The sequence below is a fragment of the Streptococcus castoreus DSM 17536 genome, from assembly GCF_000425025.1.
GTDB lineage: Bacteria > Bacillota > Bacilli > Lactobacillales > Streptococcaceae > Streptococcus > Streptococcus castoreus.
In genome coordinates, this window is sequence record NZ_AUKZ01000004.1 from 57,672 (window position 1) to 115,342 (window position 57,671).

A 57,671-nucleotide genomic window follows, 5' to 3' on the forward strand; every position below is an offset into this window, starting at 1 on the left:
AAGCTGGAAAAACATCTGATGCTGAAACCATGATGGAAAATTCCCTATTTGGTTTGAATAGTGGTTCTTTCATGGTTAACTACGGAGGTGAAAATACGCAGTTTGCGACACCTAATATTCTAGCCCAAAATGGAGGATACACTAGCGCTGTCTTTCATGGAAATGTAGGAACTTTCTGGAATCGCAACAATGCCTACAAACAATGGGGGTACAATTACTTCTTTGATTCAAGTTACTTTTCAAAACAAACCGATAAAAATTCTTTCCAATATGGATTGAATGATAAATACATGTTCAAGGATTCTATTAAGTATCTTGAACAAATGCAACAGCCATTTTACACTAAATTCATTACCGTAAGTAACCACTATCCTTATACCAGTCTTAAAGGTGAGAGTAGTGAAGAAGGATTCCCGTTGGCCAAAACAAATGACGAAACCATTAATGGTTACTTTGCCACAGCTAATTATTTAGACTCTGCCTTAAAATCATTTTTTGATTATCTAAAAGCAACGGGTCTTTACGATAACTCAATCTTTATCCTATATGGCGATCATTATGGTATTTCTAATTCACGAAATGCTAGGCTCGCCAGTTTATTAAATAAGGACCCTGAAACGTGGTCAGAATATGATAATGCCATGCTTCAGCGTGTTCCTTATATGATTCATATTCCAGGCTATACGAATGGGGGTATTAAAGAAACATTTGGTGGCGAAATTGATGCCCTTCCTACTTTGTTACATATTCTTGGAATTGATACCAGTAATCTTGTTCAACTAGGTCAAGACCTTCTCTCACCACAAAATAGTCAAATTGTGGCACAAAGAACATCTGGTACTTATATGACCCCAGAATACACTAATTATAGCGGTCGTCTTTACAACACCCAAACAGGATTAGAAATCACCAACCCTGACGAGATAACCATAGCAAAGACAAAGGCAATCCGCACAGCGGTATCACAACAGTTAGCGGCAAGTGATGCGGTTCAAACAGGTGATCTCTTACGTTTTGACACTGATAATGGGCTAAAAGTTATTGATTCAAGTCAATTTATCTATACCAAACAATTAAAACAGATGAAAGCTATTGCTGCAAAACGAGGCTCACATTCGACGAGTCTCTATAGTAAAAACGGTAATAAATCAACCCAGAAACTCTTTAAAGCACCATCTTATCTTGAGTTAAACCCTAGGGAAATTGAGACATCTTCTTCTGACTCTAAAGAAGATAATCAAAAAAACAAAGAGTAAATCGTAAATATAAGCAAAAAGACCAGAACTGTATTGATCCTCATAGGTTAGATTTTTATCCAACCTATGAAATCCAGTACATCAATTCTAGTCTTTTTCTTATTTATCAAAATGGCTTTAAACAGTCAAATTTAAACGATTGCCTGTAACCTAAAAGGGATATGCCCCACAACAAGCAACAGGATTCATGTAAAAAATGAATCCTAACTTTATTTTTTTATTACACTTACTTTACCTACGATTAAACATTAGTTTAGACATAATTTAGAGGGCTTAAAAAAGGCTTAGAAGATGTCCCAAGCCCATTATTATCAGTTATTATTTGCCAAGTTTGGCTTTAGCTGCATCTGCAAGAGTCGCAAAAGCTGCTGCATCATTAACTGCTAAGTCAGCAAGCATTTTACGGTTTACTTCAATTTCAGCAAGTTTCAAGCCATGCATCAATTGTGAATATGACAAACCATTTATACGAGCTGCTGCGTTAATACGAGTAATCCACAATTTACGGAAATCACGTTTTTTCTGACGGCGATCACGGTATGCATAATAGTAAGAGTTCATTACTTGCTCTTTTGCAGTACGGAACAAGATATGTTTAGCTCCGTAGTAACCTTTAGCTAATTTTAAAATACGTTTACGACGTTTGCGTGATACAACGCCACCTTTAACACGTGCCATTAATAATTCTCCTTCAAATAATAGTTCTTATAATTCTAGTAAATGCCTACAAAACCTTCTCTTAAAGGCCAGTAACCATTGCTTTAATACGTTTGAAATCTCCTGAGCTTACCAAACCAGCTTTACGAAGATGACGACGTTGTTTTTTAGTTTTTCCGTGGAAACGGTGTGATGTGAAGGCACGGAAGCGTTTCAAACCACCTGAACCTGTACGTTTAAAACGTTTAGCTGATGCGCGGTGTGTTTTTTGTTTTGGCATTTTAGTATTCTCCTATTAAGATATAATAATTAAACGGTGACAATTACTTCTTGTCTGGAATTGGTGCAAGTTGCATAAACATTTGGCGTCCATCCATTTTTGCTCTTTGCTCAATAATAGCAATATCTTGAGTTGCTTCAGCAAAATCAGCTAGTACCTTAGCACCAATCTCCTTATGCGTAATCATACGTCCTTTAAAACGAATTGAAACTTTAACTTTATTCCCTTTTTCAAGGAACTTACGACCATTACGAAGTTTTGTTTCAAAGTCACCTTTGTCAATAACTGGACTGAGACGAACTTCTTTAACAGTCACAACGCTCTGTTTTTTGCGTTGTTCTTTTTGTTTCTTTTGATACTCAAATTTGAACTTTCCATAGTCCATAAGTTTGGCAACAGGAGGAACAGCTTGTGGCTGGATTAAAACCAAGTCTACGTTTGAAGCATCGGCTAGAGCTTGTGCTTCAAATAATGGCTTAATACCTAATTGTTCACCTTCAAGACCAACAAGACGAACTTCACGAACGCGAATTTCATCATTAATGAATAGATCCTTTTTAGCTATGATCTTCACCTCTTTATTTTTTTAGAGAAAAACAAAAGCAGACTTGATAAACCAAGCCCGCACATATACATCCCAAAGGATCTTAACATGTTGGGCCAGACAACCTAAGTCGTAAGGCGAGAAGTTCTCACTTCTGCTTTTCTCATTACTATCATTCTAGCATATGAGCTAATCCATGTCAATCACTTTCTCTGCTTTTTCCTGAATAAATTGCACAACACCCGAAATGTCAACTCCTGTCGTATCAAAAACCAAAGCATCCTCTGCTGCTTTTAAAGGAGAGACCTTACGATGACTATCCTTGTAGTCACGTGTTGCAATTTCTTCTTTTAAAGTATCAAAGTCTGTTTCGATTCCTTTTTCTAGGTTTTCTTTATAACGACGCTCTGCTCTCTCTTGAACTGAAGCCATTAAAAAGATTTTTAACTCTGCCTCTGGAAGAACAACTGTTCCAATATCACGACCATCCATGATGATGGCACCTGCTTTAGCGATCCGTCTTTGTTGCTTAACCAATTCTTCCCTAATCTCTGGTAAAGCAGACACCCAAGAAACATTATTAGTTATATCATGTTGTCTAATAGCTAAAGTAATATCTTGGTCTCCAAGGAAAACTTGCTGTGAACCGTCCGACAATTTCTTAAATGAAATAGGATGTTTTGCTAATTCATTTAAAATAAGATCAACTTGATCTTCTTGATAACCGTGTGTTAATGCAATGTAGGTTACTGAACGATACATGGCACCAGTGTCTAAATAGGTATAGCCAAGATTTTTAGCTACAATCTTGGCTACCGTACTTTTACCACTTGAAGCTGGTCCATCAATCGCAATTCTAATGGCTTTCATTCATCCCTCTTTTATTATTTAATGATGACTTGGTCTCCAGGATTGGCATACCAATACCCTTGAGTCATATGATCTGGATTGAGTGCTTGTAACTGTTCCACAGTAATACCAGCACGCGCTGCAATAGAAGCTGCTCCCTCTCCTGCTAGTACAGTGATAGTCTCCCCTTTCACCTCAGTTGACGTCTTTGTTTCGTCACTAGAAGGCGTGGTTTTTCCACTTGTTGAACTACTGGCTTTTATTTTTGAACTAGAAGCTTTTTTTACCTTTTTTGGGGTAGAAGCACCATAAAAACCTGTTGTTTCCGCTTGTTTGTCGCTGCCACTGTTTGATGTGTAGAAGAAAACAAAGAGAATAGCAACAATAATCACAAAAAAGATGCTTAATAAAGCTGTCAACCAAGGAGTACTAATTAGTGCCCCTCTAGACCTACGTGTTCTTGTTTCCCTATTATCATCGACAATTTGTTCTTCCCATGGTTCTTTAGCCATGACCTTCCCCCTTGTTAATTTAACAAAATCATATTAGAATATTACTATGAAAGTAACAATTATCCCTGAAAAATGCATCGCTTGCGGTCTATGCCAGACCTATTCCAACCTTTTTGATTACCATGATGATGGTATCGTCAAATTCTCAAATTCACTTGAAACTACCCAGACCATCACTCCTTTAGATAGGAATACTATCTCAGCAGTTAAATCCTGCCCGACTAAATCCCTTACCCTCGAGTAAGGGATTTTTTGTCAAATTGGTATTCTTCAAAATAGTCAAGCTTAACAAAATTATCTAGTAAAATCACTTCGCCTTTAAAATAAGGATTTACTGCTAAAGCATCCAGAAAGTATTTCTTGGGCCATTTTCGCATGTAAAATAGATAATTCTTTTCACCAACGAATATAGTAAGGGTTGATTTAGTCACTTCTACTTTTGTAATAGATGAAATAATTAGCTTATGAGGACCAAAGAGTTTAAAGGAAATAATCCTCAAGACACCATTCTTTTCAATAATGAAATAACGATGTAAGCCAATCCCAACCAAAACAGCAAATATAGCAAATAAAACAAAGACACGACTTGGGATTTCAGTTCTTTCATACAATAAAGATAAGCCTATAAAAATAGGGGCAAAAGCAATGGACCAATAAATAATAGACCATGACAATTCCGGCTGCCAATGATACCTTATCTTGCCAAAAATTTTAATCATTTTTGTTCGTCACCTCCAATAAATGCTGATAGTTAAGGTTTACGAACGATGCCAAGAATCACATCAACAGCTCTTTCCATCGTTTGAAGACTAACAAATTCAAAACGACCATGCATATTTTCACCACCTGCAAAGATATTAGGAGTTGGAATCCCCATAAATGAAATTTTTGACCCATCCGTACCACCACGAATAGGTTCAATGATTGGTTTAATAGAAAGTTCTTCCATAACCTCTTTTGCCAAAGTAACCGGAGTCATGTCTTTTTCAATAACTTTTTTCATGTTGTAATATTGATCAGTAAGTGAGATAAGAACACGGTCTGCTCTCAATTGAGTGTTCATAGATTGAACTAAGTTAGTAATAACTTCTTTTCTAGCTTCAAATGACTCCTCCTCAAAATCACGAATAATATACGATGCGTGAGCTTCTTCAACCGTCCCAGATAATGCCATCAGGTGATAAAAACCTTGATAACCATCTGTTTTTTCAGGACGATCAGTCTCTGGCAACTGATGATGAAAGTCAATGGCTAACTGAAGAGCATTAATCATTTGATCCTTAGCTGTCCCTGGATGAACATTTCTCCCCAAAAAAGTCACTTCCAAACCTGCAGCACTGAAAGTCTCATATTGTAATTCACCTAAAGGACCACCATCAACTGTATAGGCAAAATCAACCTCAAAATCTTTCACATCAAATTTATCAGCACCGACTCCAATTTCTTCATCAGGACCAAAAGCGACCTTAATTTCGCAGTGTTCCATTTGTGGATGAGAAACTAAATATTCAATAGCTGTCATGATTTCAGCAATACCCGATTTGTCATCAGCTCCTAGCAGGGTTGTTCCATCAGTTGTAATCAGTGTTTGTCCAACATAATTATTAAGATTTGGAAACTCCTCTGGCAATAAGGAATAAGCGGATTGCCCAAGCTTAATGTCTCCACCTTGATAGTTTTCAATAATCTGAGGGTTAACAGCTTCTGCATTAAAATCTGCCGTATCCATGTGGGCAATAAAACCAATTTTACGCGTTAAGGTACTACTATTAGCAGGTAAAGTTCCAACAAGATACCCATTGACTGGATTATAATGAACATCTTGCAGGCCAATAGCTTCCATTTCTGGTTTCAAAACAGTTAACGCAAACTCTCTTTGACTTTCTGTACTTGGTGTGCTGTTACTTTCAGCATCACTTCTTGTATTAACTTTTACATATTTTATGAATCGTTCTAATAAGTTCTCGTATATCATCATTCACCTCAACAACTTCTCATCTCAATTATAGCACAAAAGGCTTTAAAATACTTACAGAAGCCAAGTTTTTTAAAGGCTAGATTAATTATAATACCTAAAAATAGTACTCATTAGCATCATAATCACAAATAATAAGGACACATGGAGAGCCATCTTATCAGAAATAAAATCTTCTACTTGTTTTATTTTGGAATTTTGACTAGTAAATAACAACAGTAACAACGGGATAATTCCTATTAAATAACGGCTTTGTACTCCCAAAACAGTTAAGGCACCAGCTGGGGTCCATGTGAGGTACATGGCTAAAACAGTTGCCCCAATGATACCAGAGATAACTAAGAAAATCCCAAATTTTTCTTTGACATTAAGAACCATCTTACTAGCGTTACTCAAATAAATGAAAAAGAGAAAAACAAGATAAAGTGAGAAAATATTGGTGATACCATAACTTAAAGCACCAAATTGGAAAATATTATCCATATTTATTAAATTAGTAACCATATGTCTAGCAATGACACCACCATATAAAATCGGTCTTTCAATAATATTTTTAATTTGCTGATTAACATTGACTTCTTTTAGAAAATCAGCAACATAAGGTGTTTTTACTTGACCATAAAGTTTAAACCATATGGCTGCAAAAAGTGTCATTAATAAGATTCCTAAAATCTTATTGAGTATAATCCGCTTACTTCTCTCTCCAAATCGTTTATTAGGAATAAAGAAAGGCAATAAAACTAGTAAGAAATAGGTAAACTTTGAAAGAACTAACAGCCCACAAAGTCCAAAGTAAATCAAAAGTTTCACATTATTTTTAGAACTATTTTCTGAATACAGCAGATTAATAAAGAGTCCAATGGTTGTTAGGACTAAACCAATAGCAAAACCGTCCTGATTATAAGAAGCAGCCAAGTAGATGTTCATTGGTAATAAAGCAACCACAGCTATAACTTGTTTAAAAGGACCAGATAATTTTAGCGCTAAAAAAACAAGAAGTGCATAAAAAATGAGATTAACTAATCTTCCTAGATAATAGGTGATTACTATTGGAAACCCGATAGCATTTCCTAGCACTATACCCAAAGCTTGAGGAAAGTAAGAAAAGCTGTAGTAAGCATTTGTTCCCTTAATATTGGGATTAATATATTCAGCCTTTGTATGCTTAATAGATAATTGTTTTGAATTCGTTACAGTCGTTCCTGACCGATCAATTATTTTTTTTACATCTTTAGAAACCTTTAAATTTTTATTATCATTGGACAGATTAATATCCCCTTCTGAAATATAGACTGATCGGGCATAATGAACATATTCATCAGGAACATCGTTTAGTGGTGTTATCATGACAGAAAGAGAACCAAATACCAAAATCAATAGGACTGTTGCCACTTCTAACTTCTTTGGCAAAAAAACAATGAGCAGAGAGGCTAAAATAAAAATAAATCCCATAAACCTCAACGGGTAGTTAAAAGTATTAGTATATAAAACAATAGACAAGAGGAGTGTTATAAAGATCGAACAAATATACTTATAATTCTCTCTTAGAAGATGATTAATCACAATCATGAGTTTTTGCACCTGCATTTCCTTTCTTAAATCTATTCATAATAAACACATAAACAGCAATGGATAAACCACACCAAAAAAGCATGGTAAAAAGAAAACTTAGAGAAGCTCCTAAAATGTGATAGCTTTTAACAAGTGGATTTGTAATTAGTAAGGAAAACAGAAAACCACCACTATAGGGTATTAATAAGAATTTTTGTTTTCTCATAGCTGTTAGTATATTATCAATAGCTGTCGCAAAGCTTCCAATAGAACCACCAAGCATGATCAGCATAAATGCTATCCAGTATTCCTTGAGATCAGTACCATATAAGATTGCTAAAAAAGGCAGTCCAAGTAAACCACTCCCCATTAATACGAGTAAGGCAAATAGACTTAGGTAACTAAATAATCGCACTTGGATCTTATTAAATTCTCGAATTTGTCCCTTTATAAGAGCAATAGCCATTTGTGTGATATGGGGTCTAAAAAAAAGCATCATCAAGTTCATCACAAAAGCTGGCATAAATAGAATGTTAAAAATTGTCTGAGATCCCAGAGGAATCTTTCCCAAATTGGTCAGATTTTCAATAGAATATTTTGGTTGTGTGTAAATATAAATGATCAAAAAGCCATTTAAAAATAGTGGAAAACTCTCTTTTAATAAATGGAAGCTCTTTCTAATCGTTACTTTTTGCAATAACTCACAAAGATTAACGCTTTGAAACCCCCTTGATTTTCTAAGGTCGTAAAAAAGAATAAAAGCACCCGAGATCAAACAAACCGCCTCTAAAGCTAAAATCAAATCTTTGGCATACCATATAATAGCTGTGTAGACAATAAAAATAAGACTATTTCGATATGTCAAAGATTTCCCAGCAATGTCAAGTCGTTCATGTTGCTGAAACATACCTTGATATAAGTCTGAAAAAGCATCTGTCAATCTATAGACACACACCAAGAAAATGACCTCACTTTTATAGCTATCTGCCTTTGTCACAACAAGATAGACGACTGAAATAGCTAGCATCAAGGCACAGGTGAATAATCGAGCAATCAGGTACTGGCTGAAAGAATATTTTTCATTGATATCTGTTGCCTGGTAATTCCTCACTTGAAAAAGTGCTACGACAACCATCATATTGGCAAAAGAATAAGCAAAAGCATAATTATCAGAATCTATAGGAGTCAAAAATCTGGTTACAACCATCAGTAAAACAACTGATATTGCAGCAGTTGATAAACTCCCTAACATGTTCCATAAGAAAATCTTTTTAGATTGAATTGAAAAATTACTCATTATTATTCTCTTTTTTCATAAGGGCAATTTCTTGTGCCAAATGTTTTAATTTATGATTTTGTATTGAAATACTATTCGTTAAAGAAAAGATTATAGCCAGGCTGAGGCAGAATCCTAAAAAGAATAACATATTTGTCGGAGAATAGATTCCAAAAAGATGAGACATCAGATTTAATAACCTTGGAAACCATGTAAAGAGTAAAATTAGAAAGGCTAAAATAAACCAAGCAAGAGAATATCTAATTGCTAGTTTATCCTTTTTGATGAGATTAACTAAAAATAATAAGAAAGCCAGAATAATGATACTTATAAATAAACTTGCTGTAATGGTCATCTTATCGTCTCCCTCTTAATTTAACAAACAAAATCGCTAAAGTAACTTTAATCATATAATAAATAGATTTTGTCAAAGAAATCGATGAAACACCACCTTGACGTTCGTTCATAATAACCGGAATCTCTTTAACATTAAAACCACTAATTAAGACATCAACAACTGTTTCAGGCTCTGGATAATCATCAGGATAATGGTCCGCAAAACGTTCAATTAAAGAGCGATCAACCATTCTTAAACCAGAAGTGGCATCTGTTATTTTCTTTCCCGTTAAAACAGCTATTAACCATGTGAAATATTTGATGCCGATGCGGCGGGCAAAAGATGACTGAAAGCCTTCATTTGTGATAAACCGTGAACCAATAACCATATTCATTGATGATTTTTCTAAAACATCAACCATTTGATTAAGAAAAGATGGATTGTGTTGACCGTCACCATCCACTTGGACAGCTATATCATAGCCATTTCTCTTGGCATAACAATACCCCGTTTGCACAGCACCTCCAATTCCAAGATTAATAGGCAACGAAATCACATTAAAACCATTAGCCTGACAAATTGCTAAGGTATCGTCTTTTGAGCAGTCATTGATAATAACATAGTCAAAATCAGGGGCATCTATCTGAATTGCACGGATAGTTCCCACGATATTACTACTTTCATTATAGGCGGGGATAATAACTAACTTCTTCACAAAAATTTTCTCCTATCCATTTGAGTTTTGGCTTCTCTTATAAAAGAACATCAAACCTTTGGCAATAACTGTTGGCCATAATAATTGAAACATCATCAAATCCTCCTTGGATCTTGTATTATCCAAAATAGTTGCGGTTGTCTCAGAATCTTCATGAATACGATGATAAACCAACTTCTCTTTGACATAAGTAAAACGCCCTTTATAATTTTTACTAATCGTATACCAAGCAAGCCAATCTAATGATGTTCGCAAGGTCTCGCTAAAGCGATAATCCTTCAAAATAGAAAGATGATACGAAACTGTTGGGCATGAAATCGGATTCCCAAAGGCTAGAACACGCTGCTGCCAAAAGGAAGCATTTGGAAAAAAATTCAAAAGGGATAGCATTGCAGTTTTTAGTTTCAAATTTAAATTGGCTGGTAACAATATCTCCTCACGGCATTCTGAATAATCGGTATAGACAAGCGTTGACTTAGGATATTTTTCAAAACTTGCCATAATTTTTTCAGCATACGTAGCCAAGTAAATATCATCTTGATGGGCAATAGTTGCAAATGGTGTATCAACAAACGAAAGAGCATTATTCCAATCTTTGCCTATACCTCCTCCTTCCTTGATCAAAAGAGGGATCTCGTACTGCTTACAGAGTGAATCAATATGCGCATTTGGCGTTGAGGTGTAGCAAATAATTGTTGACTTGAGAGTTTGGTTTTTTAAGGAAATAATACAATCTTCCAAAAAAGGACTAACCCCATAAGCACAGATAACAAATGTGTGTTGCTTATTCATGATACTTTCCCATTTTTCTTTCTTCATTTACTCGGTATTTCAAAAAATGTTTTATTCTTTAAAAGGTAACCCTTCCCTATGGTTAAGTCATACTGAATATTTTTCAAATCATTTTGAACATCTTTGAATTCCGGACTATCTGGTGATTTATCTACACTAGCCTTGTTAAGAACCTCTGTTAGCAATGCATAGTAAGGCGAAACCTTTGAATTCGTATGTTCAAATAAAGCAGCTGTAAAATCACTTGAATTAACAAGTGGATGTTCTTTCTTATCACTCGTAAAGTTACTCCAAATAAAATAATCCGTTAAATACTTATTTTCAATATGATTATCAAAAGCACTATCCGGATACAAACCTGGCAAGTGATCACCATAGAAAACAACGCTAATAGGTTTATCAATTTTAGCTAATTTCTCTAGGAAAATCCTCGTTTCAGTGTCTGTAAAAGTCAAGAGCCTAGCGTAACTTGTCAAGTTTCGATTCTCCTCATCTGTAAAACCTTTTCCTTCTCCTATAATGTCTTGTGGAGAATCCGAAGACCACGGAACATGATTTTGCATGGTAATAACCGAAAAGAACTGACTTTCTTTGGGGTTAATTAAAGATAAAATATTATTATAAACCATTTTATCACTTGGTAATAAACCAACAAATTCAAGATCTTTAAAACGGTCTTTTGAGCCTGTAGTGGCAAGGAATTTATCAAATCCTAAAGCATTATAAACCGCCTTTCGATTGAAATTAGTTGCATTGGCAGGGTGCATCGCAATACGATTTTTTGGTTTGAAGAATTCACTAATCGTGTGTGGACTTGTCATTTTTGGGAAAACTTCTGAATATAAAACCGATACAGACGATGAAAAGTTATAAAAAGGCAAGCCTGTTAAGGTTTGAAATTCCATATTTGCAGTTCCACCACCATAAGAATCTGACTGCATAAGACCACTCGTTGTATCAGCTTTGATCGCTTTAATATTGGGTAAAACATCTTGGCTAACTGTGACGTTTGAAATCCTTTCTGGATTAGATAAACTTTCGCTTAGAAGGTAAATAACGGTCTGATCAGCGATGTTATTTTTCCGAACTTTATTGATCTCACTTGCCAACATTTGGTATTTTTGAGCAATTTCTGCTAGTGCTTTTTCACTATAATTAGCTGGTTTTTCCATTACTTTTTTGGTGAGTTGCCTTGTCCAAACATAAGCCAATGATTTGTACCTAGCATTTGTCGAAAAGCCCAGCCAGCTAATATTATTGTCATTGTGTAAGGTAGAAATAATCGGCAGTCCAGATACTATTTCTCCTTCTTTTTCGGTATAAAATGGTAACAGTAAACCAAAAGAAACGGCTAACAGGATAAGAGCTACACTAAATCGTTTTATAGGATTGCCAATGATTTTTCCTGCTAAAATAATCTTATTTAGATACCACGCTAAACCAACACTCAAGCCAATACCAATGACCATTTTAATCATCAAGGACGGTTTAACAAAGCTAGACAGCAGACCTATTTCCTGCAACCAAACAAAATCTGTTAGCAATAACGGTTCACTTCTCATTGATTCCTTTAAAGCATTTGCGATGGAAATCATTGTCCCAATGGTTACTAATAAAATGGATGTTGTCCAATACCTATTAATAATAACATATGCCCAAAGAGCAATCAGAGTAATGACAATAAGCTGAAAAAGGGTCGCTCCTGGAAAAATATAATACCCTAGTAAGGCTTCATCTCCTTTAACACCATATTGTAAAGCGTAATTGAAAAGGAGAGCGAAAAACAGGCTAGTGATAGCTGCCATTGAAAAAGAAGGTTTATTTTGTTTCAAATGGCTTAAACTATTCAAAAATAGGTAAATGATCGCTGCAAAGGCAAGGGTTAAAACAATAAGTAAACTACCAATCTCACTTAAATAACCTTGATAATTACTGACAGTCAATAGATCAGTAAAATGTGACTTCATTAACTTCAGAAGGTGACTGTCATTAATGGGAATGATAGCTAAAAACAGAGATAAGGAAAAATGATGGCTTTTATAACCTAATAAACCAAACCTATCGTTATTAATGGAAAAATGATCCTTTAGCCATTTGATTAGGGCAGCAACAATTAAAATACCCATTACTGTTGGAAATAACTGAAACTGATAAAATTGATTTTCAACAGTAAAATTTTTATTGTTAAGTTGGCGTGTGATTAGTAAAAAATAACTCGTTCCTAAATAAGCTATAAAAACAAGAAAGCTTTTTAAAAACAAGAGCAAATTGGCTTGCCTACTCATATAGTAAGCTAATCCTATGATGGAAATCCCATAACCAATAAAAGAAACACCAAGCAAACGTGAATAAATATCAACTGATTTTGCTGCTTCAACCAATAATTCTTTATTCACTGTATAAAAACTAAAATAGAAACTCAAAATAAGCACTATAAAATGGTGAATAACATTCAACCAATTTATTTCTAATAGCTTCTTCTTGATCATTTTAATTTCTCCATTAAACGTAGGAAGATGTATTTCAAGGCTCTTGCCGGTCCAACAACAATATACTTCAAAGCGCCTTTCATTCCCCCCATTTGATCGAAATTAACATAAGTGTGACTTCCACTGCCCTCACGTAAATTCAAAAGTTTATTATCAATAAAAGGAGTTAAATCAATCGGATTTTTAACGATTCTAAAATCGTAAGAGTTATCCCATGCGATATAGACAAGTAACCGTTCAATAGCATGTAGTATCGAATTTTGTGGTAGCGGCTCACTAGGAATATCTTTTTGCGTTAACTTTAAATCAAATAGAGGCTTGAGAGCGTCATATTTAAACCAAACAAATGTTCCATAACTCATCACAAAAGTATCCATACTTTGAAAATCTATCGTCTTTTTTAGCCCCATCAACTTCCAAAGTCTAGTCATCTCTGGAGCAATTAGATGCTCATTCCAAGCATCAACAATTTTATTAAAACGGAAAAAACTAGGAATATCTGCAATAACAATACCCACTTGTTCCTCTTCAAAAGCATCTATAATATGCTCAGCTGGTTTAACAAGCATATCAATGAGTTCGTTTCTCCAAGACTCCCCCGCCCAAAAGTCAGCCTCTTTGGATTTTTTGGTATGAAAATGCCCAACATAGTCATATGTTGCCAATTTATCTTTTAATAAGAGCATCGGAAAAACATCTCTTCCTATGTTACCTGTAACAAGCACTTCTGCTTTTTTAGTATATTCTTGTAAAATGATGTTAATTTCAGATAATTTATCGTCACTATCTGTGGTTACAAATAAGTCATAATGAAATGACCAGTTGGCAAAAACGGTTAAAAAATCACTTAATAAATCAACATAAAAAACATGTAGATGGACTGCAATTTTTTTATCTGCCTTTGCTTTGATCGGTTCAAACGATAAATATTTTCTTGACAAAAGATACTTGGTATCTGGTAAATTCATTTGTGACATGTGAGAAACAATCAAATTTACCGGGTAGGATGTTTCTTCGGCGACAACTTTCATTAAGTAGGGTGCAATATGTTGGTTAGCATCAATCGCTTTTACCTTTAAAAAAGGAACACGGTGTTGAAGTATTGCAGTTGGATTGTAGTATGAAAAATCAGGATGTAACATAAAGGACACATCCGCTTCTCTGGTGTCAAAAATAGTTTCATAATGGAAACCAACATCTAAGAGAGTTGTCGTGACTTGTGTTTCATAGTTTTGAATAACTTTTTGGACATCATCATATTCTACAATGGTTTTCCAAAACTGTTGAAAAGTATCACTTTGGGTGACTTGCCGTTTAAATGTAATAAAATAACTTTGAATATGTTCTTTGAAAGCCTTGGTTGCCCTATTATTCGTTAAGCCCCAGAAATCAACAGTTGACTCCCTCTCATATTTTTCAAAATAAGGTTGCATTTCCCAAAGAGGCCCAAAACAAGTGTCGTTCATAATTGTCAATGAATCAAACTGAGTTAACTGATCAAAACCGATGTCTCGCATACCATCACGCCAAGCGGCAAAATCAAAGCCTTTATTTTTTCGTTGAATAAAATGGTCTATTATATGTTGGCTTTTTAAGCGTTCCAGATCTTTTTGATCTACCAAACTATTAGAAATAAAAACAACCTTAGAAAATAATGATCTCATTTGTTCCAGTTGATAATAAATGTGGTGACTTACCTTATTATACTTATTAAAGTGGACATATAATAAAATACGATTCATTTTTTTCTCCTAACAAGATTAATGAGCGTTGACATATACTTCCAGCGACGCGAATTGATGACACAATTATACTGATGTGCTAATTCAAAAATGCGTTGGTTCTGTTCATCTATTACTTTCTGCCTTTCAATCTCTCTTTTTGCCTCTTGTTCAGTTTTATCTAAAAGCGATTGTTGCAAGTCATGAACAGAACAACTTAATTCATGGATTCGTATTTCATTTTTGGAATCTTGCTCCATTAACAAACTAGCTATCTCTTTCATATTTGCTTGGGGGTATTTTGTTAAATAATCTAATTGTGTCTGAAGCAATTTTTTAATCCGATAAAGCATTTTAGGGGTATCAGTTGGTCTTGAGTCAGAATTTGATGTCAGCCGATAGACTGTCGTTGAATCACTAATGTAAGTTAAAGGCGTTAATTGAAGTAATTCTAATTGCATATCAAAGGTATCATCTGATGTTTCCAAATTAATTTTTTGATTTACCTCTCTCATTAATTCTGCATCAACAAGCCAGGTTGATGCCATCGTCATCCCTTTTAAAGCCAATACTTTCTCATAAGTGTCTGTAAGAGGAATGTAACCGGACTCAAATGCATTAGCATGCAGCAATTTTCCATCACTTCCCACAAAATCAAAATCGGTATTAGACCATTTTGAGCCATTTGATTTTTCTAATGCCTCAACTTGTTTTTGAAGTTTTAAATGATCTGTCCAAAAATCATCGCCATCACACCTTGCAATATACTGACCTTTTGCATAAAGACAAGCCTTTACCCAAGTTTTAGCTATTCCTAAATTGTGTTCATTAACTATTAACGTTATTTTCTCAGGAAATTTTTCTTGATACTCTTTTAGAATTGTTCTTGAATGATCAGTGGAAGCATCATCAATAACAATAATGTCAAAACCAAAAGTTGTTTCCTGTCTTAAAAAACTATCAAGGGCTTCTGATAACCAAGGTGCCTTGTTATAATTGGTGCAAATAATTGAAACTTTATGCATAACTTTCTTTCTAAATTAGTTACCATTAACGAAATACCCATTTCCCATTTCGTTGATATAAACCACTTGCAGAATCAAGAGCTGAGAAGTCATCTGCTGCAATATCTGTTCTTTGAATAACTATTTGAGGTGATTGCTCAGCCGTTGAAAAGAGTAACATCTGCCCATTTTTATCTCTTACTGTTACTTCAAGTTTTAGTTTAATATCGTTGAGATGTGCTAACTGACACTGGTAGGTTATTTTTTTCTTTCCAAAACCTTGAGTCAGCTGATCAAATGAATTATCATTGTAAACCCAGATATTTCGATCAATGTCCGTTAAGGAAAACGCAATATAAGTTGGCTCGTCTTTTAAAACCTCATATGACACATCAAATGAAATGACATCATTTGGTGTGAGACATCGGTGTGAGGTTAAATTTACCTGTAAATTTTGAGCAAGGTCTGAAACAGTCAATTTTTCAGTGTTATGGAGATTGTCTTTTGTTTCTGTATTATCCACACTGTATTGATTAGCGACATCAAATGGTTCACCATAAGCTTTGACAAAGCCATCTTCTATGAGTACCGCACGGTTGCAATACTTCTTAACAGCGCCCATATCGTGAGTGACTAAAATGGTTGTTTTCCCACTATCTTTTCGCTCCATGAAGTAATCGTTACATTTCCGTTGAAAAGCTTCATCTCCAACGGCAAGCACCTCATCGAGAATAAGAACATCGCCTTGAGCCTTAATTGCAACAGAAAATGCCAAACGAACTTGCATTCCTGAGGAATAGTTTTTTAATTTTTGATTCATAAAGTCATGAAGTTCCGCAAAATCAACAATCTCATCGTACATGCCATCAACTTCTTCTTTGGTAAAACCTAGCATAGCACCATTCATATAAACGTTTTCACGACCGGTTAACTCAGGATTAAAGCCGACTCCAAGTTCAATAAAAGAAACCATTTTCCCTTCCACAGACACCTGTCCCTTTTCTGGCATATAGATCTGTGAGATAATTTTAAGAAGCGTTGACTTGCCAGAACCATTTCGACCAACAATGCCAAAAAAGTCCCCTTTATAAACTTCAAAATTAATATCTTTTAAAACCTGCTGTTCCGTATAGCCTTTAATTCCTCTAAAGCGGTTGACGAGGGTTGTTCGAAAGCTTTTGGTAGCTTCTGTTGGAAGTTTGAATGATTTACTAACACACTCTACTTTTACTGCAATTTTTTTATTAGTCATTAAATAATCTCCGCAAACTTATTCGCATTTTTCTTGAAAACAGCTATACCAAACAATAATACAATAAATGGTGTGAGATACGGAATAGTAATGTAAAACCAATTAGATGACATTTGCCAAATCGTTACGTTAGCTCTGTCGATAAGCAAATAACGCAAATCTTGAATAATCTGTGCAATCGGATTTAACATTAATAGCTTTGCGGCAAGAGGATGTCTATCAAAAACAAAGGTAATCGGATAAATAATTGGAGTTGCATACATGCCAGCTTGCAATAGCACTTCCCATACTTGTGCTAAATCACGGTAATAAACAAACAAGGTCGATAACAACAAAGCAATACCTATTGCTAGAACAGCTAACTCTATAAAAAGAAAGAAAGAGAGATAGGCATATGCTGAAATTGTAACCCCATTGATAAGAGCAAAAATGAAAACCACTAATAAGTTTATCAGAAAATTAATGAAAGCCCCTATAACAGCAGAAAACACGATAATATGTTTTGAAAAATTTAACTTTCGCAACAAATCACCTCTTGATACGATCGACACCATCCCCATGCTAGTTGCCTCTGAAAAGAATGACCAAATAACATTCGCTAACAAAAGAGCCACTGGAAAGTGGGGAACATTTCCTCCTAAACGAAGGAAACGAATAAATACTAGATACATAATCGTAAACATCATGAGTGGCTTTAAAATAGACCACAGATAACCGATTGCACTCCCTTGATAGCGTAGTTTAAAATCTGTTTTTACCATTTCTCTCAGTAAAATACGATTTTTCTTTGTCAAAAAATTCATTCTTGTTTTCTCCTGTAACCAAATAGGGTCATGACAAGGCTTTGAAAAATAAAGGTATGGAAACTCCGATTTTTACGAAAACCATAGGTCTTTAAAAGAACTAAGCGCTTGGTAAATGGCTGATCTAGTAGTGATACATAAGCCATTACCATATCACGATCATTGGGTTGTAATTGTAAGTCTAATAATAATTTAGCCTGTTTTTGACTAGAGGTAATGAGCCACCAATACTTGCTAATTAGGGTGTGTGGTCGGAACCAATTCCTCATGCGTTTGGACCAGGTCCTTGCTCCCAAGACATTTGCATCATGTTGGCGATACAATTCTGTTGGAATATCTAGGTAAACTAATTTCCCTTTAGCCGCAGCTAATAAAGCCAGATACCAATCATGCATCAATAAGCCATCACAAGTGAACCATTCTTTAGCTAAGGCATGATTAATCATCATCGTTCCCCCCGTAACCGTATTTTCAGTTAACTCCTGAAGTAAAGTCGTATTGGCATGATCTGATTGTGTTTTAATCATACTGTCATGGATAACGGCTAACTGTTGATTAACAACCTTTAAGTCTGTATAAACCAGCAAAGGAACCGTTATATCATGTTTTTGAGCTTCCAACAAGGTAACTTCCAATTTGTTTTCTAACCAAATATCATCCTGATCACTAAAGAAATAGACATCAGCCTTTTGATATTTTAAAAGGGTATAAAAATTTCGAATAACCCCTAAATTGTCATTGTTATCACCATTGATAAACCGAATGCGTTTGTCCTGTTTTACAAACTCATTAATAATTGTAATCGTTCCATCACTAGAGCCATCGTCTCTAATCAATAGCGTCCAATCCTTAATTGTTTGCCTTTGAATACTTTGAATCTGTTCTGCTAAAAAACGTTCCCCATTGTAGGTGGACAATAAAATATTAATGTTCATTTAAAAATAACGCCTCGTACTCCCCTACAATTTTTTCCCAAGTATACTCTTGTTGAATAATGACCTTAGCTTTTTTACCCAAAGCCTCACTATCAACACCTTGTTCAACTTGATTAATGAGCCGCCTTAAATGCCCCTCTTCTTTTGACCAATAAAGCGCAGCTGTCTTAGCTACGGAACGATTAAAGTCAACGTCCAATACCAAATTAAGTTTCGTATGTGCTAACGCTTCCAAAAGTCCGGGGTTGGTTCCACCAACTTCATGCCCATGAATATAGGCAAAAGCATGCTCACGAATATAGGTAAGAAGGTCTTTATCGTACAAAGTCCCAACAAATTTAATTCGTGGATCCTTATCGCAACCTGTTTGAGCACGTAGGTGATTAAAGTAAGGATTTCCTTCATGATTGCAAATAATAACTAAATCACGTTTGGTCGAAGATGACATAAATGCTCGAATAGCCGCCTCATAATTATTCTCTGGCACAAACCGTCCTAGAATCAAATAATACTCATTTTCCTCAATACCAAAGCTTTGAAAATAACCCCTAACGTTACTATCTGCTCTTGTCAATAAGGATGATTGCATATTAGTCCCATAAGCGATAAAACAGGTGTTTGACCAAGGATATTTCTCTTTGATGTAATTTTCAATGCCAACATTATCCGAGATCACCAAGTCAGCATGCTTGGTCATTTGCTTTTCGGCGAATTTTAAATAAGTTTGTACAGGTTTTGACCATTTAGACCGTTTCCATTCCAAGCCATCTGGATTGATAAAAAAGCGACCACCTCGGTCATGAATTTGTTTCACAAATGGTGCTATAAAAGCACCAACGGTATTGCCTAAAACATAAAAGATCGGCTTTTGAATATGATGTTTATCAATATAGGATAAAGCATAGGTAATAGCCATCATATCGTAGGCAATTACCCTAGCAGAACCAAACTTAGGCGGATTAAGATAAAAGCAATCTGCTCCTTTATAATCAAAATGGGTTTTGTGCTTAGTATCACTTAAACAAGCAACATGGTAACGAATGTTTTGGCTCGACTGATGACTAACAAGTTCTTCCACAAAGGTTTCAAAGCCACCATATTTGGCTGGTAACCCTCGGCTACCAATGATAAAAACATCTTGCATTGCACACTACCCCATTTAAAATATAATCAGTAACATTATACCATAATTAGAAGGCTAATGCGACCTTAAAAAACCATACCGTCACGCCGTACGCATGAAAAAATGCATGTAACTATTTTCTAGCTACATACATTTTCAAACTATTTTCACTATTTTTACATTCAGTCATATGTGCTTTCTGATTTTCATCGCCATTATAACAAAATTTCATCATAAAAAACAGAATTTTATAAAAATGCGTTATCTGAAAACGATATTTTCTTCATGCATTTGGTGTGCCATACCGTTCCTTGACCTTAGTTCTTCTGTAACCCTTAAATAATAAAAAAGATCTAAGCGTTCAAAAACAGAACATTAGATCCCTAAATGATGTCTCATATATCAACAAAACTAGGTAAAAAAAGTGTTTCACAAAGTCTTATTTTTTAACATCTTGCTTATAGAATTCCTTCAAAGCCTCTTGCCACGTTGGAATAACAAATCCAGTTGCTTTCGCTTTATCAAGGTTCATTGTTGAGTTTAATGGGCGTTTTGCTTTTGCTGGAAAAGCTGATGAATCAATCGGCACAACTTCAACATCAGTATTTTTTAATATTTCTTTAGCAAAATCATACCAAGTGGTGTCTTTCTCTGCATCATTTGATAAATGATAATAACCAAATGCTTGTTGATTTTCTACCAAATAACACATGAATTCTGCTAAAGTTCGTGTCCAAGTCGGTCGACCGTGTTGATCATTAACAACGGTTAATCGTGGATGGCTTTCTGCCAATTTTTGCATAGTAAAAACAAAGTTTTTACCATGATTTCCAAATACCCAAGCCGTACGAATAATGTAAGATTTGTCTGCATATCGCTCAACTGCCAATTCCCCTAAACGCTTCGTGCGACCATACTCTGTCTGAGGATTAGGAATGTCTGTTTCTGACCATTCTTGACTAATTGGTTTATCACCATCAAAAACGTAATCTGTAGAAATGTAAACAAGAGTGGCACCGTACTTACCGCAAGCTTTAGCAATATTTTCTGAACCGGTCACATTGATCGCTTCATTCAGCACTTTCCCTTCATCTTCTGCTGCATCAACTGCTGTATAGGCAGCGCAGTGGTAAACCAAAGCAGGTTTGACTTGTGCAAAAACTTCTTCTACCTTATCTGAATTCGTAATATCCATTTCAGCAACGTCGACAGCGACATAATCGATTTCTCGTTCATCTAGCAAGTGACGAAGTTCTGTTCCTAACTGGCCATTACTTCCGGTAATTAAAATCATATTTTCTCCTTTTAAATTCTATCAAAGTACCATTTTGAATGTTTTACACTTTTCATCTGGCATCAAAAAGGGAATAATTCATCCCTTTTGTAGACATCATCAGCGAATACCAAGTGCGATTCTAGCATATCGGCTCATTTTATCAACTGTCCAAGCAGGATACCAGACCAGTTTTACATCTGTTTTGGTCACTTCTGGGACATCACGCATGACATCATGAATTTGATCGGTTAATAAATCTGCCAAAGGACAGCCCATGGTTGTTAGGGTCATATCGATTTCTGTGTGACCATTATCTTCAAAACGAATTTCATAAATTAACCCTAAATTAACAATATCAATCCCTAATTCTGGATCAATAACCATTTCCAAGGCCTCAAGAATTTTATCCTTGATCGCTGCAATCTGTTCTTCTGTATATTTTGGTATTTCAGCCATTTTTCCCTTCCATTACTCCAGAGTCACATGTCAAAGTTATTTCTCTTTTTTAAATTTACCACTTAAAATGTCCACCGGTGAGTTCCTATTTTCAAAGGATGACCTAAAAGGTTTAAGGCTTGTTCACCATTTTAAGTTCACTATCAAAATCCACTAGGCTCCAGACTCAATTCTAGTTTTGTATTTGCTGCTAAGTTCACTGAATATTTCGTTCCTTTTTGGTTTTCAAGGAACGATCTAAAACACCAAAATTGGTTTGCTTTCCCATAAAATAGGTCCTATCAATCTTCAATAAAGTCTCTTAATTGCTTACTGCGGCTTGGATGGCGGAGTTTACGGAGAGCTTTGGCTTCAATTTGGCGAATACGTTCACGAGTCACATTGAAAACTTTTCCAACATCTTCAAGTGTACGCATTTTACCATCATCAAGCCCAAAACGTAAGCGTAGGACGTTTTCTTCTCTATCTGTAAGAGTATCAAGAACTTCATCTAACTGTTCGCGAAGCACTACACGCGTGGTATAATCAACTGGATTTTCAATCACTTCATCCTCAATGAAATCACCTAGATGACTATCATCTTCTTCACCAATTGGGGTTTCAAGAGATACCGGCTCTTGGGCAATTTTGAGAATTTCACGAACCTTATCAGGAGTCATCTCCATGCGCTCAGCAATTTGTTCTGGTGTTGGATCTTGTCCCAACTCTTGCAAAAGATTACGTTGTTCGCGAACAAGCTTATTAATGGTTTCAACCATATGAACCGGAATACGTATCGTTCTAGCCTGGTCGGCAATAGCGCGAGTAATGGCTTGACGAATCCACCACGTCGCATAGGTCGAAAATTTAAACCCTTTTGAATAGTCAAATTTATCCACCGCTTTCATCAAGCCCATATTTCCTTCTTGGATGAGATCCAAAAATTGCATGCCACGACCTACGTAACGTTTGGCAATCGATACCACTAAGCGTAGATTAGCTTCTGCAAGACGTTGCTTAGCTTCCAAATCACCTTCGGCAACAGCAACTGCCAAAACCCTTTCTTCCTCACTTGTTAGCAGTGGAACAACACCAATCTCTTTGAGATACATACGAACAGGATCATTTACTTTAGCAGAATTGCTACCAATCAACTCCTCGTCTGTTAATTCTTCAGGTTTTGGTTCTTCAACAATATATTTAGATGATGGATTTCCATCTTTGTCAGTAATTGAAATACCGCCATCTGTTAAACGCTCAAGAAGATCATCAATTTGATCTGCGTCCAAGGTAAATGGAATCACAAGTTTTTCAGTTACTTCGTCATCAATAGCTGTTCCTTCTTTTTTATGATGACGAATAAATTCCGCAACTTGAACATTAAAAGTTGTTATTTCTTTTTCTTTTGTCATATCTTCCTCTATTCCATTTTTCGTTTTTGAGCAATTAAATTTTCTAATACTTCTAGAGCTAATTGGTGATCTCCTTTATTGCTAGATTCTCTAACTTGTTTCCCTTGCCTGTGAAGATCTCGCTCGGCAAGCAATTTTAAGCGTTTGGCTAAAATATCCTCTATCTCACCAGCAGCAATCTCTTCTGGTAGATTTTCTTCTAAAACATTGTAATAAGCCTGACCAACTTCCTCAGGGAATTGCGACAAATCATAAGAAGTCATTTGTCCATTTGTTTTTAAGTATTGATAAAGATATTGCAAGGCTGGTGTATCGAAATAAAAATCATCCCGATGACGGAACTCATTTAACAAATACTCATGATGCAAGAGCCTGTGTAAAAGATGCCTTTCCGTTTTAATTAAAGCCGTGACACTTTTTGTAACAGGTAATGTCAAAACGCTACTTACAGAGGGAACAGCCCCTTCTTGCCGCCTTTGTCTATCTTGTACTCGCAAAGCATTAACTGATTGTTCAACCTGAAAATAGTCAAAATCCGGTAATAAATCTGCTACTTTACTAATATAAGAATTCTGCGCAGTAATTGACGGGGATTGTGCAATTAGCTGCGATATCTTCTCCACATAAGTAATTTGCGACTGCAAATTATCCATATTGTCAGGCTTCAAATAGTCAATAAAAAACTCAACACTACTGATACGTGATTGACTCAAAAGATCGGCAAAAACCTCGGTAGAATTCTGCTGAACAAATTCGTCAGGATCCATTTTATTTGGAATCCTCACAATCTCAACCACAAAATCTTTCAGCAGATCCAATGATTTTGCAATAGCATTTTGACCAGCATCATCACCATCATAGATTAAAATGACCTTTTTCGTTACTTGCTTAAGGTGGCTAACATGTTCTGAAGTCAATGCTGTTCCCATTGAAGCAACTACATTTTCGTAACCAGAACGATAAGCAGCAATGACATCCATGAAACCTTCCATTAAGAAAACTTCGTGTGTCTTGGCAATAACTGGTTTGGCCTTATCCAAGTGGTACAGTTCATAAGATTTGTTAAAGAGGACAGTCCCTCTTGAATTTTTATACTTGGCTTGTTTCTTCTCTAAATCAGCTGCTGTCCAAATACGACCTGAAAAAGCAATGATATTTCCTTGGTCATTTGTTAAAGGAAACATAATGCGATTACGAAAGGCATCATAAACCGTATTGGATTGCTCAGAAAGATTAAAAAGTCCTGAAGCAGTCAACTGACTTTCGTCATATTTTTTGGAAAGCGTCTGATAGAGATAATCCGATTCATTTGGTGCTAAACCAATATTGAAATGTTCTATTAACTGGTCATCAAGACCTCGCTCATAAAGATAATGTCTTGCTTCTTGTCCAATCTTTGTTGTCATCAAAACAGCATGATAAAACTTGGCAGCATCTTCATGAAGCGTCATCAAGACTTGATGAGGGCGTTGTTTCTGATGAGTGACCGCCGACTGACTCGGAAATATTTCCAGTGATATTCCAGCCTTATCAGCAATAATCTGAACGCTCTCTAAGAAAGGAACTTGACGATAGTCCTCAATAAATTTAAAAACATCCCCTGATTTTCCACAACCAAAACAGTGAAAAAATTGTTTGTCTTCAATGACATTAAAAGAGGGCGTTTTTTCTTTATGAAAGGGACATAGACCAAGATAATGTCGCCCTGTCCGTGAAAGGCTAACAACTTCTCCAATGACATCAACAATATTAACACTATTTTTTATCTGGGAAATCATTTCTTTGTCAATCGCCAAGTCATCACCTCTCCACAAAAATCCCATTGTAGTTTTGCATTTCATTATACCATTGAAACCCTGTTTTGTAAATTTAAAAACATGAGTGATTCCATTGGATTTTAGGCGTTAATTGTGTTATGATTAGGTCAGATTATAAGAAAAGGGGAATTTTCATGCTTAAAGAATTGAAAGCATTTTTATTTAGAGGGAATATTATTGATCTAGCTGTAGCCGTCATTATCGGGGGTGCCTTTGGTGCCATCGTGACATCATTTGTTAACGACATCATCACACCACTTATTTTAAATCCAGCCTTGAAAGCAGCCAATGTGGAAAGCATTGCTCAATTGTCATGGAACGGTGTTAAATACGGCAGTTTTCTAGGTGCTGTTATTAATTTCCTAATCATTGGTACCAGTCTTTTCTTTGTTGTTAAGGCAGCTGAAAAGGCTATGCCTAAAAAAGAAGAGGAAGAAGTTGTGGAAGTGGCAGCTCCTACTCAAGAAGAATTGCTTGCTGAAATCCGTGATTTATTAGCTAGTAAATAAGCTTTTAGTATTTTTAAACAGTTGGGATGATCTCAACTGTTTTTTTATCTGACTTTCACTCCATCTCGCTACAAAGATGCACGGTACAAAAATCATAGTTTCCTTGATTTTTCCAATCACCAGAATGAAAATTATTGTCAATTTGAACCACTGATCAAAGATAAAAGTAAAAGCAACCCTAAGTCATTAGGATTGCTTTTATAAACTATTATTAGAATTTTTTACGCTTGCGAGCTGCTTCTGATTTACGTTTACGTTTTACAGAAGGTTTTTCGTAGAATTCACGTTTACGTGATTCTTGAAGAGTACCAGCTTTAGTAACAGAACGTTTGAAGCGACGAAGAGCATCGTCAAGTGATTCATTTTTACGCACTACTGTTTTTGACATGTGTTTCACCTCCTCAAGATATTGTAACATTTTCACGTTCTAGGCTAGGATACATTATTTTTCTAAAAAAGTCAATCATCCAACACTGTTTTTCTTTTTAAAATGCAATTATATCCTATACTTTCTGGTTAAAAAGAGATCCATTAAACCTTAATCAACTGCATTTCCTGTTAAGGAGGCAGCCTCTTTAATAAACTCCTTGTACTTCCCTTCTTTAACCAATCTGGAAATCACTTTATTGACGGTTTTTGTTAAAGCGCCACTTCCTTTTGGGAGAGCGACAGCTTTAGCATCACCTTCACCTGTTTTTAGATGAAAAGGTGCTAAGGCTAAGTCCTTGTTTTGCGCTAGAAAACCAGCTGCTACAGGAGCTTCTAGGTCAACAGCATAAACTTGTCCTGACTTTAACTCATTAATGGCTTCTCCCATAGCAGTTAGGGAGATAAGATTAGCTTTTGGCAATTGTGCCTTGACTAACCCCTCCTCAATACTACCTTTTTGGGTCGCTACTTTTTTGCCATTTAAGCTAGTGATGTCTTTGGCTGATTTAGCGTCAGCTGCTTTCATTAAAATAGCGTTTTCCGTTTCGTAATATGGGGTTGAAAAATCATATACCTTAGCTCTTTCCTTTGTATAAGATAGACCAGAGATAGCCATATCTGCTTTGCCGGTCTGAAGGCTAGACAAGACATTATCAAAGCTCATTGGGGAAAGCTCTAACTTAACACCCAATTCATCTGCAATCGCTTGGGCTAGCTGAACATCTGCTCCGACAATTGTGTCTTTGCCATTGATCAATGCCTTAAACTCAAAGGGGGCATAATCAGGACTTACTGCAACAACTAATTTTCCTGCTTTTTTGATGCTATCTTGTTGATTAATGGTCTTCGCATGGGTACAGGATGCTAAAACTAAAAGAAGAGTGACTGTTAAAAGGCTAAGAAGTAATTTTTTAGTGTTCATGGTATATTTATTCCTTTTATTAATAATGTAGTCCATTATAATGCATTATTATTCAAAGGTCAATGCTTTACTGAATATTTTTTAGACACTCTGATAAGGCTAATAATCCTGCTTGAAGGGTACTCGTTTGGCAGCAATATCCAATCCGAACGTGCTTGTCATGGTCAAAACGATTGCCCGGAACAACCAAAGTACCATAGTCTTTCAACAAATGTAGCGCAAAGGGTTCGATAGCTTCATCAATCTTTAATTTCACAAAAGCTGTTGATACTTGCTTTGGCTTAATGTAGGATGCCTTATCTTCTTGTTGAATCCAATCGTCTAGAATAGCTAAATTTCTAGTTAGAATTCTTTGATTCCGTTGCAATAGTTTAGAGGCATGCTTTAAGGCTAGTGTAGCTACCATGTCGTCAAAGACACCTGCACAAATCATGGTGTAATCCCGATACAATCTGAGAAGTTCCACGATTTCCTCAGAAGCTGCAACCCAACCAACACGGATTCCTGGGAGAGAAAATGTCTTTGACATGCTGTTTACGGAGATGCCCTTGGCATAGAGATCTGCAATGGCTAACAAGCGGTCAGAAGCAAAAGAATGATAAACTTCGTCGCTTAAAATATAGAGGTTATGTTCTTTAGCTATGGCAACCAATCTGTTTAAATAATCCCAATCCATATAAGCTCCAGTCGGGTTATTGGCATTATTGATAGTAATTATTTTGGTATTAGGACGAATGAGTTGTTCTAGTTCATCTAAGTCTGGAAGCCAGTTCAAGGCTTCTTTCGTATACCAATAATCAACTGTTGCTCCTAACGATTGTGGAATGTCGTAAAGTTGCTGGTAACTGGGATAATGGGCAATCACATGGTCGCCCGGCTCGATCAAAGCATATAGGACAGAAAAGTTCGCACCGGTGGCGCCATTGGTCTGTAAAATATTTTCTGACCCTTGATAGTGATAAAGACTAGCCACTGCTTTTTTAAATGCTGGTGAACCTTCTATCCAACCATAATCGAAAGGTTTTTGATTTAACACTTGATAAAAGGTTTGCGGGCTTTCTCCTGTTAATGTGAATAATTCTTCTAGAGTCAATGAGGCAATTGATGAGCCTGCAATGTCATATTTAGCTTCTTTTTCATGTTGATTAAGCCACTCTTCAACACCAAAAGCAGGTAATTTCATAAACCTTCCTCCCTTACATAAACCGTTATTACACTGATGCCTAAAAACACAAACATCACCCTTTTGCTTGCTTTTAAAGAGACATCAAACAAGGGGATACCGTTTGAGACACGATTAACAAATTGTTAAAAACTTCTCGGAAACGGTTTCTTATCATTATATTAAAACTAAGCACAAACAATATGTAAGTCTTTACCCCCCATTAGTACCAAGTATTTTTCAGTAACCGGAATACCATAGGCTTGGCTAAGTGCCTCTGCGTATAAAGTCAATTGATTTTGATAGCGTTCCTTTAAATCAAGCAGATTTTGATACTTATCTGTCTTATAATCCACCAAAACAATGTGATCCTCAAACAAAAGATAAGCGTCAATAATCCCACGAACGACGTACTGTTCTTGGCTAAGCGTATCTGTTCTTAGAATGGCAAAAGGGGCCTCACGATGTAGATTTTTAGAGTAAGTCTGAAAGGCTTGACCTAAGGCTGTTGTTTCAAAGAAAGATTGAACCTTTTGCAAATCAATAGCTGCTTTGACGGCTTCATCAGCACCAATCTTTTGGAGGGTCTGTTCAATCGTTATTGGAGTAACTTTTTCAGATAAAGGAATTTTTTGCATTAATTCATGAAGCGCTGAACCTACTTGACTGGCTTTGACTCTTTTTGGTTTGGAAAAATTAGGTAAATCGAAATGAGCTGTTTTTTGATAAGTTTTTTCAATGACATCAATCCCATCTGTATCTAAAAACGGGTCATATAAAGCTTTCAGCTGACTAGGTGTTCGAACTGTTGGTAGATTGATCGCTGCCTGATAGCTAGCATTCAACTCTGCGACTTTCTCCAACATATCCAAGGCACATGTAATCGTTTCTGACTGACGATTATCCTTGAGATCATCGGGTCTCAGAAAACCAGGAGTCTTAAGTTGACCAATAGCCTCAGGACTTAGGTCACTGTCTTCAACAAAATGCAGGTCAAAATGAAGATCTTCTTTTGAAAAAGCAAATGCTATGGCTATAAGCCAATCTTGAAAGCTCATCAACTGTTCCCTAAGGGATAAAGGTAGCTGGTTACCCGAACAGTTATCGTCAAAATTCTCTTGACTTTTTTCTTTACTGGCTTTGCCAACCAAATAAATCTTCTTTTGCGCACGCGTCATTGCAACATATAAAAGACGCATTTGTTCAGATAGGGTTGCTAGGCGTAATTCCTGCTTATTCATTTGATAGGGCAAGGTTTCTATGCTAACTTTAACAGAAGTTAATTTCTCTTCGTCAAGTAGCTCTTTAAAATCTGCAATATATTTAATCCCAATTCCGTGATGGCGATTAAGAATAAAGGGCGAATGGGTATCAATCATTGAAAAACGTTTATCACAATTCAAGATAAACACATACTTAAATTCGAGTCCTTTTGATTTATGAATCGTCATCAAATTAACGGCTTGCTTAGGACTTACCATCTCAACATCTGCTAAGTCATTTTGCGTTTCTAAAACCTTATCAATCATGCCAATAAAGCGCGATAACCCTTTATAACCCGATTGCTCAAACTGATTGGCACGAATCGCCAAAGCGTATAGATTGGCTTGAGCTTGCTCGGCCTTGGCTTGACTAGCTACAAAATCAAAGTAAAAACGATCATTAAAGATTTTCCAAATCAAATCGTACAAAGATTTCATTTTAGCATAGCGACGCCAACCTGCTAACTCTTCCATAAAGCCACTTAGTTTTGCCATCAGGTCTTCATGAATCAATTCTGGGTGAGCCCCCTTCCCAACCAAAGCCCACTGGAGCTTATCATATAAACAGTCTGAGTACTTACTTCTTTTTTGTAGGGCTAGCCTTGCTAGCTCATCTTCATCAAAGGCAAACATCGGAGAGCGCAACAGAGCAACCAGAGCATAATCATTTCTTGGATTGTTAATGGTCCGTAGGGTATCAAGCATCACCATAACTTCTACAGATTTAAGGTAATTTTGCTGTCCACCATCAGCCACAAGTGGAATACCATACTGATTAAAGGTTTGAAAAATAGCGTCATTGCGTGTCCGAGAAGAGACTAAAAGAGTAATATCCTCAAAAGCCACCCCTTTATCATTGTGAAGTTTGATAATCTCCTTAGCAACAATTTTTACTTCACTTGGAGAAATACCATCATTATCTGTTGCATCGGTTTCATCATTTCGATCAGTGTTGTAAAGGAATAGCTGCGCCCGATGTTCTGGATAAGCAATCCGCTGTGAGACAGTCCCTGCTACTAGTCGATGCTGATCATCGTATAAAATGTCACCCAAAGATTCGTCCATCAAATGACTAAAGACAGCATTGCTGACTTGCAAAACTTCTGATTGACTACGGAAATTCTCTTTTAACAAAATGAGTTTTCCATGTTCAGGATGCAGCTGATAATCCTTGAACTTTTGATTGAAAATCTGAGGATCAGCCTGTCGGAAACGATAAATCGACTGTTTGATGTCTCCTACCATAAAACGATTATGACCATTTGACAATAGCGTCAACAAGCGTTCTTGCATATGATTATTATCTTGGTATTCATCAACCATTACTTCATGATATTGTTGTTGATAGGCTCTCCTAATATCCGGATTTTCCTCCAAGATACGAATAGCAAAGTGAGCAATGTCTGAAAACTCAAAAGTTCTTTCTTGTCGTTTAGCAATTAAATAGGCTTCTGAAAAAGCAATCACAAAACGTTGTAAAACTTCCAATATGGGAAGGCTCTCTGCTTGGTAGTGCAAAATGGTTTCCAGATGCCTGAAACCTGTTAATTTTTGATGTAAGCTTTTAAAAACCGGGTATTTTTTACCAGCAACGATGATATGATTTCCAGAAGGAAGCATCGCTGTTATATCTTGAGCTAATTGACTCAGCTTCGCTTTCCCATAAAGCCGATGAAACTCACGTGACCACTCATAGAGGTTCTCAATCATCTTTAAGTGTTTAACGTATTTTGCTGCTGGTTTTCCTGCCTTCGTTAGCTGACCATATTCTTCCATATCGGTTAAGTCTCTTAATTGATCAGCTGTGTTTTGCATACAAGAAAGTAAAAGCGCAATTTCTTGATCTGGAATATCGTCAAAACTCTTATAACTTTTAGCCGCCCTTAGAAAGGTTTCTTGTAGCCAAAACTCAGGATCTTCTGTGGATTGACTAAAGGAATAGCACGTGTAAACAAGTTCTCTAAAAGCATTAGCGTCCTTGCGATTAGCTGAGAAATTTTTGACAAGGGCTTTAAACAGTTGGTTTTCCTCTTGAGTCATAAACTCAGTAAAGAGTTGACTGAAAATCTCATGCTTTAAAATGTCTTGCTCAGCCTTATCTTGCATGATACGAAATTGAGGAGAAATCCCAAGACGATAACCATATTGATTAAGAACTTTTTGGGCAAAGGCATCCATAGTGCCAATATCTGCCTGAGAAAGGGATTGCAACTGATCTGTTAGATAAGCTTTTAATTTATGATCTGTAGTTTGAGCAAGTTGTGTATAAAGCTTTTTTTCAAGCCGTTCACGCAACTCAGTTGCCGCTTTAACCGTAAAGGTTGAAATAAAGAGTCTATCAACAGAAATTCCTCTTAGAATTTTATCTAAGATACGTTCGACCATCACAAATGTTTTTCCTGACCCAGCAGAAGCTGATACAAGAATATTTTGCCCGCTACTATAAATGGCATCAATTTGTTGCGGGGTTCTTTTTTGAGAATGACTAGCTAAACGCTCTGCTTCTTTTAGCTGTTCAATTGCTTCAGGAGTTAAAAAGGGTTCAAATGCCATCAGAATGGTTTCTCCTTTCTCATTAGGGCTAAAAAGGTTTCTCTCTTTTTGGGAGCAGGTAAACTCAGTAAACGCCTTGCCTGACCTAAATCAAGGTCTGCTTCAAAACGCGTAATAGCTTTTAATTGATCTCCCTGAACAGATTTCCCATCACTGGTATAAGGGTTAATAAGAAAATGCCCCTTTTTAATATGCTCTGCCGCTTCCAAATAGAGTTGCTCATTATATGCCAATAGGGTTTTTATATCCTCTGTAGAATAAAGGGCATTTTTCGTTTGGTAAGCACCATTTGACAGGTGTTCCTTTTCACTTTCTAAAAAGATTCCTTTATAGGTTAACTCTTTATAAATCCTTTCAACTAATTTACTATCAACTGCTTTAAACGTTGACAACTCCAATTTAGGGTCTTGCAAATGCAGGTACATCGCACCAAACAAATGACTCAAATCTTCTTGAGCAAATTTACTCTGTAAAGCTGCCAGATAAGTAACTAGCTGAGGGCTTAAACCATTGTAAAACTTACCAATATCAAACTGATTGGCACTCGATTTATAATCAACAATACCCAAACTGCCGTTGTTTAACTGATCAACACGGTCAATAATCCCATTTACTGTCACTTGATCAGTTAAATGCAATTCAAATGTTTCTTCTTGGCTCACGACAGTTAGTCCTTGGTTCAGTCGAAGAATACTAGCTGTTGACTTAGCAATGTCCTCTAATAATTCCAAACTGTATTTCCCTTCAGCATTGTCTTGATAAACTTGCTGGAAATACTTTTCATGATTGGTTTTTTCAATTGCTTCGGCTAGCTTGTGGTCAAAAGAGTCTTCGGTCTGATTTTTCATCACCCGCTCAAAAACCCGATGTAAATATTGCCCATGAATACGAGCGTCTGGGTGAATTGATTCGGCTTCTCGTAAACCTAAAACATACTGTAAAAAAAACTTGTACTGATTATTGTAAAAAACGGTTAAAGCAGATGATGATAATCTTATGGGACAATCACTTGGGAAATAAACGTCAATGACTTGTGGTGCCAAAGGCTTGGTTTGCAAATGATTACCCATATTTGGAAACGTCAGCTGCTTATCTTTTAATCGCCGCCTTAGATAACGTAGAGCAACTGTCCAAAATGTTCGATCCTGATCAGTCATTTCGGCATTAATCTCTTGACGATTAATGTCAATCAAGCGGGATAAAAGTGATTTGTAATGACCAACGTCACTGGCAGAATAAGAGAGGTGATTTTTCCCTTTATCAACCATTGGAATACCAAATGCCATTAATTCCTTAATATAAGGAGACAAGTCATCTGATACCTCATTTAAGAGACTTGGTTGACTCAGAACTAATTCTTTAGTCGCTGCATTAAAAAGAGAGAGGGCTGTTTGATGGCTTTTCTTACTATTTTCAGCACTTACCATCTCAAAATACTGATAATTTGCGGTGCTTTCATTGATTTTAGCCCGTTCTTGGTCTGAAATCAGGCTGGTATTTTTCACCTGTTTAGGAAAATGAGACCGAGTCAAACCAATAGCATAAACAAAAGGTTTAGAATGGGGCTGCACTAGATCATAAGATTTAACAGATACCACATCTAAAGTAGCTGGAACAATCCGATAATGAGCCGTTTGCATTCCCATTTTAAGCAGAGCCAAACAATCTGCTAAGTTTAGTTTTTCCTGTCCAAAAATCTGGTAGAAAGAGTCTAAAATACCCGTAAAGGTTTTCCAAACTTCCTCATTTTTTTCAATTTCTAATGGGCTTTGTCCAAGTGCCCGCATATTGTCAGACAGTTGGATCGCCTTAAAAAACATGATTAATTTGTCTAAAAGGGATGCACCTAACTGTTTTTGGCTCTTAAACAGTTTCTGTAAAGGTTTATATACCGCTTGTCTCATATCATTTAGCCAATGAAGGGAATAATGGCGTGAGGAATTAATCGTAAAAATTCTTGAAAATTTTGTAAGTCCTTTAATGTCTGCAAACTGAAGGTATTCTTCAAATTGGTCCACATCACTATCATCAAAAGAGCCAAAAAGACCTGATTTTAAAAGATTTAAGATGTCCTCACGACGCCAGTTGTAACGGTAGCTTCGCTCAAGAGAGTCAATAAATTGAACTAGCGGATGGGCTATCATAGGCTCTGCTTTTCCAAGGTAATAAGGAATATCAAATTTATCAAAAATCGGTCCAATTTGTAAATGATAGGCCTCCACGTCGCCTAAAAGCACTAATATATCCTTATAACGATAACCTTCATATAATTTTTCGCGAATAGCCTTGGCAACATGCTCAATTTCTTCTTTTTGCTGATGACTTTGCCAAATGTTTAGCCGACTATAATCCTCATCTTGCAGCCGCCAATCCAACTGTGAAAAGTCATGATTGGCTTCAAAGAGTTGTGTCACTCTTGAAAAAGTTGGTTCAAAAGTCTGTTCAGACATGACAAAAATCGGTTTCGTCTGATACATTTGTGCTAAATTTTGCAAAAACTGAATACTTGCTTCATAAATATTGCCTTTAATAAACGACTTTTTGTAAGCCTTCTGACTAATGTAACTGCCAATGATAATCTCTTGGCATTTATCATGTAACAAGGATAACAAAAAATCTTCTTCAGCTGAAAACCGAGAAAAACCATCAATAATAAGCACTGTTTTTGCGAGTTGATCATCTAAAGTGGCTGTCTCAACAGCCTTAGCAAATGACATTAACGGACTGTCCTGGTGATAATCCTGTTGAGCCATAATAGTCTCAGCAAGTCCCATAATCTTGATAAGATCCTCTTGTTTTTCCGGCTTATCTAATCCTTCTAAGTCATAAACGCTTAAATGAGCCGTTTGTAATTCTTTATATAAATCAACTAGCTGTTTGATAAAGGCATGATCATTTTGCAGACGACCGTAAACCTTTAAATCATCAGAATTGATCTGCATTAAGGCACGGTAAAAAATCATGGCTAAAGCGGTATCATCCAAGGTACGCTTATTATTAGGGATTGCAAGTGTAAAATACCTTGCCATTTGGGCAAAGCGCGTGACGGTTATTGAAAAAGACCCCTGCTCTGGCAATAATGTCAAAACCTCTCTTTCCTTTTCAAAGGATAATGAGTTGGGGGCAATATAAAAAACACGATAGCCCTTATCAGCAGCCTGCTTTGCTTCTTTGACCAAAATTTCAGTCATTGAATAGATGACATCTGTATAAATCAGTTTCATAGGACTCCTTTGCTTAGAGCTGATTCTTCTTTTTTATATTATAGCAAATCCCTATCTCTTTTCCTATTTCTAATCATAAGGAACAAGAAATAGCCATTTTAAGCGATAAAAAGGATTTTAACTCGACACAAGAGATTGAATGACAGTTCATTTGACAACTCCTCAAGTTGAACAAAAAGAAAGAGAAAACCGATGTGGTTTTCTCCAAAGCCGAACATTTTGCTATCCACTACCATTCATAGCAAATGTTTCTTTTTCTTATCTCACTTCTGCGTCAACTTGTTCTTTCAAAGCTTTTGTTATTTTTTCCATGTATTTTGTCACTTCTTCGTCCGTTAAATTGTCATTAGGATTTTGGAACGTTAGGCTATAAGCCATGGATTTTTGATCTGGTTGAATCGTTGCACCCGTATAAATGTCAAAAAGTTTAATGTTTGTCAACGATTTCACACCAACTGATTCAACAGCGGAAACAATAGCTTGATGGCTTATTTCAAGATCAACTAACAAGGCAATATCACGTGTCATGGCAGGGAATTTAGTGATTTCCATAAAAGTTTGACTGACAGGTAAGGCAGCTTCTAACATAGTCATATCCAACTCAGCCACATAGGTCTCTGGGATATGATAATCTTTAGCCGTCCTTGGATGTACTTGCCCGACAAAACCAATAACCTTTTCATCCAAGATAAGAAGTGCTGTACGACCCGGATGCATACTTGCTAATTCTTTCGTTGGCACATACTGAACATTCACACCAAGGTTGTCAAAAAGAACATCTAAGATTCCTTTAGCATGGTAAAAATCAACTGTCTGTGCTTGGGTTTGAAAATCTTTTTGGCTCACTAAACCAGAAATAGCCAAGGCAAAGTGATCCTTTTCAGTTGGAAGAATGACTTTGGGATTGCTTTCTTGTTCAAAGACTTTTCCAATTTCGTAAAGTGCTAAATTGGTTTGCTTACGAGCGATATTATAAGCAATTGTGTCAAGCATACCTGAAATCATATTTTGACGAAGCACTGAGCGCTCAACTGTCATTGGCCACATGAGTTCTGTAAGATTGCTTGGGTTAACAGCAAACTCAAGAGCCTTTTCTGGTGTCGTTAACGCATAGGAAATTATCTCCGTTAAGCCCAATCCTTCAGCAAGACCACGTACTCTACGACGAAGGGCTTGAGTTGGGGTCAATTCTGCAGCCGTACCACCCGCTTTTGGTAGAGTCGTTGGTAACTTATCGTAACCATAAATACGAGCAATTTCTTCAACCAGGTCAGCTTGAATCGTAATGTCCCAACGCCGACGAGGAATGGCTACTGTAAAGGAAGCTGCATTTCCTGTTACTTCAAAGCCAAGTTTATCAAAAATAGTGATAATATCTGCAAAAGTTAAGTCTGTTCCTAAACGCACATTAACATAATCAAGACTAGTCGCCACCTCAACAGGCTCTGTTGGAAGTTGACCAGCTTGTACACGACCAGACAAGACTTGCCCACCTGCCAACTCTTGTAGCATCGCTGCTGCAAAATCTAAAGCTTCTAAAACAGTTGCATAGTTAACCCCTTTTTCAAAACGTGAAGACGATTCTGAACGAAGGTTAAGACGTCCACTAGTCTTACGAATAGACTTGCCATCAAAGACAGCTGCCTCAAGAACAACATTTTTTGAAGATGCATCAATTTCAGTCGACTGTCCTCCCATCACACCAGCTAAAGCAACAGGCTTATCTGCCACCGTTATCACAAGGTCCTCAACAGTCAACTCACGTTCTTCCCCATCAAGTGTGATAAGCTTTTCTCCTTGACGAGCAGCACGTGCAAGGATATGATGGTTTTCAAATTTGTCATAATCAAATGCATGCATCGGTTGACCAAAATATAATAGCACATAATTAGTCACATCAACCACATTATTAATAGGGCGAATACCAGCATTCATCAAAAGGTTCTGCAACCATTGAGGACTTGGTTTAACCGTCACATTTTCAACCACACGACTAGCATAAGCCAAGACTTTATCTGATACAATTGCCACATCAATAACTTCTGAAGTCGCCTTATCAGATTCTAGCAACATTTTTTCAGGGAATGTCACTGACTTGCCATAAATAGCCGCTACTTCATGAGCCACACCACGCATGGAAAGTGCATCGGCACGATTTGGTGTAATAGACAATTCAATAATGTCATCATCTAGGTCAAGGTATTTAAAAATCGCATCACCTGGCACAGCCTCCTCTGGCAAGATTTGAATCCCATCTGAAAATTCTTTTGGAATAATAGCATCTGGCAACCCCAATTCTTGCAAGGAACAAATCATCCCAAGCGATTCCATACCACGAATCTTTCCTTTTTTGATTTTATAATTATCGGCAATGCGGGCACCCGGTACTGCCACGATAACTTTAATACCAGCTGTCACATTTGGGGCACCACAAACAATCTGACGAAGTTGCTCATCACCCGTATCCACTTGACACAGATGCAAATGTGTTTCTGGCACATCTTCACAAGAAACCACGTGACCTACAACTAATTTTGACAACCCAGTAGCAGGTGTCACCACACTTTCTACTTCGATACCTGTTGTCGACATTTTCTCAGCTAATTCAGCCGGTGTCACATTGATATCTACTAATTCTTTTAACCATTTATAAGATACTAACATAATCTTAGAGACCAAACCTCAAACTTCGTAGAAAAACTATGACATTTAGACTAGTCTTGGTTTGGTTCAATTCCTTTCCTATTTTTTTAATCGTAAACAAAAAATAACAGCCTATCTCCTCCATTAAGAGAGACTTTCTTTCCATACGATAATTGCTCTTTAAAAAACCAACATTTTCGTCATCAGCCAACCCATCATCTTCGGCAAGATGCTTGCTCAGAAAGCTTCTCAAAGCCAACTCTGTGACCTTTCGATTGTATGTCCATACCTGATTAAGCTGATGGAAAAATTTTTTAAGCTACCGATAACTGAGTTGCGCCTTATTTAAATTGTTCAGAGAAACGGCAATCTCCTTGATAGAAACCACGAATATCATTGATACCATAACGTAACATGGCAATACGTTCTTGACCTAGACCAAAAGCGAAGCCTGAATAAATGTCAGAATCAACACCCGACATTTCTAAAACCCGTGGATGCACCATACCAGCACCAAGAATTTCAATCCAGCCTGTTTTCTTGCAAACATTACAGCCCTTGCCACCACATTTGAAGCAAGAAACATCCACTTCAACGGACGGCTCTGTAAATGGGAAATAAGATGGACGTAAACGAATGCTACGATCTTCACCAAACATTTTCTTAATAATCATTTCAAGAGTTCCTTTAAGGTCACCCATAGAAATGTTTTCCCCCACAACCAGACCTTCGATTTGATGAAATTGATGAGAGTGAGTTGCGTCATCTGTATCCCGACGGAAAACACGCCCCGGAGAAATCATTTTGAGAGGTCCCTTTGAAAAATCATGTTGATCCAGTGTGCGGGCTTGCACAGGACTTGTATGCGTCCGAAGTAAAATATCATCTGTGATGTAAAAAGTATCTTGCATATCTCTAGCTGGATGGTCTTTTGGCAGATTCATCCGTTCAAAATTATAATAATCTTTTTCAACTTCAAACCCGTCAACAATCTGAAAGCCCATGCCCAAGAAAATATCTTCAATTTCCTCACTCGTTTGAGTCAAAACATGACGGTGACCAAGTGCTATCTGACGACCTGGTAAAGTGACATCAATACTTTCAGCTTCAAGTTGTGCTTGAATTTTAGCAGCTTCCACGATCTTAGCTTGCTCTTCAAAGGCTTTTGTTAAAAGATCGCGCACCTCATTAACCTGTTTACCAACAACTGGACGCAACTCATTTGACAGGTCTTTTAACCCTTTCAACAACTCTGTTAAGGAACCTTTTTTCCCAAGAATAGCAACACGCAAGTCTTGTAATTCTTTGCCATGGTTGCCGTTTAATGTCTTTAAGGTCTCCTGAGTTTTTGTTTTTAATTCTTCTAACTGTGCTTGTAAATCCATTAGTTTCCTTTCTTTATTAGCAATAAAAAAAGCGCACCACCACTCCACCTTATGAGCGGAGCGTTGACACGCGGTACCATCCGTTTTTATCTGATTGTATCAGACCTTAATTAGCAGCCTTTCCCTGAGTGAATTCCTAATACTTTCATTCAGAAGGCTTCCAGTCAAGGCCTCCAGTCCCTATTAACTTCCATATTAGTACTGGTCTCACAGACTCTTATTCAATTAGCTTTATTCTATCAAAAAAAACTCTTAGTGACAATGCTAAATCATTGACTTTTTAGAATGAATAGGCATTAAATTGATAATCAGCCACTAGCCTTATTTGAAGATTGAAACAACACGAGTCAATTTTAAATGACCACAGCGAGCCTCAATACCACCATCTGGCAAATCGCTTGTAGAAACGATTCCTTACAATCAAATCACTAAAATCCAAAATCAATACTAATAACTTAAAAGTCTTTACCTATTTTAGTATTAACAGACTCCCCCACTTATCCAATAACTTGATCTAAGCCCTAAAACAGACCAAATCTACTGTCCAGTGAATTTATTAATGAGCTCTGTCCATTTATCGATGGACAAGATAGACAAAGCATTATCACCATCTCCCATAAAACGATAGCCAATCATTAAACCTATGGCTAAGAACAAACAAGCTAAGAAGGCGACAGCAAAAATAAGCGATAGCTGTCTCAAAACATATCTCAAACCACTTGTCATCAGCTAATCCTCACTAACACGACGAATCGTAGCACCTAGCTTAGCAAGCTTGTCGTGGAATTGATAATAGCCACGGTCTAAATGAGACAATTTATTAACTATTGTTGTCCCTTTAGCAACCATTCCTGTTAGAATAAGAGCAGCACTAGCACGAAGATCTGTTGACATGACAGGAGCACCTTGCAATTCCTTGCCTCCATGAATCATGGCAGTATCACGAAGAATTTCAGATTGTAAACCCATCCGTCGCATCTCCTCTAAATGCTGGAAACGATTCTCAAAGACAGTTTCCACCATCGTTGATTCTCCTTTAACCGTTGCCATGAGAGCAGTGAATTGTGCTTGCATGTCTGTTGGGAATCCCGGATGAGGTAAGGTCTTAACAGTTACTGGTTTTAAGTTTGCCGTATCAGCCTGCACACGAATACCGGTCCCTTCTTCAGTAACAGAAACGCCCATTTCGATTAATTTTGAGATTAGGGGACGATTATGTTCCCAAACAGCATCTTTGATTAACACATTTCCAGATGTCATCGCAGCTGCAACCATAAATGTTCCTGCCTCGATACGATCTTGCACCACATCATGCTCAACACCATGTAGACTCGTCACACCGGTAACTGTTAGGGTTTCAGTACCAGCTCCACGAACTTTCGCCCCCATTTTATTTAATAACTGGGCTAAATCAACAATTTCAGGTTCACGAGCAGCATTTTCAATAACAGTGACCCCGTCAGCTAACGTTGCAGCCATCAATAGATTTTGCGTAGCTCCAACTGACGGAAAATCCATGTAAATCGTAGCACCCTTTAAACGATCTGCCTGTGCTGTAATATCTCCACCTTGTTGTGTGATTTTAGCTCCCATGGCTTCTAAACCTTTTAAATGCAAATCAATCGGTCTACTACCAATAGTACAACCACCTGGCATTGAAACTTTGGCATGTCCATTACGTGCTAAAATGGGTCCTAAAACAACGATAGAAGCACGCATCTGACTAACGTATTCATAAGGAGCTTCATCTAAAATATCACCAGAAGCGTCAACCGTAATAGCATTGGCTGATTCATCAAAGTCAACAGCGATATTCAAGCCACGTACAACATTATTCATAGTGAAAACATCGGAAAGAATAGGAACATTTCTCAAAATTGTTTTTCCTTTTGAAGGTAAAATCGTCGCTGCTAGTAGAGGAAGAACAGCATTTTTTGCTCCCTCGATAACAACTTCTCCTTCTAACCGTGTTTGACCACCTTCAATGATTATTTTATCCACAATGTTCTCCATTTCATTTCTCATAATCGTAGTCAAATTATACCATACTTGCGTTATTCAAGTCTTAACGAAACTCAAAAAAGAGGGACTGACTAATCTGAATCACTTCCAACATGAAATGACTAACCAAATAACCAAGGACAATAGCCAATAAAAAGATAAAAAGGCGCAGCTTGCCGACATTTTCTGGACGACTACGAATTAGTTTTGTCCAATCAAATAAGCTAAATAATAATTGATAACTCAAGCCAATAAAAAATAAATGGCATAAAAAACTCATAAATTTTGTAATTGATTCCATAGGCTTATTATAACATACCTCAGCAAGCAGTCCAAATAGATAACAAAAGCAACCAACAATTACTTCCTTTTACGAGCTCCCTTATAAAACATGCCTTTTATCGATCATTCAAAACAACTACAGCAAAAAGAGGGCTCCTACAAATCTAAATAGACGCAACGTCATCTCATTAGGTTTGTTTTGTTAGTTACCCTCTTATTATTTTAGCTATAAAAAAGAGGGGGAACGATCCAAAAAACTGTTTGACCAGATCTTGGTTCCCCTTCTCCTACTTTTTTAGTGGTCTTATTTTTTACCAACGTTGATCCGGTTCAAGGCACGACGTAAGGCAACCTTAGCGCGACGAACTTCATCAATATCATGAGTGGTTTCAGCCTGTGCAATTTCACGTTCTGCTCTTAGTTTGGCTCGTTCTGCCCGGCTGACATCAATGTCACGGTCACGCTCTGCCGAATCGGCAACAATGGTAACCACATTATCTTTGATTTCAATAATACCACCATTGATAGCAATCCAGTCCACTTTCTCATCCTCACCGACACGGCGAATTTTCATTTCATGAACTTGTAGAGGCGCAATCAGATTAATGTGATTTGGTAGAATCCCCATTTCTCCATCTGGGGTTGTTACTGAAATAAACTTGGCATGGTGATCATATTTGATTCCATCTGGGGTTACCACTTGAACAGTCATTTGTGTCATGGCATCACCTCACTAAAAGCCCATTTTTTCGGCTTTTTTAATCACATCCTCAATTGGACCAACGGAACGGAAGGCATCTTCTGGAAGATGATCATACTTGCCTTCAAGAATTTCTTTAAAGCCACGAACGGTTTCAGCAACAGGCACATAAGATCCAGGAAGACCTGTAAATTGTTCAGCAACGTTGAAGTTTTGCGATAGGAAGAACTGGATGCGACGTGCACGTCCAACCAATGTTTTTTCTTCATCTGATAATTCATCCATGCCTAAAATAGCAATAATGTCCTGTAATTCACGGTAACGTTGAAGGACACGTTGAACCTCTGTTGCCACCGCATAATGCTCTTCACCAACAATTTCAGGTGACAGGGCACGCGAACTTGATGCCAATGGATCAACTGCTGGGTAAATCCCCATTTGTGTTAATTTACGTTCAAGGTTGGTTGTCGAATCCAAATGAGCAAATGCCGTTGCTGGCGCTGGATCAGTATAATCATCGGCTGGCACGTAGATGGCTTGGATAGAAGTAACCGAACCTTTTTGAGTAGAGGTAATGCGTTCCTGCAATTGTCCCATTTCAGTAGCAAGTGTTGGTTGATAACCAACGGCAGAAGGCATACGCCCCAAGAGAGCTGACACTTCTGAACCGGCTTGAGTGAAACGGAAGATATTATCAATAAAGAGTAACACATCTTGACCTTCCACATCACGGAAATACTCGGCAATCGTCAAACCAGTAAGGGCAACACGCATACGTGCTCCAGGAGGCTCATTCATTTGACCAAAAACCATGGCTGTTTTTTCGATAACACCTGATTCTTTCATTTCCCAGTAAAGGTCATTTCCTTCACGCGTACGCTCACCGACACCGGTAAAGACTGAAATTCCTCCGTGTTCTTGAGCGATATTGTGAATCAATTCTTGGATAAGAACGGTCTTACCAACTCCAGCACCACCAAAAAGTCCAACTTTACCACCTTTGAGGTAAGGGGCAAGTAAGTCAATTACCTTGATACCAGTTTCAAGAATTTCTGATGATGTTGATAATTCATCAAATGCTGGGGCTTTTTTATGGATTGGTTGACGGTCCACATCTTCTGCAAATGGCTCCTCCAAATCAATGGTTTCACCAAGCACATTAAAGACACGCCCCAAGGTTTCTTTTCCTACTGGCACACTAATCGCACGCCCAGTATCAAGAACTTCTAATCCACGTGTAAGCCCATCAGTTGATTCCATAGCGATGGTTCGCACCATACCGTCACCAAGTTCAAGAGCAACTTCAAGGACGATCTTTTGCTTTTTATCACTATCTTTATAAACAATCAATGCATTATTAATCTCTGGAAGTTTGTCACCACTAGCAAACACAACATCTACTACGGGACCAACAACCTGAGCAATTTTGCCTGAGCTCATTTATTTCTCCTTATATTCGATAGGCGGGGTTTATTAAATTAACTAATCAGTTAGCTAACTTTGAGACATTTGACTGCCATCACACGATAAATCCCACAGGTCATTTTATCCTGATTGATAAAATTGAGAATTGACAATATTTCAAAATAAAATCTTATTCGAGTGCATTTGCTCCTGCAACAATCTCTGTAATTTCTTGAGTAATCGCTGCTTGGCGAGCACGGTTGTATTGAATGGTTAAATCATTAATCACATGTTTAGCATTGTCTGTCGCTGTCTGCATGGCAGTCATTCCTGCTGCATGTTCAGCAGTCTTAGCATCAATAATGGCACCGTAAATTAAACTTTCAGTGAATTGAGGCAACAATTGGTCTAAAATATCATGACGATTTGGTTCCAATTCAAAACCAGTAACACCTTCTTCTGCTGCTTCATCAGCAACCAAGTCAGAAATTGGCAACATTTGCTGAACACGCACCTGACTGGTCAAGCTGTTTACATGATGATTATAACAAACATACAATTCATCAAAAATCTCATTGACAAACATACCCACTGATTGTGAAATGATTTTTCGCACTTGCTCAAAACTCGGTTGATCTGCAAGACCACGAAGTTCAAAAGCCACATTCATCCCTCTTGCTTTGAAGAAGTCTGAACCCACACTGCCAATCGAAATGATTTCATAATCACCGTTAGCGTGGTATTCCACAATCATTTCCATAATTGCTTTTAAAATTTTTGAATTATAACCACCAACAAGACCTTTATCAGATGTGATCACAATATAACCTGTTTTTTTGACAGGACGAGAAGCTAACATCGGGTTATCAGAACCTGTAGTCAAATCTGATTTTAAAAGGTCGGTTGTAATTTGACGAATTTTTGAGGCATAACTTTGAAAATCACGAGCCGCTTGCTCTGATTTCACCAGTTTTGCAGAAGAAACCATACGCATGGCACTAGTGATTTTACTTGTTTTCTCAGTTGAAATAATTTTGGCTTTAATTTCACTTAGAGATCCTGCCATACTAGCATCCTCCCTCTATCTATTTAAAATTTGATTGATCTTTGAAAGCTTTAATAGCCGCATCAAGGTCAGCTTCTTCAGGGAGGTCTTTGGTTGCACGGATTATTTCAAATAAGTGATTATAATGAACATCAAAGTAGTCATAAAGCGCTTCTTCAAATGCCAAAATATCATCTACTGGAACATCATCCAAGAAACCATGGGTCAGAGCATACAGAATAACCACTTGTTTTTCAACAGGTAATGGCTTATGCAATGGTTGTTTTAAAATTTCAACCGTACGGCGCCCACGATTCAATTTAGCTTGCGTTGCAGCATCAAGATCTGAACCAAATTGAGTGAAAGCCTCCAACTCACGATAAGAAGCTAAATCCAAACGAAGGGTACCCGCAACTTTTTTCATGGCTTTAATTTGGGCAGAGCCACCAACACGCGACACAGATGAACCTGCATCAATCGCTGGACGAATCCCTGAGTTAAAGAGGTTTTCTTGCAAGAAGATTTGCCCATCTGTAATAGAAATCACATTAGTTGCAATATAAGCAGAAATATCTCCTGCTTGCGTTTCAATAAATGGCAGAGCTGTGATTGAGCCGCCGCCTAAATCATCTGAAACTTTGGCTGAACGCTCTAAAAGACGGCTATGCAAATAGAAAACATCCCCTGGGTAAGCTTCACGACCTGGTGGACGACGAAGCAATAGTGACAATTCACGGTAAGCTACCGCCTGTTTTGATAAATCATCATAAACAATCAAAACGTGCTTGCCATGGTACATAAACTCTTCTGCCATAGCAACACCTGCGTAAGGAGCAATATAAAGTAACGGCGATGGCTGCGAGGCTGATGCTGTCACAACTATTGTATAATCTAAAGCACCATAACGGCGAAGGGTTTCGACCTGTGTACGGACGGTTGATTCTTTTTGCCCAATAGCCACATAAATACAAATCATGTCTTGACCTTTTTGGTTCAAGATAGCATCAATAGCAACAGAGGTTTTACCCGTTTGACGGTCACCAATAATCAACTCCCGTTGTCCACGACCGATTGGAACAAGAGCATCAATAGCTTTTAATCCAGTTTGCAATGGTTCAGACACGGATTTACGTTGCATCACTCCAGGAGCTGGCGTTTCAACAGGTCTAAAACCAGTTGTCTCAATATCTCCCAAGCCATCAACTGGTTGTCCGAGTGGATTTACCACACGTCCAATGAGAGCTTCACCAACTGGTACTTCCATAATTTTACCGGTACGCTTAACCACATCTCCTTCACGGATCGTTGAAAAATCCCCAAGAATAATGATACCTACATCGTTTGACTCAAGGTTTTGAGCCATACCGAAGGCACCATTTTCAAATTCAAGAAGTTCACCACTCATGGCATTATCTAATCCACGGGCACGGGCAATACCGTCACCAATATAGGTAACAATTCCAGTTTCTGTGACATCGAAATTTGGCTGGAAGTTCTCAATTTGCTTTTTAATTAAAGCGCTAATTTCTTGTGCATTAATTGCCAAAAGTCACACCACTTTCTATTTTAAATTCATTTTAAATGCTTGTAATTGATGACGAATACTGGTATCAATCACATTATTATTGACACTGATAATAAATCCTCCAATTAGCGAAGGATCTATTTTTTCAATTAAACGACCCATTTCCATCGCAAATTTCTTTGTAACAACTGCCCGAACACGATTTTTTTGTTCTTCAGTCAAAGGTAACGATGAAGTGACTACCACGTCATGCCGATTGGAAACTATCGCTATTTCCTTTAAAACAGCCTGAAGCATTTGATATAAATAGACTTCACGTTCGTTTTGTAAAACAACATCTAAGAAATGATTCATGTAAACACAATTATCTCCCTGAAGTAATTTCACCAGTTGGACTTTTTCAGCATGTGGAACAGCTAGACTTGATAAACTTTGGTCAAGATAAGTTAGCTCAAAAGTCTCTAAAATGGCAAGCACATCAGCTTGTAAGGGATTGAGGACATCATGTTCGCTTGCCACCTCAACAAGGCTTTTTGCATATTGCTCAATAAGAGCCTGTTCTTTTTTGGTCATTAAGCTTCTCCTAAGTCATCAAGATAACGATCAATAAGCTGGCTTTGTGCCGCCTTATCAAGATTAGCTCCCATAATTTTTTCCGCTAAAAGAACAGTTAAATCAGACATTTCCATTTTAACTGCTGAGATAGCTTCTGATTTACTGTGTTCAATATCTGTCAATGCTTTTTCTTTTAAACGATTCGCTTCGTCAGTAGCTTCTGCCACTAATTTATCACCCTGTAATTGACCAATTTCTTTGGCATCACTAATAATTTTACTTGCTTCTGAACGGCTAACCTCTAAGTTAGCTTGGCTTTGTGCCTCTAATTTTTGTGCGCTTAATCGTGACTGTTCAGCTTGATCAATATCATGCGATATTTGTTGTGAACGTGTCTGTAAAATTGATTCAATTGCACCCCAAGCGAATTTTTTAAGCAAGAGTAACAAGACGATTACCGAACCTGTTACTAGAATAAAATTCCCAACGAGTTCACCAAATGTGACTGACATTCGTTTGTTCTCCTTCCTTATTCTTCTGATTCATTAACTTTTTTTCCGAGATAGGTTGCCGTTAGTTTTGTGAAAACAAAAGCTTGTATGCAGGAAATAAAGACTGAAAAGGCTGTCCATGTCATGTTTACAAGGAAAGCAATCGGCCACCAATAGATACGATAATTTGCCAGTTGAACAATCAAACCTGTAACAACTTCCCCCGCAAAAATATTACCAAATAACCGAATGGCAAGTGATAAGAAATTTGTAAATTCTTCGAGTAAATTCATCGGAGTCATCGGCCACGGAGTAGCCAAACGTTTTAAATGGGCACCCAAGCCACGACGTCTGATCCCTTCAATATGCACCATGAGGGTAATAAAAAGGGATAAGGCAAGGTCAAAAGCCAAGTTGGCTGTTGGCGAAGTCCATAGGGTATAGCCATTAACTGTCTCCAATTTGGTAAATAACCCTAAATTATTAGCAACAGCGACAAAGAGAAAAATGGTGAAGAGTAACAGCGAGTAAGATTTTTGTAGGCTACTATCTAAATGCTCTTCCCCTATACCATTTACAAAACTGATCAAATATTCTAAAGCAGTTTGCTTTCCTTCGGGTTTCAATTTCATTTGGCGACTTGACCAAAAAACAAAGGCAAATACAATCGCAATCGTGACAATACAAACAGCAAGTAGGGTCAAATTAAAGGTTATTGGACCAAGCTTTAGCATAGGTATTTTAGCTTCTTCCATCTAACACCCTCCTTTTCTATTATAAAATAGGCTGTTATTTAAGAATGAAGGCCATAACAAGAGTAACGAAGAAAGTCCCTTCAATAAAGGCAACCCCTAAAATCATTAGAGAGCGCAATTGCCCGATAATTTCTGGCTGGCGAGACGCTGATTTGAAAAGATTTGCCATCAAGAAACCTTCAGCAAGAGAAACACCGAAACAGGCCAATGCCAATGCGAAAATAGGATTCATAGTAGAATACTCCTTAAAATTTTTTTTACTTTGCTATTCTATTCCTTAAAATTAAGAATGTCAACAGATTTCTTTAGTCTGGGTACGCTTTCTTAGACTAATACTAACCTTTTTATAACATTAACAAAAAACGTTGGGATTTTCGTTAAAAAATAGATTAATCCCTTGTTATAATCAGATATTTCAAAAAGTCTGATAAGCAGAAAAAACGGCTTATGCCGTTTCACTGGTCTTATAATATTCCAATAGCACTATTAAATTTTCAAGTGTCATGCGTTTTTAAGTGACTGAAAAAGCTTAAATTTATTTCAAAGACTTATACAGGTCTAAATAAACCAAACTAGCAGTGTTCCATGAAAAATCTCTTATCATAGCATTTTTCTGAATGATTTTCCAATCTTCTTGGTGATGACGATAAACATCAAGTGCAAATAAAAGCGCATTGGTCATCCAGAAGCCTGAAAAGTGATCAAAGCCAAACCCTGTTCCTGTCTTATCAAATGGGTTATAAGGAATAACAGTGTCTTTCAAGCCTCCAATTTCATGAACAATTGGTATAGTGCCATAACGCATGGCCATCATTTGCGAGAGACCACAAGGCTCAAAGGCACTTGGCATTAGAAAAAGGTCACAAGCTGCATAAATTTGCTGGGCTAATTCTAAATCAAATGTAATATTAGCTGATAACTTTTCTGGATAAACTTGACTAAACCATAAAAAGGCATCTTCATAACTTTTATAACCCGTTCCAAGAACAACTAACTGGACATCTTGTTGGAGAATATAGTCTAACTCTTGGACCACTAAATCAAACCCTTTTTGATCGGTTAGCCGTGAGACAATACCAATCATCGGAATCTCCTCGCAAATAGGAAGTCCTAACCTTTCTTGTAAAGCTTTTTTATTAGTAGCTTTCCCCAGTAAATGATCGGCTGAAAACTTAGCCACTAGATTAGGATCTGTTTCCGGGTTTATTAGGTCTGTATCAATACCATTAATAATACCTGATAGTTTGCCAGACTCCATGCGCATTAGGTGATCTAAACCTTTCCCAAAATCTGGAGTCTGGATTTCATTTGCATAAGATGGGGAAACGGTCGTCACACGATCGGCATATAAAACTGCCGCTTTCATCCAGTTAAGACAACCATTCCAGCGCAAGGTACCATCATCATAGCGTTCGGAACCAATACCAAATAAATCCCCCAACATGCCTGAATCAAATTGACCTTGGAACTCAATATTATGAATGGTAAAAACAGTCTTAATGCCTCTGTAAGCTTCAATCCAATGGTATTTTTCTTTTAATAGGAAAGGAATCATCGCTGTATGATAATCGTGTACATGTAAAATATCAGGAATGGTGTGGATTTTTTCGAGTATTTCAATAGCAGCCAACTGGAAATAAGCGAAACGTTCACCATCGTCCCAGTCGCCATAAACCTTTCCTCTAAAGAAATAATACCGATTATCTACAAAATAGAAAGTCACTTGGTCTTTAACCAATTTTTTGAGACCAACATATTGACGGCGCCATCCTACTTGTGTGTAGAAATAAAGCACATCTTCAATTTGATCACCAAATTTTTGGTCAATGGCATCATAATAAGGCAAGATGACAGAGACTTCATGACCATTTTTAACAAGGGATTTAGGCAAAGCACCAATCACATCACCTAAACCACCTGTTTTAGCAAAGGGAGCCCCTTCTGCTGCCACAAACATTATTTTCATCTTATCATATCCTCAACAACTTCAGTCCCCTTAGCAACAACCATTGGTTCTTCTTGACTACCTTTTATAGTAACTCCTGGGGCAACTTTAACAGACTTATCAATAATAGCATTTTCAACCACAGCACCTTCGCCAATTGTCACTTTTGGTGATAAAATACTATTTTTGATCCTTGCCTTAGTTTCAATACGGCAGTTGCGTGAAACGATTGAATGATCAACAGAGCCTTTAATGATACTTCCTGAGGCAAACTGTGAATTTCTCACTTCCGAAGCTTGGTCAAAATAAGTTGATTCTTCGTTTTTGACCCGTGTATAAACCTTTTGATTAGCGTATAGAAGGGAGTAGAATTTTTGGGGATCAAGCATATCCATGTTGGCATCAAAATAAGATTTAATAGAATGGATATTAGCCAGATAACCGGTATACTCAAAACCAAGTGCTCCTTCTGAAACGGTTAAATCTCGAAGTAAGAAACGGAGTTTTTGAGGAGTTTCTTTTTGAGCTTCCTTTTCCATTTGTTCAATAAGCCACGGGGTATCAATAATATAGATTCCAGCTGACATTTTTTCAAGGAGGTGCTCTCCTGAAACATTACGTCTTTGAATAACAGTATCTGTTTCATCAATGTCTAAAACATCATTAGCTTTTGAGATGGATTGAACCGGCATCTTTTTGTAGACAACGGTAATATGACGTTTATTGGCAGTGTGCAGATGAATAACTTGCTCCAATTCGATATTACACAAAATATCACAACTCATATAAATGGTTTGATCCGATCCTGAGCGTTTCAAATAGGTTAAAATTTGCTCATAATAATCTTTGTCAGCTTCTTTAGAGTCTTCTTTGGTATTGTAAAAGCCGAGGAAATAATGACTTAATAAGGAATTAAGTCCCCACTCACGACCAGAACGAATATGGTCGAAAACAGAACGGATATTTTGTCCACGAAAAATACCGTAGATACTTCTAACCCCTGCATTAGCAAGATTTGATAATTGAAAATCAATGAGACGGTATTTCCCATCAAAAGGAAGATTGGCTAATGGTCTTGAATCTGTTAAGCCTTTCATTTCTGCAAAACCAATCGAACTTCCTAAAATGGCTGTGTATTTATCAATCTTCATTTGAAACCCCCACTACTTCACTATACCCAACAACTTGTACATCATCGGTTCCATCAATGACTACCCCATCACCAATAACAGCTCCCTCACCAATAATGGCTCGTGTAATCTTAGCACCTTCACCAATAATAACCCCACTCATGATAAAGGAATCCTTGATCTGAGCTTCTTTTTTCACCTGAACATTTGTTGATAAAATGGAGTGCTCAACTGTTCCAGAAACAAAGCTGCCATCTACGATAAGAGAGTCTGAGACATCGGCTTCTTCTGTGATAAAGTTTGGTGGAGCAATGTGATTTTTAGAGTAGATCTTCCATGAACGGTCACGACTATCTAAGGCATTTCCTTCTCCAATGTATTCCATATTGGCTTCCCAAAGCGATTCGATGGTTCCAACATCTTTCCAGTAACCTTTAAAGTTGTAACTGTATACACTTTCACCTGTTTCCAAATAAGAAGGGATAACATTTTGTCCAAAATCAGACATATCAATATTGTTTTTTTCTGCATTAACTAGCATGGTCCTAAGACGTTTCCATGTGAAAATATAAATCCCCATGGATGCTTTGGTTGATTTAGGATGAGCTGGTTTTTCTTCAAATTCGACAATACGCCCACTGGTATCTGTATTCATAATTCCAAAGCGACTTGCTTCTTTTAATGGCACATCAATGACAGCAACTGTTAAACTAGCCATATTATCCTTATGTTTTTGAAGCATATCATCATAGTCCATCTTATAAATATGATCTCCAGATAAGATAAGGACATATTCTGGGTTGATACTATCAATGTAATCAATATTTTGATAAATGGCATGACTAGTCCCTTGGAACCAACGATTCCCTTCAGTTGCCGAATACGGTTGTAAAATCGTAACACCAGAATTAATACCATCTAACCCCCAAGACGAACCATTCCCAATATGGTTATTTAAGGCTAATGGTTGATATTGGGTTATGACACCGACATGATTGATCCCTGAATTAGCACAGTTTGAAAGTGCAAAATCAATAATTCGATAACGACCACCGAACTGCACGGCTGGTTTTGCAATACTCTGTGTCAATTTTCCTAGGCGAGTCCCTTGCCCTCCCGCCAAAATAAGAGCTAACATTTCATTCTTCATTTAAATCTCCTTTCATCACCGTTCTGACATCAATTCAAAAAAGTCATGTCAAAACCTTTCTATTCTCGACAACTCCAGCTTACCTTATTCCATCACAAAAGGAACACTGAGTTGATTTAATCAGGCATTAATCTTTTTGACGGCGTTTTATTTTCCAAATACTGGCCCCCAATGCTGGCAAAGTAAAGGATAAAGTTCGTTTATAATCCTTCCAGTTTCCCTTTACTGTTCTAGTGTTAGGATTGTGCTCTTTCCAGACACCTCCATAACTTTCCATTTCGGTATTAATAACTTCTTCGTAAATACCAGCAACCGGGACACCAATTGTGAAGTTTGGTCTTTCAACAGGTGTCATGTTAAAGACACACAATAATAACTCTCCTTTATTGTTGATACGACAAAAAGATAAAACAGATTCTTCTTTATTGTCAGCATCAATAATATCAATCCCACCATAGGTTTCATCGTTTTGCCAAAGCATATTATGTTCTTTATAAAAACGATTCAAATCAGCTGTAAACAGCTGCATTTTTGCATTGAAAGGGTCCTCTAAATTGTGCCACTCTAGTTGGTCATTAAACTTCCATTCTAAAAACTGCCCGAATTCTGAACCCATAAAAAGCAATTTTTTACCTGGATGACAGATTTGATAGGTGTAAAGGTTACGCAAGCCAGCAAATTGATTGTAACGATCGCCCCACATTTTGTGCATCATGCTCTTTTTTCCATGAACCACTTCATCGTGCGAAAATGGCAAAATATAACGTTCGTTGAAACAGTAAATAAAACTAAACGTTAGGAGATTAAAGTCAAACTGACGGTAATAGGGATCCTCTGCGTAAAAACGGAGAATATCATTCATCCATCCCATATTCCATTTGTAATCAAATCCTAGTCCCCCCTCTTCAATCGGACTAGTAATTGGGGTTGCCGAAGAGGATTCTTCGGCTATCATCATAATATCTGGGTGTCGTTCTTTAATAACTTGAGTTAATCTCTGAAGAAAAGCAATCCCCTCGAGATTTTGGTTTCCTCCATGTTTATTTGGTGTCCACGGTCCCTGATCATAATCTAGATAAAGCATATTGCTAACAGCATCAACACGAATCCCATCAATATGGTAGGTTTCTAGCCAAAATAGTGCACTCGAAATCAAAAAAGACTGAACTTGATTTTTACCTAAGTCAAAATTTAAGGCTCCCCAACCATAATTATGTGCTCGGTGGTGATCTTGATATTCAAAGGTTGGTGTTCCATCATAATAGGCTAAGGCATCATCATTCTGTGTGAAATGACCTGGTACCCAGTCAACAATCACACCAATATTATTGAGATGGCATGCCTCAACAAAATCTTGAAAAGCTTCTGGGCTTCCAAAAGTCGATTCAAACGCAAAATAGCCCATAAGCTGATAGCCCCAACTCATATCAAGAGGATGTGCCATCACTGGTAGCAATTCGACATGCGTATAATGCATTTTTTTAAGGTAAGGAATCAATTCATCCTTTAAGCGGGACATGTCATAAGGCTTGCCTTCATGATCTTTTTTCCATGAATTAGCATGAACTTCATAAATATTCACAGGGCGTTCTTTAAAACCAAAACGTTTTCTTCGTCCCATCCACAAGCCATCGTGCCATTTCTTGTCCGGTAACGTTTTGACAACAGCTCCCGTTCCTGGTCTTGCTTCAAATAAGAAAGCGACAGGGTCAATTTTTTCAACTAGCTGACCCCCTTGCCGTTTAACCAAATATTTATAAAGATCACCTTCTTTGGCTAACTCTGTTGTAATTTCCCAAACCCCTGCCTCGTGTTTCTTCATAGCAATTGGATTTGCTGTCCAGTTGGTAAAATCTCCAATCAAACTAACTTCTTGTGCATTTGGTGCCCAAACCCTAAAGACATAGGTTTCTTTAGAAGCATTATCAACCCGATGAACACCCAAGTAATCTTGCAAGTGAAAATTATCACCGGTACCAAATGTATAAAGCGCTAACTCCGTATCCATTCCATCACCCTCTCTTACTTTTAACCCTTTGCTTAAATTAGGAAATTCCATTTTAAACCTAATTCTCCTAACCCTTTAAAAGGGATACAAACAACACTTGATCACTGAAAACAAAAATAACCTGAGAAACCTCAGGTTATTCTGTAATATCAAGGATCATCGCTGTCAAATGATTTATAGTCAACTCATTATTTTGAAAGCGCTTGTCATTTGTTTCAATTATAACATGCTTATCATGTGATTGCAAGCGTTTTCCAGATGTTGTGAAAATAACCTTGTATTTCCGACTATCATCTACTGTAAAGCTGATAAAGCCTGTGTTCCTATCAGCTTTTTCAATATAGACATGGTAACGAATCTCTTCAAAAGTGCGATATGAAAACAGGGGTGTTGTCGTTTTCAAAAAAATTAATTTTTTCATAAAGGTTAGAGTTTCTTTTTCGAGAGTAACCTGTCTCCAGTCAATTTGATTGACTTGATCTGGAGCATTATAGGAATTCATAGCCCTTTCTTTATCTGCATGGGTCAATTCACCTTGCTCCCCAGTTGCAAATAATTTTGTTCGTAAAAATTCCTGACCAATTTGCATAAAACACATGCCTTGCATCAGAATATTCATAGCGGATGCCAGCTGAATTCGTTTGGTATGTTCTTCTTTACTATCGTGAGGATTCAAAGCCCAAAAAAGATCATTAAGGTTATAATTATCATGTGCTTCGACATAATTAACAACCTGGCTCGGTGTTAGGTAATGCACTAATTCATCACTGCCCAAAATGGATTTAGCGACAACATCTTCTGTCGGTGCGCCAGATACAAAGCCCTCTTCAAAAGTACCATAAACCTCGGCACCCTTAACTGCATTGCGCTGATCATCATTAAAAAAACCAATCCCAGGCATCTTATAGGCATTGTCTTTTTTTGCCTTATCTTCAGGCGCTAACCCAACTCCCATATCCCAACCTTCTCCAAACATGAGAATTCTTGGGTCGATTTTATTTAGTTCCTGTCGAATAAGATTCATGGTTTCAATATCGTGCAAGCCCATTAAATCAAAACGAAAACCGTCAATATTAAATTCCTTCGTCCAATAAAGAATGGAATCAATCATGTACTTGCGGTACATTTCCTTTTCACTGGCGGTCTCATTGCCACAACCCGACCCATTTTGAAAAGTTCCATTTGGGTTCATTCGATAATAGTAATCGGGAACAACTAATTGAAATACAGAATCCCTTGATGAGAAAGTATGATTATAAACCACGTCCATAATGACATTGATACCAGCATCATGATAAGCTTGAATCACTTCTTTTAATTCTAAAATGCGTGTTGCAGGTTCATGGGGATTACTTGTAAAACTAGCATCGGGGACATTATAATTTTCTGGATCGTAACCCCAATTATAGGCGTACTCCCCATTGTCATCAATCACCTGATGATGGTCAAAGATTGGCTGTAACTGAATATGGGTAATACCAAGTGATGTCACATAATCAAAACAGGTTTTATCTCCAAATTCATTGCGAGTACCTTTTTCAATTAAACCTCTAAACTTCCCTCGATTCGGTTGGCTAACACCTGATGTGACTGATTTTGAAAAATCACGAACGTGCATTTCATAGATAACAGCCTGATTGGGATTATCCAAGCGCCAAGTTGCTTCTTTACCTTGCCTAACATTAAATCCTTCTGGTCTAAGATAACTCGGAGCAATAACAACTGAGCGTCTCCCGTTTGCCGTTGTCGCGATGGCATAAGGATCACGAACATCTCTAAATGTCCGCTTCCGATAGTAAACACGGTAACGGTAGGCATGATAATTGTAGTCACCTTTCAAACACAATTCCCAAACCCCATGTGTATTTTTTGAATGGTCCTCAGGATTATTTTCCTGTCCACGAACCATAGGAATCACTTTGGAAACACTGGCACGTTCAGCAGTTGAATCATACAGAATTAAATCCACACGTTCAGCTGTCGGTGCCCAAAGTCGAAATATTGTCTGATCAGGTGTATAACGAAAACCAAGCCAACCACTAAATCCCCAACGCCGATCAAAGGCTTTACTGTTAACGGCCATATCAAAGGAATGAGCAACACGACGCCCGTACGACCGACTAGCTACTGCTGCTTGCCTTGAATAATAAACCGTATCATCACCATCAACAAGCCAAACCTCCGTTTTAGAAACCCCATAATCACGATTAATGCGAAAGTCAATTGTCTTATGTTTCCAAAATTGATCTTTGACAATCACATAAGCATGACTTAAAAAATAAGGGGCAGGGTAACTTAATTGGGCAACCGCACCAAAACTGTCAAATCGAGAAAAGTAAGCGTCTTTCCCCCATTTTCCATCTTGCCACTGCCATAAGCTTAAATTAAAGTAATTGCCTTGACGACTATGGTAATGAACGGTAATAGCATTATCCATCACTTTGATTATTCCTCCAATTCTTGTTCTAAATCTTCAACTTCATGGGCAAATTTCTTAACCATTTCTTCGATTTCCAATTCTTCTTGGTCTAGCACCAAAGCATCGTCAGAAATTAAATCAGTATCAGCAAAAAAAGTAATGTGATTTTTTAGATTTTCAAGTGTAATAGGGGCATCACCACCGTACTCACCATCTAAATTAATCATCATGCGTTTATCAGATTGTGGTTCAATCACAATTTTGCTAGTCTTAATGTATTCCACACGACGATCGGTAACGTGTTTGCCACCATCCAAAATTAGACGCAAGAGGTGCACAATTTCAAAAAGATTAGCTGTCTTGATCAAAATCAAGGTAAACATGCCATCATCTAATTTGGCGTCAGGTGCAATCATCTCAAAACCACCAACAGAATTGGTAATTGCTGCAAAAATCATGGAAACGTCTCCTTCAAAAACACCATGATCATGGGTGATTGTGACCGGAACATTACTAATACGTGGCAACAGTTCAACACCTTTAGCGAGATATGCCAAATAACCAAACATGGTTTTTAATTGACTTGGCACGCTATAAGTTAATTCTGTCAAACTTCCAGCCGCAGCAATATTAATGAAATAAGTATCTTCTCTAGCTCGACCAATATCCATTTGAATGGTTTGATTTTTGCCAATAACCTTAGCAGCCTGACTAGGATTTCCTCTCGGAATCTTCAATGCCCTTGCAAAATCATTGGTGGTTCCAGTTGGAATAATAGCCATTTTAGGCCTCTTTTTGAGTGGTGCAATGCCATTAACAACCTCATTAATGGTGCCATCACCACCTGCAGCGATCAGCAAATCAAAACCAGCCTGCGCTGCCCTTCTGGCTTCCTTTAGAGCCGAATGCTTTTTTGCTGTCGTTTGAAAGGCCGATGTTTCATACCCAAACCCTTCCAAAATATCTAAGACTTCAGGAACACTTTTTTTCATGATCTCTTGTCCTGACGTTGGATTATAAATGAGACGTGCTCTCATTTGTTTTTTCATAAACCTACCTCACTTAAAGATGGTATAACCAATCTTCACCTTCGATTCTAATTCCTAACTGCTGTGCCTTTTCCAATTTAGAACCCGCATCACTACCAGCAATCACTAAATC

Annotated in this window: 51 protein-coding genes and 1 other annotated feature (2 of these 52 cut by a window edge); of the genes, 3 read left to right on the forward strand and 48 right to left on the reverse strand. The window is 37.3% G+C overall.

Annotated features, from left to right (window positions below; all coding sequences use genetic code 11):
* Positions 1-1,256: the 3' portion of an LTA synthase family protein gene (locus tag H346_RS0101125; RefSeq protein ID WP_279614476.1), read on the forward strand. Its footprint begins 916 nt before the window's first position; only the last 1,256 of its 2,172 coding nucleotides appear in the window; its start codon lies off the left edge, out of view; it ends in the stop codon at positions 1,254-1,256.
* Positions 1,257-1,574: 318 nt separating this feature from the next.
* Here H346_RS0101125 and rplT read toward each other — a convergent pair whose 3' ends face one another.
* The 5 genes from rplT to H346_RS0101150 all read right to left on the reverse strand — a co-directional run bounded on the left by rplT (position 1,575) and on the right by H346_RS0101150 (position 4,098).
* On the reverse strand, positions 1,575-1,934 hold the full coding sequence (gene rplT, locus H346_RS0101130) for a 50S ribosomal protein L20 (protein ID WP_027969452.1): 360 nt from the start codon (positions 1,932-1,934) through the stop codon (positions 1,575-1,577).
* Between the two features lie 61 nt (positions 1,935-1,995).
* The gene (gene rpmI, locus H346_RS0101135; RefSeq protein WP_002985151.1) at positions 1,996-2,193 is read right to left on the reverse strand and encodes a 50S ribosomal protein L35; all 198 of its coding nucleotides are present in this window, start codon (positions 2,191-2,193) and stop codon (positions 1,996-1,998) included.
* A gap of 43 nt (positions 2,194-2,236) precedes the next feature.
* Positions 2,237-2,767: a translation initiation factor IF-3 gene (gene infC, locus H346_RS0101140; RefSeq protein ID WP_027969453.1), complete on the reverse strand. Its 531-nt coding sequence runs from the start codon at positions 2,765-2,767 to the stop codon at positions 2,237-2,239.
* A 14-nt stretch (positions 2,768-2,781) separates the two neighbouring features.
* Positions 2,782-2,903, reverse strand: a sequence feature (ribosomal protein L20 leader region).
* A 23-nt stretch (positions 2,904-2,926) separates the two neighbouring features.
* Positions 2,927-3,607 carry a (d)CMP kinase gene (cmk, locus tag H346_RS0101145; RefSeq protein WP_027969454.1) on the reverse strand — a complete coding sequence of 227 codons (681 nt, stop codon included), beginning with the start codon at positions 3,605-3,607 and terminating at the stop codon, positions 2,927-2,929.
* Between the two features lie 14 nt (positions 3,608-3,621).
* Positions 3,622-4,098, reverse strand: a complete 477-nt coding sequence (locus H346_RS0101150; protein WP_027969455.1) for an SAG1386/EF1546 family surface-associated protein — start codon at positions 4,096-4,098, stop codon at positions 3,622-3,624.
* 46 nt (positions 4,099-4,144) lie between these two features.
* On the opposite strand from H346_RS0101150, the gene H346_RS10135 reads away from it, so the two are divergent.
* Positions 4,145-4,342, forward strand: a complete 198-nt coding sequence (locus H346_RS10135; RefSeq protein WP_083940705.1) for a ferredoxin — start codon at positions 4,145-4,147, stop codon at positions 4,340-4,342.
* Here the strand turns inward: H346_RS10135 and H346_RS0101155 are convergent.
* From H346_RS0101155 to dnaG, 18 genes are all read right to left on the reverse strand, one after another.
* The gene (locus tag H346_RS0101155; protein ID WP_027969456.1) at positions 4,329-4,817 is read right to left on the reverse strand and encodes an EbsA family protein; all 489 of its coding nucleotides are present in this window, start codon (positions 4,815-4,817) and stop codon (positions 4,329-4,331) included. The genes H346_RS10135 and H346_RS0101155 overlap by 14 nt on opposite strands.
* Before the next feature lie 32 nt (positions 4,818-4,849).
* On the reverse strand, positions 4,850-6,073 hold the full coding sequence (gene pepT / locus H346_RS0101160) for a peptidase T (RefSeq protein ID WP_027969457.1): 1,224 nt from the start codon (positions 6,071-6,073) through the stop codon (positions 4,850-4,852).
* Between the two features lie 84 nt (positions 6,074-6,157).
* Positions 6,158-7,654, reverse strand: a complete 1,497-nt coding sequence (locus H346_RS0101165) for a DUF2142 domain-containing protein (protein ID WP_027969458.1) — start codon at positions 7,652-7,654, stop codon at positions 6,158-6,160.
* Positions 7,629-8,921: a lipopolysaccharide biosynthesis protein gene (locus H346_RS0101170; protein WP_027969459.1), complete on the reverse strand. Its 1,293-nt coding sequence runs from the start codon at positions 8,919-8,921 to the stop codon at positions 7,629-7,631. Before H346_RS0101170 ends, H346_RS0101165 begins: the two co-directional genes overlap by 26 nt.
* Complete coding sequence (locus H346_RS0101175) at positions 8,914-9,255, reverse strand: DUF2304 domain-containing protein (protein WP_027969460.1); 342 nt, start codon at positions 9,253-9,255, stop codon at positions 8,914-8,916. The genes H346_RS0101170 and H346_RS0101175 overlap by 8 nt, the downstream gene beginning before the upstream one ends.
* 1 nt (position 9,256) lies before the next feature.
* Positions 9,257-9,952, reverse strand: coding sequence for a glycosyltransferase family 2 protein (locus tag H346_RS0101180; protein ID WP_027969461.1), 696 nt, complete (start codon positions 9,950-9,952; stop codon positions 9,257-9,259).
* Positions 9,953-9,964: 12 nt separating this feature from the next.
* The gene (locus H346_RS0101185) at positions 9,965-10,744 is read right to left on the reverse strand and encodes a glycosyltransferase (RefSeq protein WP_027969462.1); all 780 of its coding nucleotides are present in this window, start codon (positions 10,742-10,744) and stop codon (positions 9,965-9,967) included.
* A gap of 23 nt (positions 10,745-10,767) precedes the next feature.
* Complete coding sequence (locus H346_RS0101190) at positions 10,768-13,233, reverse strand: LTA synthase family protein (protein ID WP_027969463.1); 2,466 nt, start codon at positions 13,231-13,233, stop codon at positions 10,768-10,770.
* A complete protein-coding gene (locus H346_RS0101195; RefSeq protein WP_027969464.1) occupies positions 13,230-14,975 on the reverse strand; it encodes a rhamnan synthesis F family protein in 1,746 nt (581 codons plus the stop codon). The genes H346_RS0101190 and H346_RS0101195 overlap by 4 nt, the downstream gene beginning before the upstream one ends.
* The gene (locus H346_RS0101200; RefSeq protein WP_027969465.1) at positions 14,972-15,979 is read right to left on the reverse strand and encodes a glycosyltransferase family 2 protein; all 1,008 of its coding nucleotides are present in this window, start codon (positions 15,977-15,979) and stop codon (positions 14,972-14,974) included. The genes H346_RS0101195 and H346_RS0101200 overlap by 4 nt, the downstream gene beginning before the upstream one ends.
* A 25-nt stretch (positions 15,980-16,004) precedes the next feature.
* On the reverse strand, positions 16,005-17,210 hold the full coding sequence (locus H346_RS0101205) for an ABC transporter ATP-binding protein (RefSeq protein WP_027969466.1): 1,206 nt from the start codon (positions 17,208-17,210) through the stop codon (positions 16,005-16,007).
* The gene (locus tag H346_RS0101210; RefSeq protein WP_027969467.1) at positions 17,210-18,013 is read right to left on the reverse strand and encodes an ABC transporter permease; all 804 of its coding nucleotides are present in this window, start codon (positions 18,011-18,013) and stop codon (positions 17,210-17,212) included. Before H346_RS0101210 ends, H346_RS0101205 begins: the two co-directional genes overlap by 1 nt.
* A complete protein-coding gene (locus H346_RS0101215; RefSeq protein WP_027969468.1) occupies positions 18,010-18,948 on the reverse strand; it encodes a glycosyltransferase family 2 protein in 939 nt (312 codons plus the stop codon). Before H346_RS0101215 ends, H346_RS0101210 begins: the two co-directional genes overlap by 4 nt.
* Positions 18,938-20,092 carry a beta 1-4 rhamnosyltransferase Cps2T gene (cps2T, locus tag H346_RS0101220; RefSeq protein WP_027969469.1) on the reverse strand — a complete coding sequence of 385 codons (1,155 nt, stop codon included), beginning with the start codon at positions 20,090-20,092 and terminating at the stop codon, positions 18,938-18,940. Before cps2T ends, H346_RS0101215 begins: the two co-directional genes overlap by 11 nt.
* Positions 20,093-20,510: 418 nt before the next feature.
* The gene (rfbD, locus tag H346_RS0101225) at positions 20,511-21,365 is read right to left on the reverse strand and encodes a dTDP-4-dehydrorhamnose reductase (RefSeq protein ID WP_027969470.1); all 855 of its coding nucleotides are present in this window, start codon (positions 21,363-21,365) and stop codon (positions 20,511-20,513) included.
* 99 nt (positions 21,366-21,464) lie between these two features.
* Positions 21,465-21,803, reverse strand: a complete 339-nt coding sequence (locus H346_RS0101230; protein ID WP_027969471.1) for a metal-sulfur cluster assembly factor — start codon at positions 21,801-21,803, stop codon at positions 21,465-21,467.
* Between the two features lie 281 nt (positions 21,804-22,084).
* A complete protein-coding gene (gene rpoD / locus H346_RS0101240) occupies positions 22,085-23,194 on the reverse strand; it encodes an RNA polymerase sigma factor RpoD (protein WP_027969472.1) in 1,110 nt (369 codons plus the stop codon).
* A gap of 8 nt (positions 23,195-23,202) precedes the next feature.
* On the reverse strand, positions 23,203-25,017 hold the full coding sequence (gene dnaG / locus H346_RS0101245) for a DNA primase (RefSeq protein WP_027969473.1): 1,815 nt from the start codon (positions 25,015-25,017) through the stop codon (positions 23,203-23,205).
* A 128-nt stretch (positions 25,018-25,145) separates the two neighbouring features.
* On the opposite strand from dnaG, the gene mscL reads away from it, so the two are divergent.
* Complete coding sequence (gene mscL / locus H346_RS0101250; RefSeq protein ID WP_027969474.1) at positions 25,146-25,520, forward strand: large conductance mechanosensitive channel protein MscL; 375 nt, start codon at positions 25,146-25,148, stop codon at positions 25,518-25,520.
* Positions 25,521-25,731: 211 nt separating this feature from the next.
* Here mscL and rpsU read toward each other — a convergent pair whose 3' ends face one another.
* The 25 genes from rpsU to ligA all read right to left on the reverse strand — a co-directional run.
* The gene (rpsU, locus tag H346_RS0101255) at positions 25,732-25,908 is read right to left on the reverse strand and encodes a 30S ribosomal protein S21 (protein ID WP_000048058.1); all 177 of its coding nucleotides are present in this window, start codon (positions 25,906-25,908) and stop codon (positions 25,732-25,734) included.
* A 150-nt stretch (positions 25,909-26,058) separates the two neighbouring features.
* A complete protein-coding gene (locus H346_RS0101260; protein WP_027969475.1) occupies positions 26,059-26,871 on the reverse strand; it encodes a transporter substrate-binding domain-containing protein in 813 nt (270 codons plus the stop codon).
* Between the two features lie 67 nt (positions 26,872-26,938).
* Positions 26,939-28,054 carry an aminotransferase gene (locus H346_RS0101265; RefSeq protein ID WP_027969476.1) on the reverse strand — a complete coding sequence of 372 codons (1,116 nt, stop codon included), beginning with the start codon at positions 28,052-28,054 and terminating at the stop codon, positions 26,939-26,941.
* A gap of 167 nt (positions 28,055-28,221) precedes the next feature.
* The gene (addA, locus tag H346_RS0101270; protein WP_037562441.1) at positions 28,222-31,848 is read right to left on the reverse strand and encodes a helicase-exonuclease AddAB subunit AddA; all 3,627 of its coding nucleotides are present in this window, start codon (positions 31,846-31,848) and stop codon (positions 28,222-28,224) included.
* On the reverse strand, positions 31,848-35,072 hold the full coding sequence (rexB, locus tag H346_RS0101275) for an ATP-dependent nuclease subunit B (protein WP_027969478.1): 3,225 nt from the start codon (positions 35,070-35,072) through the stop codon (positions 31,848-31,850). Before rexB ends, addA begins: the two co-directional genes overlap by 1 nt.
* Positions 35,073-35,330: 258 nt before the next feature.
* Positions 35,331-37,736, reverse strand: coding sequence for a phenylalanine--tRNA ligase subunit beta (gene pheT, locus H346_RS0101280; RefSeq protein WP_027969479.1), 2,406 nt, complete (start codon positions 37,734-37,736; stop codon positions 35,331-35,333).
* A gap of 320 nt (positions 37,737-38,056) precedes the next feature.
* Positions 38,057-39,100: a phenylalanine--tRNA ligase subunit alpha gene (gene pheS / locus H346_RS0101290; RefSeq protein WP_027969481.1), complete on the reverse strand. Its 1,044-nt coding sequence runs from the start codon at positions 39,098-39,100 to the stop codon at positions 38,057-38,059.
* 537 nt (positions 39,101-39,637) lie between these two features.
* Positions 39,638-39,826, reverse strand: a complete 189-nt coding sequence (locus tag H346_RS0101295; RefSeq protein ID WP_027969482.1) for a DNA-directed RNA polymerase subunit beta — start codon at positions 39,824-39,826, stop codon at positions 39,638-39,640.
* Between the two features lie 3 nt (positions 39,827-39,829).
* Positions 39,830-41,101 carry a UDP-N-acetylglucosamine 1-carboxyvinyltransferase gene (gene murA / locus H346_RS0101300; RefSeq protein ID WP_027969483.1) on the reverse strand — a complete coding sequence of 424 codons (1,272 nt, stop codon included), beginning with the start codon at positions 41,099-41,101 and terminating at the stop codon, positions 39,830-39,832.
* Positions 41,102-41,165: 64 nt separating this feature from the next.
* Positions 41,166-41,402, reverse strand: coding sequence for a DUF1146 family protein (locus H346_RS0101305; RefSeq protein ID WP_027969484.1), 237 nt, complete (start codon positions 41,400-41,402; stop codon positions 41,166-41,168).
* 285 nt (positions 41,403-41,687) lie between these two features.
* Positions 41,688-42,104: a F0F1 ATP synthase subunit epsilon gene (locus tag H346_RS0101310; RefSeq protein WP_027969485.1), complete on the reverse strand. Its 417-nt coding sequence runs from the start codon at positions 42,102-42,104 to the stop codon at positions 41,688-41,690.
* 12 nt (positions 42,105-42,116) lie between these two features.
* Positions 42,117-43,523 (reverse strand): F0F1 ATP synthase subunit beta, encoded by a 1,407-nt coding sequence (atpD, locus tag H346_RS0101315; RefSeq protein WP_027969486.1) that lies wholly within the window; start codon positions 43,521-43,523, stop codon positions 42,117-42,119.
* Positions 43,524-43,677: 154 nt separating this feature from the next.
* Positions 43,678-44,553 (reverse strand): F0F1 ATP synthase subunit gamma, encoded by an 876-nt coding sequence (locus tag H346_RS0101320; protein WP_027969487.1) that lies wholly within the window; start codon positions 44,551-44,553, stop codon positions 43,678-43,680.
* A 19-nt stretch (positions 44,554-44,572) separates the two neighbouring features.
* Positions 44,573-46,078, reverse strand: coding sequence for a F0F1 ATP synthase subunit alpha (gene atpA, locus H346_RS0101325; protein WP_027969488.1), 1,506 nt, complete (start codon positions 46,076-46,078; stop codon positions 44,573-44,575).
* Between the two features lie 15 nt (positions 46,079-46,093).
* Positions 46,094-46,630: a F0F1 ATP synthase subunit delta gene (locus tag H346_RS0101330; protein ID WP_027969489.1), complete on the reverse strand. Its 537-nt coding sequence runs from the start codon at positions 46,628-46,630 to the stop codon at positions 46,094-46,096.
* Positions 46,630-47,124: a F0F1 ATP synthase subunit B gene (atpF, locus tag H346_RS0101335; RefSeq protein ID WP_027969490.1), complete on the reverse strand. Its 495-nt coding sequence runs from the start codon at positions 47,122-47,124 to the stop codon at positions 46,630-46,632. The genes H346_RS0101330 and atpF overlap by 1 nt, the downstream gene beginning before the upstream one ends.
* A gap of 17 nt (positions 47,125-47,141) precedes the next feature.
* A complete protein-coding gene (gene atpB, locus H346_RS0101340) occupies positions 47,142-47,858 on the reverse strand; it encodes a F0F1 ATP synthase subunit A (protein WP_027969491.1) in 717 nt (238 codons plus the stop codon).
* 34 nt (positions 47,859-47,892) lie between these two features.
* A complete protein-coding gene (locus H346_RS0101345; RefSeq protein ID WP_012515426.1) occupies positions 47,893-48,090 on the reverse strand; it encodes a F0F1 ATP synthase subunit C in 198 nt (65 codons plus the stop codon).
* A gap of 303 nt (positions 48,091-48,393) precedes the next feature.
* Entirely contained in the window at positions 48,394-49,824 is a 1,431-nt protein-coding gene (glgA, locus tag H346_RS0101350; RefSeq protein ID WP_027969492.1) for a glycogen synthase GlgA, read from the reverse strand.
* Positions 49,821-50,954 (reverse strand): glucose-1-phosphate adenylyltransferase subunit GlgD, encoded by a 1,134-nt coding sequence (glgD, locus tag H346_RS0101355; protein WP_027969493.1) that lies wholly within the window; start codon positions 50,952-50,954, stop codon positions 49,821-49,823. The genes glgA and glgD overlap by 4 nt, the downstream gene beginning before the upstream one ends.
* Entirely contained in the window at positions 50,944-52,083 is a 1,140-nt protein-coding gene (locus H346_RS0101360; protein WP_027969494.1) for a glucose-1-phosphate adenylyltransferase, read from the reverse strand. Before H346_RS0101360 ends, glgD begins: the two co-directional genes overlap by 11 nt.
* A 127-nt stretch (positions 52,084-52,210) precedes the next feature.
* Positions 52,211-54,091 (reverse strand): 1,4-alpha-glucan branching protein GlgB, encoded by a 1,881-nt coding sequence (gene glgB / locus H346_RS0101365; protein ID WP_027969495.1) that lies wholly within the window; start codon positions 54,089-54,091, stop codon positions 52,211-52,213.
* A 136-nt stretch (positions 54,092-54,227) separates the two neighbouring features.
* On the reverse strand, positions 54,228-56,528 hold the full coding sequence (gene pulA, locus H346_RS0101370; protein WP_027969496.1) for a type I pullulanase: 2,301 nt from the start codon (positions 56,526-56,528) through the stop codon (positions 54,228-54,230).
* A gap of 8 nt (positions 56,529-56,536) precedes the next feature.
* A complete protein-coding gene (locus tag H346_RS0101375; protein ID WP_027969497.1) occupies positions 56,537-57,559 on the reverse strand; it encodes a diacylglycerol kinase family lipid kinase in 1,023 nt (340 codons plus the stop codon).
* Positions 57,560-57,572: 13 nt separating this feature from the next.
* Positions 57,573-57,671, reverse strand: the end of a protein-coding gene (gene ligA, locus H346_RS0101380; protein ID WP_027969498.1) for an NAD-dependent DNA ligase LigA. The gene runs 1,860 nt beyond the window's last position; the window shows 99 of its 1,959 coding nt (coding positions 1,861-1,959); its start codon lies beyond the right edge, outside the window — the gene reads right to left on this strand; the stop codon is at positions 57,573-57,575.

Coding starts and splice junctions, on each gene's coding strand:
- H346_RS0101195 (WP_027969464.1), bottom strand. CDS start 14,975: ATGAATCGTATTTTATTATATGTCCACTTTAATAAGTATAATAAGGTA.
- mscL (WP_027969474.1), top strand. CDS start 25,146: ATGCTTAAAGAATTGAAAGCATTTTTATTTAGAGGGAATATTATTGAT.
- H346_RS0101190 (WP_027969463.1), bottom strand. CDS start 13,233: ATGATCAAGAAGAAGCTATTAGAAATAAATTGGTTGAATGTTATTCAC.
- addA (WP_037562441.1), bottom strand. CDS start 31,848: ATGGCATTTGAACCCTTTTTAACTCCTGAAGCAATTGAACAGCTAAAA.
- H346_RS0101330 (WP_027969489.1), bottom strand. CDS start 46,630: ATGACCAAAAAAGAACAGGCTCTTATTGAGCAATATGCAAAAAGCCTT.
- pheS (WP_027969481.1), bottom strand. CDS start 39,100: ATGGATTTACAAGCACAGTTAGAAGAATTAAAAACAAAAACTCAGGAG.
- pulA (WP_027969496.1), bottom strand. CDS start 56,528: ATGGATAATGCTATTACCGTTCATTACCATAGTCGTCAAGGCAATTAC.
- H346_RS0101205 (WP_027969466.1), bottom strand. CDS start 17,210: ATGACTAATAAAAAAATTGCAGTAAAAGTAGAGTGTGTTAGTAAATCA.
- H346_RS0101265 (WP_027969476.1), bottom strand. CDS start 28,054: ATGAAATTACCTGCTTTTGGTGTTGAAGAGTGGCTTAATCAACATGAA.
- H346_RS0101320 (WP_027969487.1), bottom strand. CDS start 44,553: ATGGCAGGATCTCTAAGTGAAATTAAAGCCAAAATTATTTCAACTGAG.
- H346_RS0101200 (WP_027969465.1), bottom strand. CDS start 15,979: ATGCATAAAGTTTCAATTATTTGCACCAATTATAACAAGGCACCTTGG.
- H346_RS0101230 (WP_027969471.1), bottom strand. CDS start 21,803: ATGGCTGAAATACCAAAATATACAGAAGAACAGATTGCAGCGATCAAG.
- H346_RS0101175 (WP_027969460.1), bottom strand. CDS start 9,255: ATGACCATTACAGCAAGTTTATTTATAAGTATCATTATTCTGGCTTTC.
- H346_RS10135 (WP_083940705.1), top strand. CDS start 4,145: ATGAAAGTAACAATTATCCCTGAAAAATGCATCGCTTGCGGTCTATGC.
- rplT (WP_027969452.1), bottom strand. CDS start 1,934: ATGGCACGTGTTAAAGGTGGCGTTGTATCACGCAAACGTCGTAAACGT.
- atpF (WP_027969490.1), bottom strand. CDS start 47,124: ATGTCAGTCACATTTGGTGAACTCGTTGGGAATTTTATTCTAGTAACA.
- H346_RS0101215 (WP_027969468.1), bottom strand. CDS start 18,948: ATGAACATTAATATTTTATTGTCCACCTACAATGGGGAACGTTTTTTA.
- atpB (WP_027969491.1), bottom strand. CDS start 47,858: ATGGAAGAAGCTAAAATACCTATGCTAAAGCTTGGTCCAATAACCTTT.
- rpoD (WP_027969472.1), bottom strand. CDS start 23,194: ATGACAAAAGAAAAAGAAATAACAACTTTTAATGTTCAAGTTGCGGAA.
- dnaG (WP_027969473.1), bottom strand. CDS start 25,017: ATGGGATTTTTGTGGAGAGGTGATGACTTGGCGATTGACAAAGAAATG.
- atpD (WP_027969486.1), bottom strand. CDS start 43,523: ATGAGCTCAGGCAAAATTGCTCAGGTTGTTGGTCCCGTAGTAGATGTT.
- rexB (WP_027969478.1), bottom strand. CDS start 35,072: ATGAAACTGATTTATACAGATGTCATCTATTCAATGACTGAAATTTTG.
- H346_RS0101150 (WP_027969455.1), bottom strand. CDS start 4,098: ATGGCTAAAGAACCATGGGAAGAACAAATTGTCGATGATAATAGGGAA.
- H346_RS0101155 (WP_027969456.1), bottom strand. CDS start 4,817: ATGATTAAAATTTTTGGCAAGATAAGGTATCATTGGCAGCCGGAATTG.
- glgA (WP_027969492.1), bottom strand. CDS start 49,824: ATGAAAATAATGTTTGTGGCAGCAGAAGGGGCTCCCTTTGCTAAAACA.
- rfbD (WP_027969470.1), bottom strand. CDS start 21,365: ATGATTTTAATTACCGGAAGTAATGGCCAGTTAGGAACAGAACTTCGT.
- cmk (WP_027969454.1), bottom strand. CDS start 3,607: ATGAAAGCCATTAGAATTGCGATTGATGGACCAGCTTCAAGTGGTAAA.
- cps2T (WP_027969469.1), bottom strand. CDS start 20,092: ATGCAAGATGTTTTTATCATTGGTAGCCGAGGGTTACCAGCCAAATAT.
- H346_RS0101260 (WP_027969475.1), bottom strand. CDS start 26,871: ATGAACACTAAAAAATTACTTCTTAGCCTTTTAACAGTCACTCTTCTT.
- pepT (WP_027969457.1), bottom strand. CDS start 6,073: ATGATATACGAGAACTTATTAGAACGATTCATAAAATATGTAAAAGTT.
- H346_RS0101375 (WP_027969497.1), bottom strand. CDS start 57,559: ATGAAAAAACAAATGAGAGCACGTCTCATTTATAATCCAACGTCAGGA.
- H346_RS0101185 (WP_027969462.1), bottom strand. CDS start 10,744: ATGAATAAGCAACACACATTTGTTATCTGTGCTTATGGGGTTAGTCCT.
- glgB (WP_027969495.1), bottom strand. CDS start 54,091: ATGGATACGGAGTTAGCGCTTTATACATTTGGTACCGGTGATAATTTT.
- pheT (WP_027969479.1), bottom strand. CDS start 37,736: ATGTTAGTATCTTATAAATGGTTAAAAGAATTAGTAGATATCAATGTG.
- H346_RS0101170 (WP_027969459.1), bottom strand. CDS start 8,921: ATGAGTAATTTTTCAATTCAATCTAAAAAGATTTTCTTATGGAACATG.
- glgD (WP_027969493.1), bottom strand. CDS start 50,954: ATGAAGATTGATAAATACACAGCCATTTTAGGAAGTTCGATTGGTTTT.
- H346_RS0101295 (WP_027969482.1), bottom strand. CDS start 39,826: ATGACAAGTGGTTTGAGATATGTTTTGAGACAGCTATCGCTTATTTTT.
- rpmI (WP_002985151.1), bottom strand. CDS start 2,193: ATGCCAAAACAAAAAACACACCGCGCATCAGCTAAACGTTTTAAACGT.
- H346_RS0101210 (WP_027969467.1), bottom strand. CDS start 18,013: ATGAATTTTTTGACAAAGAAAAATCGTATTTTACTGAGAGAAATGGTA.
- rpsU (WP_000048058.1), bottom strand. CDS start 25,908: ATGTCAAAAACAGTAGTGCGTAAAAATGAATCACTTGACGATGCTCTT.
- H346_RS0101305 (WP_027969484.1), bottom strand. CDS start 41,402: ATGGAATCAATTACAAAATTTATGAGTTTTTTATGCCATTTATTTTTT.
- H346_RS0101345 (WP_012515426.1), bottom strand. CDS start 48,090: ATGAATCCTATTTTCGCATTGGCATTGGCCTGTTTCGGTGTTTCTCTT.
- H346_RS0101310 (WP_027969485.1), bottom strand. CDS start 42,104: ATGACACAAATGACTGTTCAAGTGGTAACCCCAGATGGAATCAAATAT.
- H346_RS0101360 (WP_027969494.1), bottom strand. CDS start 52,083: ATGAAGAATGAAATGTTAGCTCTTATTTTGGCGGGAGGGCAAGGGACT.